Here is a 57,671-nt window from a genome sequence, read left to right on the forward strand (position 1 = left end):
ACAATGATATATCTTTTCGCCTTTAGAATTAATATTAGCTTTAATGGGATAAAATTTTGTTTTAAAAGAAAGTGCTAGATTTTTAAACACGGCAATCACCTCGCTAGAAAATTTTTAGCATAGGTACCGGTAATTTTCACGATAAGTGGTTGTTTTTATAAAGCTGTTATGATGTATTTTTTAATTGATTTAAGGAATGAAGGTTATATCAAATATAAAGATATCCTTAGAAAGAAAGAGGGATGAATCGGCATATACCAAAAAGAAGACATATAAAATACTTAGGGGTTGATGGTGAAAACCAGCTGCTATAAGCTTACTAAAAGCTCTTATAGTAGTTTTTTTATTTTCTTGAAAAATTATTTTTAAGAATAGATTTTTCGAAAATAAAAAGAGCTCGTATTGCTCTTTAAATTACACCGTCTTTATAATATTTCGTCCAGTTTTTATCTCCCTGGTGCTCAATGTCTGCTACGGTTTTCTCTAGTTCAGAGATAATAATCCGCTTTATATTGTAAAGTGTTTCTTTAAACATTGCTTGTTCTTCTAAATTAGGTTTAATACCTGATAACGCATCAATAGCGATAGTTCTTCGGTTTTGTTCCTCTAATGCGGTAATAGCTGCTTCATAATGTTCTGCTAATTTAGCTAAAGACCTACCATCTCCTGAAAGGCCAGAATAGACTTCTTCAATTTTTTTATTCATAAGTTCCAACTCCTTGTTGTCAAAAATAACTTGATGACATTGTTATATATTGGTATTGATAATAGTCAAGTTAATTTCTAAAAAAATGTAATTCTAAATATGACCTATAAAAGAATGATGTGTAAACGATGCTTGTTACCGTTATAAGAATGTGATTTCTGTATAATTAATAACTTATTTTTAAATAGCAAAAAGTTCAGTTTATGTTAAATGAAAACTCCTTTTATAAGAAAAAGAGTAAAAATATTCAACTATTTACCATATATTGAAATAATATAAAAACTTTTTAGTAAAAAATATAACTATTTTAGATTATTTTGGGCCTTTGCCCAGAAAATTGTTTATAATAGTAAGTAGAGGGGTTCTTTTGAACTCCAATATAGAGAAAAAGAAAAAGGAAAGAGGAGAAAATATGTCGAAAGTTGCAATTGGAATTATGACTGGAGTACTAGCATTAGGTATTGCGGGATGCTCATCTGGGGATGGTGATACATCTAAATCTGTTAATGCCGATGAAAAGAACAAGCAAGTAGTACATAAGGAAGAAGAGAAAGATGTTAATGCTACAGAAGGCAAAGACAATGTAGAAACAACACCGACTGATAATGAAGGAAATGTTTCAGAGACAAGCGGTTCAAATTCAAGCTCTAAAAATAGCAGCGATAATAGCAACAATAACAGCCCTCAAGAGAGTAGTAAAAGTAATGATACACCTGCTATTCTAAAAGAAGGTCAAATTAAAAACTTATTAACTGATAATATGGATGCTATCTTCTCAGCGTTTAATAAAGCTGGCGATCAGTATGGTTGGAATAATGCAAATCCATCAGATTTCAGTAAGTTATCACCTAAATTAACTCCGTATGCTACATCAAGCTTTATTAATAATGATCTAAAGTCACTTGCTAAAAAATACTATTGTGAATGTGATGAGCATTTTAAACCAGAGTTAAATATGGATGTTCGTTTTTCATATGAGCAAAATGGTAATAAATTGAGTATTGTTGCTTTAGAACCAGCAACAGATTTCTTGAATATGGGAAGTAAGTGGGAATTTACATACTTATTTGAAGATGGAAAATGGAAGCTTAACTATTGGAAAGCAACGTCCTTAGAACACAAAAACCTTAATTTAACAAAAGACGAAGCTAAAGCTCTTGCAAGTCCTTATGGTGATAAAGCAGAATATGACGGTGCCGTAACCTCTCTTGATGCTGATGGCGCAAAAGCTTATGTATTCCGTATCTATAAAAATGGTAAACCTCAAAATGTAATAGGTATTAGTGCTACTAATACAAAATTAGTCTATGATTTAGAAGAAGAGTTTTCTATTGATGATGACGCACCGGCAACACAAGATAAGGATGCTTCTGAGGGGGGAGCTGGTGAGGCTGACAAAAAAGCTGAACAAGATAATAGTTCACAAGACGATTCATCGGACACAGACAAAAACAATACTACTGCTACATTAGGTAACTTTAATATTTATAATGAATATTTAAATATTGAAGTTGGTGGTCCAGACGATAATATGCATTTCGGTTATCTACCTGAAGAGTTAATTGCTAAGTTTGGTAAGCCAATTGCTATTACCACTTCATCAAATGGTGCAGACTTTCAATATAGCGATGCCATTTATTCATTGTCTCGCGCAGATGGTAAAGTTTACAAAGTAACTATTACAGGTAGTAGAGCGGCAAGTTATTATAAAGACTTTGCCACTGTTAAGAAAGTTTATGAAGGTGATGGGGTTTATGGAGCTTTTGATTTAGAAGAAACAAATGATAGTGAAGGGTACCATTTAGTTTATGATAACTACAGTACTGCTAGACACACTTATACATCAAGTAATCAAGAAGGAAACCCAATTAAGAAAATTGTTGTAGAGTTAACTGACAACTAAGTTATAATATAATATTTATTAAAAAGACCTTTCTACTGCTTTAATGCAAATAGGAAGGTCTTTTTGTTTTTTAAGACTTATTCATATTTAATTAAATTGCCTTCACTGTCTTTAAAGTTACCAGCAATAATAACAATAAGATCAATTAAAGACCAAATGCCGAACCCACCTAAAGTTACTAACATAACAATGCCTGTACCAATTTTACCGACAAAGAAGCGGTGAGCTCCTAAACCTCCTAAGAAAAAGCATAACAAAACAGTAATTAACCAATTCTTTTCTGATGATGTAATCATTTACTTTATCACCTCACTTTTAAAAAAACATAGATACCATTCAGTAGAAATTGCGAAAGTCCTTAATCTTCCTCAGACAAGTTGTAAAAGAGAAATAAAAAGGTGATAAATGACAAAATTGAAAAACAAAAAAATACAAAAAGGTAAAATTATTAGAAAAAATAGGCTTGCGCAGATATTCCTATTTTTATATACTAAAAAACAGATGAAAAAAATATCAGTCGAAAAATATAAAAGAGACAAAAATCATAAATAGATTTAAAGAGAGGTATACATATTATGCAAGAGAACGGTAGTGAAATAAATAGAGGGTTAGTGGATGTGACTCCGGATGTAAGATTATTAAGCGTCTTGAGAGCAACAGGAGTAAATTTAAATACAGCAATGGGTGAAATAGTTGATAACTCTATTGATGCTGGTGCTAATGAAATAGATTTGTATGTATACAATAACGACAGAAAAAAATCCAATATTATGATTGTCGATAACGGTAAAGGTATGAACGATGCAACGTTAAGAGGATCATTAACTCTTGCTAAAGAACTAAAGCTTGGAATTAATCAATTAGGTAAGTACGGAATGGGAATGAGAACAGCAGCTTTAAGTTTAAGCACCCAGTTTGAAGTTTTTACTCAAAAAGCTTCTGGAGAAGTACTTTACGGTGAATACAATATTAACAAAATGGAACAATTGGGCCAATTTAAAACAACGGTACGGCTTGCTAATGAAGAAGAGGCGTCTTTCTTTAAAAGTAAATTAGGAAGAAGACAGCGCTCAGGGACTATCATCATTATTAAAAATGCTGACCGCTTAGATGTAACACATCAAACTTTTGTTAGACAAATGCAATCTTTTATTGGTTTAACATATAAAAATTTTATTAATAGAGGCATTGCTTTTACTGTAAATGATGTTCCTGTTAAGGGAGATAAAATAGAAGCAATTGATGTATTAATGAGAGAAAATAAGAAAACATTTGTAGTTGCAGAAAGAGATCACTACGTTGTTGAGTATAATGCTCCAAAAACTGACCAAGTGAAAAATACTTCTATTGAAGTGTCTGCTACTGTTCTGCCTAAGCCGGACCACAATAGTAGAGGTAAAAAAGTTGATGGTAAAGATGTTCAATTGCCTATGAATCAAACAAATCAAGGTATTTATTTCTATCGTGAAGGTCGAATGGTAGGCCAAGCACTAAATTGGCATAACGTTTTTGGGGAAAGACACAATGAGAAAAACCGCCTTAGAATTGAAATTAATTGTAAAAGTGAGTTGGACCAAGAAATTAATATGAACTTCCTAAAAGGAAATGTTCATCCTACTACACAATTCAAAAATCAACTATCAGAAATTATTGAACCTTATATGAGTGAAATGAGAGAAAGGCTTTATAAAGAAGAGAAAAAAGAATTAGCTGCAAAGGCAAAGAAAATTGCTACGGGGTTGCAACAGAGAAAAATAGAAATGGTTATTCCTGGCCCAATGGTTAACAGTAAACAAAGATCAACTGGTATAGATAAAGTTAAAGTTGGTAGTAAAACTGATAAAGTAACTGATAATAAAGCTGTAACCAAAACAAATATTACTAAAAGAAATAGCAAATCTAACAGCGCAGTTCGTGATATTAAAAATTTGTTAGTAGCTGCTAAAGAAATTAGAAAACTACTTGAAGCTAAAGACGTAAGTGAAGAAGTAAAAAATGAACTTAGAGCAGAATTAGGTTTGGCTGTAGCTGAATTGGAAACTGTTTAAATTGATGATAGGTGCTTTTAAATAAAAGCATCTATTATTGCGGTTATTTAAAAACTATTTGTGGACATACATTTCACTAACTAATTAACGGAATATTTATATGGGTGGTAACGGAAATGAAGATTGAACTGAACAACGGTGCTTATTATGAGATTAGAGAAAAAAACTCTAGCCTGTATCAAGTTTTTTATTGCTGGGGAGAAAACCTTTTTTATAGTGGCCAAGAAAAGGGAGAAAGAATGATGTCGAGCAAAACGACTTTCAAACAAGCTACAGAAACTGCTAGAGAAATAAAAAGAGTTTATGAAATGAACTTTCTGCGAATGGGTTAAGTATAAATTTTAAATAATAGAGCAAGAATAAAAAGGTGATGTATATAATATACATCACCTTTTTAGCGTACAAATTAACCATTAAGGGTTGTTATAAGAACGTTGAATAAAATATAAGTTATCCAAGTATAAGAAAAGAAGGGTGTTGCTCATATGGAAGAAAATGAAGAAAAAGAAGGGAATTTCTTTATAGGTCTTTTTTGGGGAACGCTTATTAGTGTACCGCTATGGATAGCAATAATAGGCTGGTATAAACTTTTGTTTTAAAAACTAATATAATTTTTTAACTCGCTATGTAGCGGGTTTTTTATTTTGTTCTTTGACCAGTTTTATAACAGAAAATAAACTAGTTTGGTTAGGTTAAACAAGGTCTTTATGACAACAGAGCGAAAAGTATAAAAGGATAAGAGGAGGGAGAACTTTGAGCTCTGTCGAAAGTCAACAAGATAAGTATTTTAATAAGATGACTTTGTTATCAGGAATGGTGGGTTCAGGGAAAACATATGCTATCAGAGAAATTGTAAAAAAGAAGATAGCTACTAATAAAACGTATATCATTCAACATACAAATGACTTTGGTTCCCTCTGTGAAGAACTAAAAGGTAATTTAATAGTAGTTAACAATGTAGTAGAAATTAATATGTTTGGCTTTTACCCAGCTAGCTATACATCAGGGGATTACTATTCGTATTTATTTGATTGTCATTGCAAAGAGCTTTTTGTGTTTCTTAAGCTGTTATTGGAAAGAGATATGGGAAATGTAGAAAAAGTCCAGTTAATGAGTGCTATTTTAGAGATGTATGAGAGTGTGGGAATAACCAAGGGAAGGTTTAATCCTAACTATGAATACGCACCTAACCATCTATGCTTTAGTACATTCTGCGAAGTGCTAAAGGAACATAGTGATAACTTATATAAAGAATTTAAAGTGTATTCTCCTTTAATGGTAGAAGACAAAAACATCTCCAACTATTTTGGCAAAAAGAATAGAGGTCTAGACTTAAAAAACAACCTTAACTTAATTTATACAAATGGAATGTATTCTCTAGCGGTTCTATATTCTTATGTAGTCGCTATTAAAAGAAAAATGAGAATAGAACCAGAGCCAACTTTATTAGTAGTAGATGAAGGTTTTTTGTTCTTAAAAGATGAACACTTGCTAGAAACCTTAATACTAAACAGCGGAGCATCTTCTGTTCAAACAGAGTTGTTAATTTCTATTCAAAGCCTTACAGATCTCTCGGAAAACTTAAACGAAATATTGAGTGCTGCTAGTAAAGTTATTCTATTTAGACAAGGTAAAAATGAAACACCGATCTTAGAATCTAACCTTAAATTACCTAAGAACATAGTTAGACAAACTCATTCATTGCTAACAGGCGAAGCAATGGTCATAGAAAATAAACATATGTATCCAATTAAATATAGCTAAAAACCGGTTTAGGTTTTTAACTATATTTTCTTAAGGGTATGTTTAAAATAAGTTTATTTTTTCTTATATGTAAATGTAAGAACGAACTAAATCTAATTTTTATGTGCTTCTTTACAAGTTGCGTCCAATGCTTGAATTAGCGCATCTGCTTCCTCCCAAGAGTACACTGTGGCACCGGAAGCAAGTGGATGGCCGCCTCCGTTAAAGCGGTATGCGACACTGTTAATAACAGTACCAGCAGAGCTAATTCTTACGCGAATACTATCTGGGTATTCAATAAACAGAACCCACACTTTGTTGCCTTCAATATCTGCAAGAGTGTTTATTAAATTCCCAGCTGTGTTTCTATCTACTCCGAATTGTTTTAGTACGTTTCTTGTCATTCTAAAATGAGCAACTCCGTTTTTTGAACGTTCATAATTAAGTAAAAGTGTTCCTTGTAACCTTGCTGTATTATTGTCTTTTTTATATAGAGTGCTAAAGATAAGCTGAGGGTTAAAGTCAAATGTCATTAATTCTGCAGTATACTTCATTGTTTGTGTTGTAGTACCACGGTATAGAAATCTCCCAGTATCACCAACTATTCCAATGTATAAAAGCCTAGCTGCTTCTGAGTTAAGTTGGAGAATATGTTTATGTTTGGTGAATAAGTCCATTATCATCTCGCTTGTTGAACTATAAGAAGTATCAACCCAAGAAAGATTTCCATAGGGCTCAAGATCAGGGTGGTGATCAATTTTGATTAGAAACGAAGCAAGTTTAAATCTTTTATCGCAAATGCGTGGAAGGTTAGCTGTATCGCATACAATAACTAAAGCGTCTTTGTAAACATCATCCGAAATTGTATCCATTCGATGAATGAACTTTAGCTCTTCTAATTCCTCTCCAACGACGTAAACATTTTTAGAAGGGAAAGACTCTTTAATTATTTTTTTGAGTCCACACTGAGAACCTAAAGCGTCAGGATCGGGGAATACGTGACGATGAATGATAATAGTTGAGTATTCTTTAATCTTGTCTAAAACTTGAGTTTGAATAGATGTCATTTACTGATATAACTCCTTTTTCTATGAAAACCACTTCATAATAGCAGAAAGAGAAAATCTATTCCAACTAAATTGAGCACAAATATTGAAAAAAAGTTAAAAGAAAACATACAATGTAGAATGTTATAAAGAGCTGAATTTTAATAAGGAAGTGACTAATGAAAAGACATATACCCAACGCTTTTACTTTTGGAAACCTGTTTTGTGGGTTTTTATCAACTAGCTATACAATTAATGGAGACTTGAAAAGTGCAACAATACTAATTTTTATTGCTATTATGCTAGATGCGGTAGATGGTAGAATTGCAAGAATACTCGGGGTATCTAATCCTATTGGAAAAGAGTTGGATTCACTAGCTGATATTGTATCTTTTGGGGTGGCTCCGGCTTACTTAACCGCTTATTCCTATTTTATTAATTTTAATGTGTATGGCTTAATAATGGCAGGTGCTTTCCCTCTATTTGGGGCTTACCGCTTAGCAAGGTTTAATACTACTTCTCAAGAAGAATCGTTAAAGCATTTTAAAGGTATACCCATTACTTTGGCTGGTGGTGTAGTCACGTTTTTGGTGTTGTTTCAAAAGGACATTGCTTTATGGGTATTCATAATTGCATTTTATTTACTCTGCATTCTTATGGTAAGTACAATAAAACTTCCTAGCTTTAAAAAAGTGGGATTACCTAAAAACAGTGTGCTAATAACATTATTCCTTTTCTATATGTTTTATTTATTTGCTAAAGCGGAATTTAAACACGTACCTTTTTTATTTTATATTGCGCTTAGTACTTATATATTGTTTGTTTCGGTACGTTACATAAAAGAAAAAGAGCCCAAGTTTCCTATTAAGAATAAAATGTTCGTAAGAAGGTTTAAAGTTAAAAGAAAAAGGCGTAATGGAAATAAAGATGCCTAAGAAACGAAACGCTGATGGTCGTAAGAGTGATGAAAGTATGTCCAATATTACAGAGCAGCAAATTAGAGATTCTGTAGAACATACGTGGAATGAAGATCCTTATTGCAAGGACTGGGGTAACTCCGAAAAGACATATTATATATATGAGGGGTTATTAAAGTGGGCAAAACTTAGTAAAAGTAATCATATATTTTTGTTAAGGTTGTTGCTGAGTTTAAATAAGCAGAAAAACGAGAAAGAGAAGGAAGATCAAAAAGAAATAATAGAAAAAATAAGCAGAGTACTTAATAATTTAAACAAGTAAAAAAAGCACACAGTAATTGTGTGCTTTTTTTACTTGTTAATGTAGTTGAAGAAAAAATACCCAAAAAAATTTTTTAATTTACTTTCGTAAAATATGATATAATTTTTTTTAGCGAAAAACATAAAAGAAGGTGTACGGAATGTACGATAGTATTATTGGATTGAACGTAAAAGTTAAAAAAGAAAATATAGATGGAAAGATAATTAGTGTATATGAAGATGCTGAAGATACAGTCTTCGTGGTTGAAGCAGGTCGAGAAATATATAAAAGTACAATAAATGATTTTAATGTCGATATGGGAAGTATTAAAGAAAAAATAAATAACTTAATGAAACAAAAAGCTTTTCTGGAAGAATTTGCGGCAATTAGTACATATTAATTATAAATGTGTCTTAAGGAAATGTATCAGAGGCTTACGGCCTCTTTTTTAATTAATGGAGGAAGAATGAATTTACTAGACGAAGCATTAAATGTAGCGTTGGAAATGAAGAAGATAGATGCAAATTGGGAGGCTTTCTATTTACTATCAGAAGAATTGGTAAAAAGAAGTATAGAAAATTATGAAGAGTTTTTTGTCTTGCTTCATAGATATGCTGAGGAAGAAAAGTATGTAATGTTAATGTTAATTATTATGAATGGTGAAAGCTTTAATTTAAAATTTAAAGAAGTATTTTCTAAGATAAACGATAGCCAAGTATTGTACTCGATCTTAAATTTAATAGACATCAAAGAGTATTATCCAGGGTTAATTGATGAGGTACAGTTATTTTTAAACAACAGGGAAATTAGTGGCGTAATACCAAAGCGCTTCAAGTACTTAGTATACAGCACACAAAAAGTACTAACGTATGTTAAGGAGTATACTGCAAACGCGATAACAAAATAAATTTTTGATAACGAACTCACTTGTAAATATAGCTATTTGCAAGTGAGTTTTTTGATGGTTTAATTTTTATGTTTAAAAAACGTTACAGGAAACATAAAGCCTTTTAATGCAATTCGCTGGTCATCGCCTTTTACTTTATATATTTCCAAATCGTCCTTTGTTTTTCCGATTTGCTTTCCTAATTTTAAGTTATCGTATTTATCTGGTGTGACTTCTTGTTCGCCTTCAGATAAATATAATTGGTTCTTATATTTTAGCTTATGGACAGCATACTCACTGCCGTTAATGGTAATGCTGTCTGCATTTTTTTCTAACTTATAAGTAGGTAGATCCTTGCTGCAACCGCTAAATATAATAAGAGACATACAAAAACAAAATAAAGACTTTTTCATATCTTACCTCAATTCGAATTGTTAATTTATTACTCGAATTCTATTTTATACTTAATTAGGGAAATTGGATATAAAAAAATCCTTCATTTTAAAAAGGTAGTTTTAAAGCTAAAGGCAACCAGCTGTATAAAAACTACGGAAATCTTGACTTTTAAAAACGTCATATGTATACGGTGAACAATTATATATGACTGGGTGGTGACATTTATGTATTCAGATAATATTGAGTTTCAGCAATATCAAGAAAAGATTCATAAAAAACAGCATATAGGAAAAGTAGAGAATTATTTTGAGATGTTAAAAGCAAGCAAAAAGAAAGTAACCGATAAAAATGTAGGTTTGCGAATTAGTGAAATAGATTACGACTCATTAAATGATAATGAAATTTCCTTTAAATCTAGAAGGGAATTGAAAGTACCCGAAACCTTAAATGGTATTGAATTAGACGAATTAAAGTCTCAAGTTACGGAAGATATAATGAAATTAGATAATAACAAGTTGCTTCAAAAACTAATGTTACTAAAGGGCTGATGGTAGCTTATATTAAGCTGACATATATAAGTTGAGTGATTAAAAAAAGCTGATGTTACTCAGCTTTTTTTGTTTCAAAACTTACTTATGCAGTTACAAGATTTAATTTACATAGAAAGATGCTGTTTTAGAAGTAACTAAATAACCTGTTTTACTCATTAGTACACTAATAGTATATTTACCGCTTGGACTCTTCCAAGAAGTAGGCACACTGATTGTGTATACTCCATTTTGATTTGTGTAATGAGTATTTTTATAAACTATGCCGCTAGGACTTTTTACAACGATATCAAACCTTGCCCAAGGCACAGGGATGTTGCCGTTATATCTTGAGTAGACACCTATTAAAACAGAAGAACCTTTTTTGTATGAGCTATATGTAGAAAATGTGTAAGCGTTTAAAGGTGTAGTTTGTGCAGTGGTGATATTAAACTGTGAGGGGGCGCTGCTGCTACCGTAGTTACCGGCAATTACTTGATATTGATAACTAGTATTAGGTTTTACGGTCGTATCTGTATAGTTTAAACTGTTTCCTTTGTAGATTGTTATGCCATTTCTCTTTAACTCATAGAATGTAGCGTAATCTGAGTTACTCCAATTTAAGGTAACAGAATTTCCGGTCACACTAGTTGTTTTAAAATTTACGGGTGAAGAAGGTGTTAGGGGATAGCTTATAATTGCAGTAGTTGCTGGTGTAGCTGATTGTATGTGGTTTTTAACAGCATACAATTTGTATTGATAATAAGTGTGTGGCGTTAAAGTAGTATTATTATAAGTTGTGTTTGTGCCTTCGTAAATCGTTACACCATTTCGAGTTAACCTATATGAAGTAGCGTCAGAAGAAGGGTCCCAGGAAAGAGCGGTTGTGTAAGAAGTTACTTTTGACGCATAAAAATTTGTAGGTGCGGCAAGTAAAGAAATACTATCCATAATGGGTGCTTGAACTAAGCCGTAGCCATAGCTTGAATCCCGGCCTACTGGTCCTAAATCGATTGCGTTTTGATGCACCATATTTCTAATTTCATCTGGAGTAGCACTAGGATACTCTTGTTTATATAGAGCTAATACGCCTGCTACATAAGGAGTGGCCATTGAAGTGCCATCCATAGATGCGTATGTGTTGCCTTTATAAGTGCTAATAACGTTAACTCCTGGTGCGGCAACTTCAATTTCTGGTCCTCTATTCGAAAAGGAAGCTAGGTTATTAGAAGTATCGGTTGCAGAAACAGCAATAGCGTGGTTATATTTAGCTGGATATTCTACTGGTGCTCCATCATTACCAGCAGCGGCTACAACTAAAATTCCACTATTGTAAGCTTTGTCGATTGCTTGTTGGAAAGCATAAGATTCACTAGAACCTCCTAAACTCATATTAATAATATCCATATGGTTTTCAATTGACCAATCTATTGCTTTAATAATATTTGAATTATATCCGTTACCCATACTGTCCAGTGCTTTTAAAGCATATATGTCACTATCAGGGGCAATACCAACAACACCGAAAGAATTATTTTTAGCGCCTACAATCCCAGCTACGTGTGTGCCGTGACCGTTATCGTCAAGGTAAGACGTTGTGTAAAATACAAAGGATTTACCGCCTGCAATATTAAGATCGTTGTGTATAGCGGCTCCTGAGTCAATAATAGCAACTTTAACTCCTTTTCCTGTTAATCCAGATTCCCAAGATTTTATGCCATTAAGAGCGTTAATTCCATAAGGGATAATTTGAGAACTTGTTTCCTTAATTTTAACAATGTCATCATTTTCTACTGCGGTGACGTTCGGGTTGCTTTCTAAGGCCTTCATTTCAGTATCTGAAACTTCTAAAGAAACAGCATTAACGTGTTTGAAAGACTGTTGTACATCCCCAGTGTTTTCGATTTGATCTTTAGCGTTTTTACTAATGTTACTTTTGTATGTCACGATGACTCTTTGTTCTCCTATATCAGGCTTTTCAATAGTCTTTGCTTGGGATATAGCTTCTGCGTGGATGTGGTCAACGGCAATAGGGAGAAAAAGGGTAGCAGTTAAAGTGCTTAAAATCGCTCTGTATATCCTCTGTTTATCTATAAAATTCATAGCAACGCCTCCTCGGAAAAATTAATTATTTTAAATAAAAATAGTAATTTTTCAAGAAAAGTCAATATGAATTGAGATAAAGTTTTTATAAAGGTATCATATTTTAATTCCAGGCATTATAAAAAGCCCCTGAACTAGATGGTAGGGGGCTTTTAAGCAGTCGTTTCATAAATTAATCCATATTTAATCTTTACCAAATTAACCAAACAAAATAGAGTAAAGAGTTTGAGACTGAGTTTTTTGCCGTTGGAGAACTTCGGAATAGTGCTGTTGCTTTAGTTGCTCCTGTGCTAATAAACTTGATGTCTGGGCTTCATCGTTCGTCATTATTCTAGAATATGCGGTTTGATAATTTTTAAGGTTCTTATTCCAGTATGAACTTTCTGTATTTAACACATCCATATCTATTTGAACCTTTGCTTGTTCATTTGAATTTAGTGAAATAGCTCTCTCGATATTCTTAAGTGCATTTGGATCTTGTGCATTTAAATTAGTTATCTTTAAGAAATCGGTTAAGTTTAAAGAGGAGCCCGTCATTAAATGTTTTATGGCATTGTTATTGTTACCGCTTGTGTCCGCAAAGGTAGAGGAAGTGGACGGGTCATCAAATAACCATTCACCTACTAATCCATCATTTGTAACTTGCCCATTCATATTGTTGCTTATTTCAGATTGACTAAGTGAACGGTTGTAAATCCTTACGTTATCCATAGAAGCTTCGGGTGAGTATAAAAATAAATCATCATCATTTGTTGTTAATAAGCCGCTACCAACTCTTGTCCCTACAGCGTCACCATCTATATACAACTGACCTCCTTTTTGGTAATCGTATTCTACAGCAATATGGTACCATTGACCGGTACTAAGCTTTGTAGAATCGCTTGTTTTTTGGAAAGTTCCATCAGCATTGCCGTAAAGTTGAATAGTTCCTGCTCAGCTAGGATTAATCCCATTGTCAGTACCAAAAAGATATAATACAAAGTTAGCGGTTGAAGTGCCACTGTCTCCCCAACTGTTAAGAAGGTGCATCGCATATTCTGTTGTGTTTTCGTCTAAAAAGTAATCCATTTCAATCGTTAAATTTTTATCTAACTTTAAATTTTGTGATGAAGGGATACCGACAACTCCTCCTGTAGATCCACTTGATTTATCAAAGGTTAGAACACCCTCAGTAAATAATTTTTCACCTTCAAAAGTAGTATTGTTGCCAATGTCATCAACATTCTTTAATAAGTTGTTAATTTGAGTTTGGATAGATGTCTTAATACCAGAGTCAGTAGTGCTATTACTTTGGTTAATTAAATCTTTTATTTGGCGTAGAATACCATCTGTAGTAGTTAAAGCGTTGCTTTTAGTGGAGTACTTAGATATGGAGTGGTCAATTCCATCTAGCTTAATTTTTAATTCATTAATTTTAGATGTTAGCCTGTTCGATACCGCTAAACCAGTGGCATTTTCGCTAGATGAATTTATTTTTAAACCAGTGTTGAGCCTTTTTTTCGCTTGGTCAATAAGGCGTTGGCTTTGACTAGAGCTATATGGTATGTAGTTGTTAATGTAAAACAAAATTTTCAACCTCCTTGTAAAGATAAAAAAATATTTTGTTTAAAATAGCTGTGACTCGATTTTCTGAAGATGAATATACTTAGTTTTTAAAAGGTTGGTTGAAATAAGTAAAAAACATAAAGGAATGTGAGACCTAAACAAAATTATAAAAGAAAAGATACAAACAATAAATTCTGAATATTATAATTACTCTTTTATGTTTTTTTCTTTAAATTTTTTTTCGTTGAAAAATATAAATGTTTTTATTATAGTAAGTAAGAGAAAAATTATTAAGGGCGGTATAACATAAAAATGAAAGATTTAGTGCTGGAAGTTTTAAAAAGTAGAAAAACCAAAAGGTTTTTACTGTCTGACTTAGAATGTGAAATTAAAAATAAGTTAGGAGAAAAAAGAGGTCCTTTTTTTTATAATGATTTTGCTCAGATAATTTTAAGTTTAGAAGACGAAAATATTATCAAAAAAATTAAAAGTTCTAAAATGTATTCTTCGAACTCTTCTTTGTACAACAAATATCAAATAGTACAAGAGGTAGAAAAAGTAGATGAAAAGTTAATAACACTGTTATTAGCGAAAATAAACCCTAGAATTAATACAACTTTTTATTTTAAAGAGAATGAAAAGTTAAAGACAGATTTGCCATATATTCAACAGATAAGTGAGTTTTTAAGTGGTGGCAGCATATTTAACTATATAAGTTTAAATGAAAGATCTTATGAATTATTTGGGGACGAAAAATATTTAGCTTCTAAAGAGGGTAGATCACTGCAATAGGATTTTCTTTTGATGACTTGTATTGCTACCAGACATTTGAGCCTTTCTTTTATTTTCAAAGACCGAACGAATCTATTGAAAATATATTAATAATAGAAAATAAAGATACGTTTTTTAGTTTAAAAAAACTTTTACAGGATAATGTTAGAGTCTGGAATGGTATTAATATTTCAATTTTAATTTACGGGGAAGGTAATAAAATCACTAAAAGTATTCAATACATAGAAGAAATAGGAATAGAGAAAAACGTACCCATTTATTATTTTGGCGATTTGGATCCAGAAGGAATTGCTATTTATAACCGTGCTAACGAAAGAACAGAAAGAGACTTGTTGCCTTTTACTATGTTTTATAAGGAACTATGGGAATGTAAACACAACAAAAAGAAATGGAAGAATCAAAGTTGGAATACGGAAGCGATCTCGAATTTTTTTAGTTATTTCGATAATTCTTGGACCAATCAAGTAATTCCCTTTTTGGAAAAAAGAAATTATTTACCACAAGAAGCACTAAACATAGAGTTACTAAGGAGATTGTCTGATGGATATAACGAAGCTATTTGAGGGTTTTTCAGAACGATATAAAAACATTATGTTATTTCAACCTATTTTTCAATTATCAAACAGTAAACACCCTAAGTATAAAGAAATAGATATGATGGAAGTTGGAATAGCGGTTTTGCTATTTATGCTAAATAAGATGCTAGTTGGAGAAGGGAAAATTTCACCTGAGCATATTAATTCTTTCTTACGAACATTGCTTAGGGAAAGATATAATATGCAGTTAAGCACCGAAGAAGTTGATGATTTACGCGTGTATCTAATTGATGATAAGTTGCGCAATGGAGGGCAAAAGTTTTTTTATCAATATAAGGATTTAGCGACTGGTGATATGAAGGTATATTCGTTTGAGTTGTTAACCTATGATGACTTTGAAGTAAAAAATTTAAAAGAGAAGAATTTGTACTTAAAGCTATCGCAACAAGGTATTGAAATGCTATTTAAGACAAAAGAGATGTTTGTGGAGATGCAAATCAGTGTTACGATGCTATATTTTAAGCAGCAGTTAAAAAAAGGTGCTTTTACTCGGGCTTTATCAGCTGTTGAAGAGTTGAAATTGCAGATACAAACTCAGATCAACACAATTTTAAAGTATGATAGTGACATTCGTGCAAATGCATTAACAATTTTTAAACGTAATAAACTGGAAAAGAAATATCGCGATTCTGCTGAACAGACAAAACAAGAGAAGAAGCAGTTAAGTGACCTGAGAGTAACTATTGATAATGTAAAAGCAGGATATATTGCGGGTAATTTAAGCAGAAAAGAGCAAAGGGCATACGATCAAGTGTTAAGAATTGAAAGAGAATTAACATCCTGTGTGGTAAAACACGAAATATTGTTCACTAAAAAATTTGAGTTATTAAAAACTCTTACTAACTCTTTTCAACTATTAATAGAAAATGCGTTTAGTAAAAATCTGAATTTCGAACAAGAAATTCTACAATCTTGGATTGAAAAGAAAATTAATCAAGAAAAGGCGCACAATATCTTGAAGCCGCTAATGCCTTTGAAGAAAACAAAAGTTTATAATCCGTATTTAGCTTTTAATCCTCAGTATGTAAAAAAGAAGAAGAGTGAAGATGAACAATTTAACATAGAAATTGATGAATTGTCGTTGGCATTACGTAGGGAAATTTTAGAACAAGAAAAAGATGAAATATTTAAGAATGAGCTTGAGTCACTAAGAATAATGTTAAAACCTCTACTAAAAAGCAAGCGATATTTTATCTCAGAGGCATTGAAGGAACTAAGGGAACAAGAACCTAATCGATATGATGACTTAGAAAAGAGGTTATTGCAGCACTTTCTTAACGTTAGTGTAAAAATTCACAGAAGTATATATAAAGATTTTGAATACCTTCGACCAAGTGAAGTAATAAACGATACAGATGAAGTTCAAATGTTGGCTGCTTTGGTTAGAGAAGAAGGTGAGTTTGAAGATATTGGAGGTTTTGAAATGATTTCTACTGAAAGATCTTTCAAACTTAGTAATGAAGTAAGTATGACGGACTACATTATTGAAAGGAAAGAAAAATCAAATGAATTATGAAGAAAGTGAAATGAAGGAAGCTTTTACTCTTTACCATAAATTGTTGGGGAAAGGGAAAATTGAAAAGAGAGAAGATACTGAGACATATCGTTTTTATTTTTCTCCAAGAGTTCGTGACATTTTTCAAAACATTATTTTACCAATAGCTAAAGTTCGTGTGTTCAATGTCGATGAAACAATATATTTAATGCCGGACATTGACAATGACATATTTAGTTACACAAACGAAGAGTTGCGCAATTTAATGAAATTAAATTCTAACAAAGAGTTATATACTGTTCAATTTATCTGGTTAAATGTCATTAGTGAGTTTTATGGGGAGCAATTTCAATTAACAAATGAATCCCGAACATATGTAAAAGTAGAAATGATATTGAGAAAAGTAAATGAGTACATAAATCAGTTTAAGCAATTGAATGATGAAGAATTATTTGATTTGTCCGTTGAGTATGAAATGGACTTAGAAGGACTTGTAGGAGTATGGGAAAGTCTTGGGAAAATGACGGAAGACGTTAAAGACTATAAAAAAGCAACAAAAAGAGATTATGGATTTGTCTTAAAGGCATTAAGTTTTTGGGAAAATGAAAAACTTCTTATTATAAGAAACGATGATGAAATTGTTTTAACTGAGAAAATGAAACAGATGGCCGGCCAGTTCTATCATCACGAAGAAAGAATTAATCAAATTAAAGAATTATTAAATAAAGTAAAATAAGGATTGGCGTAAAGGAGAAAAAGAAAATGCCCAGAGTGAACCGCATCAGAGTTTCAAACATCAGAATGGACGGAGGAATGAAGGTCTTAGGAGATAAAATTTGGGAGCCAAATGGTCTAAATACAGTATTCTTGTTGGAAAATGGAGGCGGTAAAACAAGTATTATTCAATTGTTACTTCAAGTTGTTTTACCCAATTACAGTATTAAGGAAAGACCGTTAAAAAAGACTGTTGGAAAAGGAAGTTCAATTAACGTTGCTGTTGAGTGGCTTCCGGATACAGAAGATAAGCCTTTATTTGTTACAGGGTTTAGCTTTCATAACTACGGAGTAAAACAAGGTAATTTAAACAAGACATACGATTATTACTCCTACATAGCAGAATACGATTCGGATGATTCTTACAAAATTAAAACCCTTCCTTTTGTAACGGGTGATCAATTTACTACATTTAGTAATTTAAAAAAACTTTTAAAGCAAAAAGTTGATATTCAGGTTTTTTCAAATAATTATACATATCAGGATGCTCTAGAACAATACGGTATACTTGTTTCTGAATGGAAAAATATAGCTAAAATTAATGGAGAAGAAGCTGGGGTTACACCCTTTTTTGATAAAGCGGATAAAACAGAAACGCTTATTGAAAGGTTGCTTATACCTGCTTTTTTAGACAATCTTTTTTCAAGTGAAGCTGAAAAAAATTCTATTACAAATGCATTTAAAACATACAAGGATCGATTGTTAGAATTACCTATACTACAAAAGAATTTAGAAGATTTCAAGGTGGCCGGTCTGCACGCGGATCAAATTATAGATGCAACAAAGGCATATATTGATGTGAAACAGGACCTAGAAGATGCCCAGGTGTATATGTCGCAACTATACAATACGATAGTATCAACATCTCAAAATAATAAGGTTTTGTTAGAAGAGATTAAGGCAGAGATTGGAATTATTCAGGAAAAGAAACTGGATCTGGACTGGAAGATAGATTCTCACCAAGTGAAGCTAGCAGAAATTAGCTTAGGTGATGCTATAAACCACTTAAAAAGTATGGAGAAACAGGATTTTGAAATGAAAAAGCAGATTAGTTATTTGCAAAATAGAATTTCTGAGCTGAAAGCGGCAAGACATTATGAGGAATATAAAAATTATCAAACTAAATTCTATGAAATGGAAGCTAATCTAAAAGTTGCAGAGCTAGAAGCTGGAGAAAGAACAAAGGTTTTGGAGAACCTCCGCGAAAAAGTATCTGGAGAATTCGCTTTTATAAAAAATGACTTAAACCAGAAACGGAAATACTATCAAGGTTTGACAGGAGAAAAGGTTCAAAATTTAAAAGTAGTAAAAAATAAATTAAAAGATATTCAAAATAAAGTGACTGCAGTTCAAGTAGAGAAAGGTCAATTGGTTTCTCATATATCATCATTTGATAGGGAATTATTAAATATAAAAGTCCTTTTGAAAGACCGATGGAAAAATGAAGTACTAACAACTAAGAAAGCTCTTTCTGAAGAGTTTTCTAAATTAGATACTTTAATTGTAGCAAGTCAATTGGAAATTGAGAACGTTGAACAAAAATTAATGCAAGTAAACAGCGATGAACATACAAGTATTAGTCAAAGCCAAGGTTTACAGAGAGAGTTAAGAGAAACGGAAGAAAAGTTTGAGAAGTTTAGTAATCAAGAAATAGAATTAAAAAACGATGTAAGTAAGTATTTGTCTATACTTATTCACGATAATTTATTTGAAAATAAAGAGCTAGTTATTAGTAAGTTAGACAGAATGAAAAATGATTTTGAACAAGAAATAATTAAAGAAGCAACAAAATACGAGCATCGAAAAACTTTAAGGAAGTCAGTTGAACAAACAGGTTATCATATTCATCCAGAAATAGAATTGGTTAAACAGTATTTGAGTAAGAAGAGTATATATGTAATGTCGGGTGCGGAGTGGTTAATAAATTCGACACTTTCTGAAAAGAAAAAGAAAGAGATAATTAGTAAAAATCCATTGCTTACATTCTCATTGTTGTTAAATGAGAATGAAATTAATGAAGCTTCAAGAGTTTTATCAAGCTTTAAAGAAGAATTAACAATTCCTGTCTTCTTTTTAAATAAACAAAAATTAGAAATTCCTAATGAAAAAAGTGGCTTTATTCACTTGGATAATAACATACATCTCTATCATAATTTTAACGTTCGTCTAACTGAGTCTGATTGGGAAGAATGGGCTAATCAATTGGATACAGAAATGGAAGCTTGTGAACTAAAACGTGTGGAGTTAAAAGATAAGTTGAAACGTTATCAGACATTTGAGATGAAGTTAGAAAATTTTTGGGAGCATTATAATTCGGATTCTCGTGCCAATTTTTCAAACAGTGTAAAAGAGTTACAAAAGGAATTGGAAATCGTAGAATCGAATAAAGTCAATTTAGAAAACAAGAGAAGTGAGTTTTTAGAGAAAAAAGAGAAAATGAATTTAAAAGTAAACTCTATTAGAGAAGAAATTGGAAATCTTAACAATTTTATTTTTAAATTAAATGATTTTGCCCAGCGTTATGAAAACATTGAAGAAGAAGCAAAATTACTAAAACAATTACAAATAAAAATTGAAAAGTTGGCACAAGATGAACAAAATGCGCAAGATGAAATCTTGAATTTGGAATTAGAGAAGGAGAAAAGTGAACAACATTTTAATAAGCTAGGTAGTGAATTAGAAGGTATCACTAGGGATTTTGATGAGTATCATTTCATTAGCAATGTCACTATTCAATCAACAAATAAAGAGCAATACGAAAAAAATAAATTGTATTTTAAAAAGCTTATTAATGGTTTCTCTGCCGAACAAAATCAATTAAATGAAATTCGTAATCGTAAAAATGAGTATCAAAAGTTGACAGAAAAAGAAGTTCTTTTAATAAAGGAGAATGGTTTTGAAATAACTTTTTTTGAGAGTAATTTGGTCTCGTATGATAAAAGTTTATTAGGTCAACTTCAAGAAGAATTAAATTCTTTAGAAGAAGAAAATCAGCAAATTAAAAAAAGATATGAAAAAGCGAAGCACAATCATATCAGTAAAAAGACGGTGTTTGAAGGTATTGTAGATCGTATTTTTGATACGTATAATAAAAACCATTTTGAGTTTTCTACAGATCATAAAGAAGAAGTTCAATATTTTAAGAATCAAAAAGCTGCTACAAATGAAGAAGAGAACGCAATTCATTTGAAAAAAGTAGATATTGATAATAAGGAAATTCAATTTGAGAACACAATTACCCAATTAGAATCCTTTAAAGAATATTTTTTAACTTTAGCAGAGGATAGCTTGTATCTTGAAGATGATCAGTGGGATATGACAAAACCATTTATCAGTTTTAATTCAATCAGAAAAACGTTTGAGAGAACAAGGAATCAGTTAAGAGAAAAAGATAATATTATTAAAAATAAAATAGAGAAGCTAAGAGAAGACATTGAGAAAACAGGCAATACTTATTTAATAGGTATGAGTCATAACTTTGCTAATGTCCTTGAATCAAGTCGCGGTAACTATGATGAAATGATTAAGAATTTTTACTCTGTATTAGAGGCAACTGATGCGTTTAAAGAGAGTATAGAGTTTCAAAGGTCTCAATCAGAAGAAGGGCGCAATGAGCTAATTGAAATGATGTATGATCGTGCTGAACTTCTATACAAAAACATCTGTGAATTAAAAAAGTATTCGGAAATTGAAGAAAAGGGAGAAGTTGTTCCTTTATTCACAATTAGATGGGAAAAAAACGATGTACTAGATGCGAAGAACAGATTAAGAGAGTATGTAGACCAGTTGCTTGAGGAATTAGTAGAGCTTCAAAACAGTGGTGAAACAAAAGATAATTTGGAGCGAAGGTTTGAAGAAAAGGTAAATATAATAAGTATTTTAAATTGTTATGCGGAAATAGATCGCTGTATATTAAAAGCTCTTAAACCTCGTAATGAACAAATTGCAGAAAATAAAGAGTACTTCCTTTGGGATGAAGTATCGGGATGGAGTAACGGAGAAAAACACGCTTCACGTATGGCGATGTTTATTACAATTAACAGTCTCGTTAGGAAGAAACGATTCTCACAAGAGAACTCTTGGAAATTTTTAATTGCAGACAATCCTTTTGGAGAAGCAAGTGCGGATCACGTTGTAAAGCCGATGATTACACTGGCTAAAAAATCGAATACTCAGTTATTCTGCTTAACAGGAATTGAAGACAAAAAAAATTTAAATGGAATTTGATACTGTAATTAGCAATAAGTACATTGGCCAAAGAGGTATCTTAGTTTTGCATTCGGAAAGCAGAACAAAAGATTCTCTTGATTTAGAAACGTTCTATTATTCAAAAACACGATAAAAGAAAAGCCTCGTATCCTTACGGAACGGGGCTTTTTAGTTTAAATATTAATTTTTAGACATTTCTTTTTCAATGTCTGGAAATGAAATTCCGAATGGTTTAGCTGCAGTGATTAGGCCAATCATTTGTTCCTCTGTAATTGGCTCTAACTTAGGCATAGGAGCGTCTGCTTTAACAGGTATACCTACTGCCTTAACAAAGCTATCAAATCCTGCTGGATAAGCTGTAACGTTAAATTCAGCTCCCTCTGATCCTGTGACAAAAGTATGCTTAACACCTGCAGGAGCAACCACTACATCTCCTTCTTTGGCTTTAATTACATTGTTTCCTACAAAAAAAGTAATTGTGCCACGTTTAACATCAAATACTTCTTTTTCTTTGCTGTGAATGTGCGGTGGTGGTGATTGGTTAGCTAACTTTTTAATATTTAGGACAGCAAATTCACCGTTTGTATCTTCACCTGAAACAAGAATTGTCACTTTTTCATCCATAAAGTGATAAGTGTTTGTGTCATTTGGAGTTCCTAGAATTGGTTGAGTAAGTTCCTTCTTTGTCGTTGTCATTGTAATATTTCTTCTCCTCTTAAACTACTATATTTTTCTTACAGTTATATATTAATGTATAAATAGTATTTTGTGTAAATTATTTAAGTAAAAAGTTATGTTCAAATCCATTATTTATCTATTTGTTGAACCTTTAAGCTTATTTCGTTCGGTTTTGTTGGTATATTTAATAAAAAAAGAGTTATAAAATAGGGGCGGGGGTAGTATAATGCGAAGGTGTACACAACTAAAGTAATATTATGAGGTGTTTTTGGTGGGTATAGATGGTAATATGTTCTTATATAGATACAAAATACTTGAATAGGTGGGTAATTTATGAAGAAAAAGATGTTGCTAGTACTAGCAACATCAGTTGTTATTTCGTTGGCCGCTTGTAGCTCTCAAACTGATGAAAAAGCAAAAGTAAGTGGTGAAGTTAATAAGTCTAATGAAGTAGCTACTGTAGTTAGTCATAAACAGGCAAGTAAAGAAGAGCAAGAATTAGATAACAAAGCTGCTCAAGCCCTAATTAAATTGTTTAAAAGTGTAGATAAAGGAAGTGTAGATCAAGTTACTAAACAGGTAGCTTTTTTTAATGAAATTGATTCATCTAATACAGAAGAGGTAAAGAGTTTAATTAAAGAATGGAAGGATTATGATTTCTTACATAACGCGACACTTACCCCAGTTTTAGAAAGTGATATGAGCCAAGAAACAGTAGATTTATATAATGGTAACGGGGTTACAAGAGTTATGGTTGCAATGAAATATAAAGGTGAGGGCGGAAACAAGTTTAATAAAGCTTTTTATCTGGAAGAACAAGAGGATGGAGGATTTTATTTAATGGAATGGACTCCTCTAAATAATTCGGCGTCATTAAAAGATGTTAAACCTGAAGCAAGAGATAAATATAATATGCGAACTTCACAAGCAAATAGCAGTACAAGAAGCAATCAGAGTGCCAGTACAGATGAAGATTTATCAAGCGATAGTAATATCAATGGATATGTTGATGACGGTACGTTGGGTGAACTAATGAATATGTTGTTTAAAAAATATCCTGGTGAACTAGGGACAGAAATTAAATACCTAACAAGAATTGATGATCTATCCTTTAAAGTAGAGACAGATAAAGGGGATATAAAGGTAGTATTTCAAGATAACGGAGAAGCAGTAAGTTGGGCTGTTTTTAAGGGCATTAACAATGAAATCCTCCATCATAGTGACGGTTGGGAAGAAGACGGTACCGGAAATGGAAAGGTAGTACTACACGTATAGAAGAGGATGAGTCAACTAAGGAATCTTCCAAAAAAAATGATGCTGTCCAAAGAAACGATGCAAAAAGTGTGTTGAAAGCTGCATTTGCAAAGATTGAGGCTGATGATGCTCAAGGGCTTCAACCGCTATTAATTCAGGAAGATAATTTTAAGCCGGCTACTATCTAAAATGCTCAGGACGTTATTGATGAATTTAAGGGTTATGATTTAGAAAATAAGCTATCATTAAAAGTTGTTTCTATGGATGATATGTCTGACAAGGCATTAGAGCAGATGAAGAATGGTGTAAAAGGGAAAGTTGTTATTGGTACTTATGATGGAGTGATTCCGGAGGAAGTGGATTCGGGGAAACATTGGTTTGTTTCGTTAATTGAACAAAATGGAAAGCTATATCTATACGATATTGGTCCTATTGGAGAAGTAGCCGATAGTGATATAGCTGAAGTTATAAGGCCTGAATCAATGTCCAAATACGGGTTTAAATGACTTTGTTTTATATAAAATGTTTCGTAAATAAGATATAACCATTAGTTCAGTAAGCCAATTATTCTGTCTGGGGGAAACTTATGAAAAAAATGTATTCTATGTTAATTGCTTCTGCATTAGTCTTAGGTGTGACTGCTTGTAGTTCAAACTCAGAAGAAGTTTCAAAGGAAGAGAATACTTCAAATGGTTCCGATGAAAGAAAAAATGAAAGTGGCTCTGTAGTTAAAACAAAAGATAATAATCAGGAGTTAAGTGAACAGGCTATTTTGGATATACGTATGTTTTTTTCTTATATTGATGATGAGAATGTCCCGAAGATTGCTGAACTTTTAAGGCATACTGAAGGCGGGAATACAGTGCCTGATGATAAGTATGTAGAAGATTTTATACAGGAATGGAAAACATATAATTTTAAAGAAACGGCAGATTTGATGGTTATAGATACAAGTGACTTGATTAAAGAAAAGAGAGAAGAAGCGGAAAACTTTAACCATCAAATATATTGGATGATTTGCAGTTATGAGGGAGATGTAAACAATAAACTTAGTAAAGTAATTGTTGTGGCGAATTATAATGGGAAATTCTATATGGTAGATGATGTACCTGTAAGTAGTGGTATGGATGCAATACAAAAGGGGCGTTGGGATAAATATGATTTAGTTGATTCAGATCAGGTGGAAGTAGAAGAAATGCCAAATACATCTAATAAGAATATTGAGCCTGAAGAAACGCCAGACACTGCCAATGGTACTGTTAAACCAAGGGTACTTAATCCAAATACGCAAGAAGACACTAAAAGGGAAAGTAAATCATCTGAAAAGGGTGGCATAGCGTCAAATGATGATGTTTCTACTGCGGAACAAGAGACGCCTCAAAAAGAATATAATTATGATAACTCAAACGGTTACATTATTGGAGAATCACGTTTAAAGGAAGTTTTAAATGAGACTTTTTCAACTTATCCTGATTTAATAGGCTCCTATGTGGAAGAAGTTCATAGGGACGGAGATTATGGTTTTAAAGTAGTAACTAATACCAAAACTATTTACGTTTTATTTAAATCAAAAGATGGGAAAAAATGGGCTATTACAGATATTGCAACCGGTAATAAACTTATAGAAAACGGAGTTAAAGTCAGTGGAGAAAAGGCAGTTCTTTTTAATGAGACTCAATTCGATTATAGTAACAAAGAAAACCATACAATAAGCGATAGTGTATTTTCTCAAGCACTAGATGAAATTTTTGCTGAGTATTCGTATGTAGTAGGTTCGGAGATGATTTCGTTTCAAAGAAAAGCAGAGAATGAAATAGTGGTGCAAACAGATATGAGGAATATAGGAGTTAAAATTATGGAAAGTGGAGATTGGGCAATATGGGATCATAACTCAGCAAAACCTATATTAGAAGATGAAGGGTCGCTACCTTAATTAAATTGATGGTAGAGAAACAAAAAATAATGTTAAAAAAGCTTTCTGGTTTAGACTAGAAAGCTTTTTTTGTTTCTTATGCTAGGCCTAAAACTTAGGTATTGTGTTTGACAAACAACTAAAAGTAGATATCTTCTAAGGGTTTAAAACTTAGGAGGTGTTCTTCTTTTGAGAAGTCACGAAATAGATTACCAAATAGTAGGTGATGATATACAATTCGTAGTTTTGGGTTTAAATCAGGATGAAACTGTAATTGCGGAAGCGGGCAGTTTTATGATGATGGATGAAGGTATCCGGATGGAAACTTTATTCGGAAATGCTTCTGACCAAGAAAAGGGGTTTGGGAGCAAATTACTAAGTGCGGGTAAAAGAATGATATCTGGTGAAAGTATGTTTATTACAACTTTCACTAATGAACTCGAAGCGTTAAAAAAAGTAGCTTTTGCAGCTCCCTATCCAGGAAAAATTCTTTCGCTGGATTTAAGCGAGTATGGAGAAAAAATTGTTTGTCAAAGAAACTCGTTTCTTTGTGCTACTAAAGATGTAACAATTAGTGCAGAGTTAACTAAGAAGCTAAGAGCTGGATTTTTTGGGGGAGAGTCGATGCTTTTACAAAAGCTTGAAGGAAATGGTACAGCTTTTATACACGCTGGTGGTGTAATTGTTAAAAGAGAACTTCAAGCAGGAGAAGTTTTAAAAATTGATACTGGATGTCTAGTAGCGATGACACAAGACGTAGAATATAGCATTGAAATGGTAAAGGGTATTAAATCAATAGCGTTCTCAGGTAATGGGCTCTTTAATACCACATTAACAGGTCCGGGAACGGTGTGGATACAGTCTATGCCATTCAGCAGATTAGCTGGTCATATTCACGCAGCAGCACTTAATTCAGGTGGTTCAGATGGAGGGGTGCTAAATGAACTGTTTGACTAAGAAATAAAAACTAGCATTTAAGATTTTGTCTAAAAAGAAAAGCCAGTCAATATAATGACGGCTTTTTGTTTATATAATTAATAGACGACTAGCAGTGTATTAAAATAATAATAGCTGCGGATCGCTATGTGCTTCCTCTGGAATATAAATGTAGTTAGACTTTATCTCTTCATCACTAACCTCCCGTAAGAAAGTCCTCTTATTAGAAGGAGGGAATTTCTCTTTTAAGGTCTCCATAATACGCTCAAAGAAAGGTGTTATTAATTCTATGAAATTAGAATTAAGTGTATAGATAACTTCCTCACTAAACTCCTCATTTGCTCTTACTAAAGGATTTTTCAAATTGAATTTTGATAGATAAATTTCAAAACAACTTGCAAATACTTGAGTAGAGTTAAAATAAAAGTCTTTATTATATTTTGAATCGCTATACCATTTCTTTACTGAATCCTTGTCGGTAGGAAGGGTTCTTATATTTTGTAAGATAATGCGCTTATAACTATTTAAAATATGTCTAAATTCCAGTGTTTGACTATAATAATTCTCTTTTGTATTGAATAAATCGGCTAGCATTTTATCAATTTGATTGCCTAATATACGTGAATAAAAGTGTGTATTTTCATAATCAATTACTAACGTTTTGTGAGTTGGAAAGAATACACCTTCTGTTCCATATTTACCTAGCTTCTTAATTTTAAGCTTGTAGCTTTTATTATACGGGATATGGATTTCTTGCATTAAATTAAAGAAATGCTTTTGAAGATCCTTAAATTCTGTTAAGCAAACGTCTTTATCAATTTCAACTATTCCATATCGTTTAAGAAAAAAGTTAGCTGTCATTTCATTCGCATATTTTACAGTAGGTGTGCTTAGCGTTTCAAATGCTTTAGCATAATTAGTTGATTTTACGCTTTGATCATTAAATTTATACTGGATATAACTCAACTCTCTGACAAATTCTTTGCTGACGAATTGCAATATACCATCTTCTTTAAATTCAGTAATTCTTTCTGCTTGATTAGCGAAAAGATCGACATTAAATATGTGAGATACGGAATCGATAGAAGTGTTTTCAATAGCGTCATTAACATTGAAATTGTACTTTTTAGCTACTTTTAATACTCTGTTTTTAAAAGACTTTTGTGCAGGTGTTGAAAGTAGGTTACTTGTTGAGTCGAAGTGTTTTTCTACGAACAAATACTGTATTGTTCGTTTGTTTTTAGCGGCAAAGTTCAACAGTGATTGTACTGTTGCTACTTCGGCCATAAGAGTAGTCAAATCATAATAGCGATAATAACCTTTTTCGCGGTGGGCATTTGATTTTAATTTACCGTTTAATACGGAATAACCCTCTTGAGTATGTTTACCGTTTTTAATAATTATCTTCACAATAACGAGTTCCTCTTTAGTAATGCGCTCTTGATATTTAGGTAAGAGGCGGTCATAAAGTTGAGTTCTAATGCGTGAAAAAGTCTTTTTAGAAATGTTTTCGCCTTTAAAACGTTTCATTTCAGCTGTATAAGATGTATGAAACTTCAACTTCTTAAAGTAGTTCAACTGTTGCTTTTGTTGTTGTAAAGAGAAGTCTCTTTCTATAACTTCTTTAATAGAAGCAATAATAGCTACTAGTGTATCTCTGTCTTCTAATTCGTTGAGCTTATCTTTAAAATTAAATTCAGCCTCGTTTAAAAGAGCGGGAATACCTTTGTCTTTAAGTTTTTGTTGCATCTTTTCGTTTTTATTTCCTACTAGGCTGGTTGTTAACTTAATTTCTGTTGTCATTTTAAAATCATCCAATCCTTAAATATTTTGGATAGATTATAAACAGGAAGGGGGAAATAGGGATAAAAATATAAAATAAAGTTTTAAAAAACGGAAGGGTTAAAACCAAAAGTTTAAAAAGCTTTTATAATTAATAGTTAAAAAAGCCCTTTGAAATTAGGGCTTTGCTCGTTATTAAAACTTTGTTTAGAGATTATTATTTCAAAAGACCGATAATCACGCCCAATAATGCCGCGCAAAAAGTAACAAGTAATTTTTTAGCCATCTTATATTCTCCTTATTTATGTAGTTTAGGTAATCTATTTAAAAGGTTATTAATTAAGGTAATTACCTATATTTACTATTATAAGCAATTATTAAGATATAGGGCCGAAAACTAAATACATATATTAAAAAGCTCCTAATTGGACAACTTATAGCTAAAAAGGTAAAGTAAGGAATGTGTTGAATGAAATATTTAACTAAAGTGTTAGTGACTTGAAAGGGAGTATGAAATGGACAAGAGTTTATATTACTTAATTGATTTAAAAGGTTCTATTACATCGTCAAATGTTCAGTACTGGAAAGTGGATAAATTATCATCGACTAGTGATGTAAGAGAAGCAGGTATTTTTACTCTTGATGAAGCTGTAGCGTTCGTTAACAATGACTTAGAAAATAATACAGTTATGATCTTAGAAGAGAAAGTAAAAGAATTTTCAGCAGTTAGCATCTAACAATAACGAGTAGAGGAAACAAAAAAATAGTATTTTTTATTAAACCGTTACCTTTGTAATGGTTTTTTGTTTTTATCTAAATGAAACTTTTAAAGGGAACAATGTGTTTATAAGTGGACGTTTGTTAGTTGGTAGGGGAGTGCAAAAATACGGTTAAACCTCAAATGTTTAACCGTACATATTTTCTAAACCTAAATCCAGGTGTTTTAATATGTGATTAATATCTCCTTTAAAAGCAGAATGGTTAAATTCTTTACCATCTCTAAATTCCTTAATATTATTTTGTATGTTTAACCATATTTTCTCGTTGTCTAATGAAATCCTATCTTGATTTTCTCTGACTTTTTTTAATATGTGTAAGTGTCGTTTCATAAAAACATCGTAAGTAATTTCGTTGGCTTCTTTAAAAGATAATTGTTTATTTTCTGTAGCCGCTTCGCTTGTTACTTGTTCTGTTTGAGAAAAGAATTCAATAGTGTTAAACCTTATTCTGTGCCTATTAAGTAAGGGGAGGCCTAATTTTACAAAAAGCTGTATTTCAGCAGAGTCCACTGTGTCAGGTAAGTCTTCATAGTGAAACTCTTTTCTTATTAAATCTTTAACTAACTCCACTTGCTCCTTTAGAGGCAGCTTTTCAATTAAAGTTATTTGCAACTCATTTAATCCTTTATAAGCTTCTTGCTTATTTTTGTTGTGTTTATAGTGGAATTCTGCTTTTCTTAGCTCATCTATTTGTTTAGTAGAGAGAGGGATGTTTAATTTTGCTTGTTTAATTAAGTCTGCAGCGACAGGGTCATCTTTAAGGTGAAGGAAAGATGAAACATTAAACAATTCCCTTTTCTTATATTTAATAAGGATTTCATCTAACTCAATATCAATTAGGTAAAAGCCTCTTTTTATATCCTTAACAATCTGGGCATCCAAGTTTGTATGTTCTTCGAAGCAAGTACTTCCAAATTTATATTCTTTTTCTTCCTTGTTGTTATAAACGATATATTGATGCCTTAAAGAAGCTCCACAGTCGCACTTAAACGGTCTTTTTCTATATCCGCCATCTATAATAGTTTTTAAAGTCCATTCGTTTGTCTCAATGTTAACTGTGGGTGTATTGGCATTTTTATAGGTAAAGTCTGTTTTACTTCGAGATAAAACATCTAACCACTTTAATTTTTTGCATTGTACTATGTAATTGGAAATGAAATGTCGTTGTTCTTCCGTTAATGTTTTCATTAGGGAATGGGTTTCCTTTTCGCTTAAAACTTTTTTCATTTTTAGTCCTCCGTTAGTAATGCACAATTCTATATACAGATGCTTTAAAATGTTTTTAAGGTTCTCGTATATGTGCACATTTAGGTGCTCTTGACTAGTTAGGTTAATACCTTAAGTAAGTTCGAGGAGAGTAGCGGTTTTCGTTAGCGGCTAATAGTTTTGGGAACTCTAATAAGAGAGTGAATCCGTCATAGCTCAAGAAATTATATAAAGTCATAATGGTGTATGTGCTACTCGTAAAAGAGTCTCTCTATAAAGGAAATGTTGTTTCTAAGTTTCTCTTTTTCAAGTGTGTTTATAGCTTTTTAAACTCTTTAAAGAGCATTAGAGGTAATGCTTGTATTACTCTTTATATTGCTCAAAAACCTTTCTTTTTATCCATTAAAATCCATATAGCGGAGTTCTGTCGAACTCCATAAACCTGAACAAAATAAATAGCTAAAGTAAAATATATTCTGTCTTTGCGAAGACATAAAAAGAGCGTGCAAGTATGTTTGTTAGTAAAATACCTTTCCCTTTCAACTAGAAAAAAATGCTATATTATATTTAGAACATTAAAAGTTGGCGGTGATATTAATATGGATGAATTTAAAAAAGAAGAAATAATTGAATTGTTTAAAGCTATTGATTCTGCAAGATTAATGAATGCTCCAGGTAGCAAGGCGGCTCTTATAGGGCACGGAATTATGCTAGGAATACGTGAAGCCTTAGAATTAAAAAAGATTAAAATAGAAGGTATTACCGGTGCTTGGTATTACGAAAAAGATAATGAAGGCAATACGAAACGCCAAAAAAGTGCTAGTCAATTAATTAGAAAAGAAGGAAAAACGAGAGAAACCGAAATGGTGGCAGAAGGAAATACAATAGGTGTACGGTGGACACTTGAAATTTTAGGATTGGTAGAAGAAGTATCCAAGGATCGAAAAGAGTTTCTAAAGAAATATAGAAAGCATCAAGATGAGATGATTAAATCTTTGCTAAATTAATATTAAAAATAAGTACTTTAGATTGGCTATTATACAGTTGTTCTAGAAATAATTTGTTATGGTAAAAGTTGCTTTTACCTCTTTTTTTCGTATAAGCGTGAGAAAAAGAGAGGGTGATTAATTTGGATTATAACAAATCCAATTCAATTAGCTCTACAACCATTAAAAAGGGTGTAGAGAAAGAAATAAAAAATGTTAAAAAACTGAGGGGGAAGAAAAGTAAGAATCTTAAATTGATTATAGAGACCACCATTGTAGGAGTTCTATTGCTCTTAATTTCTTGGGCCCTATTAAGGTTAACTTTTTATGATTTTAATGGTTATACAGCAAATAAGAAGAATGATGAACACACTTCGGGAACTTATTTCGGTAGTGATCAAAGGAATAAGGAAATTAAAGGGGTATCTAATAAGTTTAAAACAGGTGCGGAAGTGTATTTCAGCACTTATGTAAAAGAACCCTTTAACCAAAAAGATGTAACATTAACCCTTTTAAATAAATATGGAGAAATTGAATCGACTCAAATGAAAGTTAAAGTGCCTGTAAAGCCTGAGTCAAATTATGTTTACGGTGTACTAGATCAAAAGAGTGATGGAAAGTCTTCGCTTGAAAAGGGCGAGTATATTTTCCGCGTTACAAACGGAAATAACATTTTAAGTGAAGGTGAGTTCTCAGTAGTAAAAAACAATTAAAAAAGATTAAAGGTGGCGTTGAAAATGCAAAAAGACGAATTAGATACGCTAACTGCATTTAGAGAAATAGAAAAAGCTATAAAAAGTGCAGTGCATAAGAGTCACGATACGCTTAGAGATAAATTAATTAGTGGAGTGAAAACAATCCTTGAAGAATATGAAGAGGAAAGGGAAGATACAGCTCTTTCAGAGAGGTATCTCAAGCGTTTAGGATTAAGCTCAGAAGAAATGTTAGAAATACCCAAAGGAATGTCGCCAGTGGACTATTATTTGCAAGAAAAAAGTAAAGCGAAAGAAAAATAATTAGAGCATAAAATACCTTAGCTTTACTTAATATTTAAAACGAGAAAATTGAATGCAGTTAAGGGACTAAAACAAAAAGAGCAGCTAACAGTTGCTCTTTTTTTAATAATAAAATTATAAATAATTCCAAAAAATGCTACATATTATAAGTTTAATGGTAAAATAGTTTATTAGATATACATAAAAAGGAGTGATAAGGTGAAAAAAGTACTGGTTTGTTTATTTCCTTTAGCGATTTTATGTGTTTTAACTTTAACTGGGTGCAGCCTGTTTAATGAGAAGGAAAAGGAAACGAGTAAAGCAGCGAGTACAGAAGAAAATTCAAAAGATAAAGAGTCAGAAAATGAAGAAAAGAGTAAGGCTTCAAAGGATGAAACTGAAAAGAGTAATGTAAAAAAATCTGAGACCTCTAATCAGGCTTCTTCAAGTAAAGAGAATTCTGTAACTAAGCCAAAAGAAGCTCCTAAGCAAACAACAACTAACCAAGTAGACTGGGGAGATGCTTGGACAAGAGATATTCAATTTAGGCACGGTTTATTAAAGATTACGGGCAAAGGAACAGATACGTTTAAGTTTAGGATAGACGCAACATACTCTTTTGATGCTGATGCAGTGCGAAGAGGTGCTGTCAATTATGGCGAAATAGAGGGTACTGCAAAGATTGAAGGAAACGTAGCAACCCAAACCATTCTAGACCCTTATAATGATTGTAAAATGAAGTTTGTTAATCATACTACTTATATAGAGGTTATTACACTAAATGCCTGTTCACCAGGAGGATTTAACGTATATTTTGATGGTGACTACAAGAAAGGTAATATTCCAGAAAAAGAAATTCCTATGGAAGATGATCAAGTCGAGAGTGATGAAACTAGTGAGGATACTGGTGAAGTCGAGAGTAATGAAACTAGTGAAAATGCTGGTGAAGCTGAGAACGATGAAACTAGTGAGGATACTAGTGAAGTGGATGAAGATAATTGGGAAGACAATGAAACAGGTCAGTACGATGAAAATACAGATTGGGACGATGGATATACGGAAGAGGAAAATGATGGTACTATTACATTGGAAGAGGCTAAAAGTATAGTAGAGGATTATTTACAACCGGATTCAAATCATTTTGTAGAATACAGTTCTATAACTGATGGTGATTATTTATTTTCTTATTACGCAGATGGTGAAGAAACAGCTGCGTTACTTGGAATTTACGGTGTTAATTCTGAAACAAGAGAAGTGTACAAAGTTCAATAAAAGCTTTTACTTAAGGAAGATATTAAATGAAGAAAGCTGTATTCTTATTAACAATTATAATGCTAGCAAGTTTAGGGGCATTAACAGGCTGTAGCTTATTTGGTGGAAATGATACGAACACAAGTACTTAGGCAAGTAATGAAATAGACTTAAAAAAGGAGAACGCCTGTGTTCTCCTTTTTTTTAGAATTTAAATATAAGAAAGTGAACGTGCATTCTTAAAACGGTATAATCTTCTTAGAGGGATGAAGGAGATGGTAGATTTGAGTAAATTATCCAATAGTAAGTTAGAGAGAACAGCTGTTAATAAAATTGAACAGGAAATAAATGAAGTAGGATGCTATTTGTTATCAGATATACCAGTAGGAGATAAAGGAATCTCATATGACGGTAAAATTGATGTTTTTAAAGATGATTCCGAATCTAAAGAATCTTTAATAGATAGCGTGCCTGTTCAGGTAAAAGGGACTCAAGTTGATAAATTTTCGTCAGGAAACAGGTCATTTTCTTTAGAGTTAGACCATTATAAAAATTACTATAATGGTGGTGGAGTGCTTCTTTTAGTAGTAGAGATAGAAGAAACAGGACAAGGTAAAATATATTATAAGCAATTATTAGCTAAAGAGTTAGAAGGGATTTTGAGGCAGTATGGGCACCAAAAGGAGAGAGCGGTTCAATTACGTCCTTTAAGTGAAACAAAAATATACGATGTTTGCAGGAAGTTCATTAGGGAGAGGAACTATCAACCAAGAGCATTAATTGAAAGTGATTTTGGTGAAGAAAATTTTGATTCCTATAAATTGACAAGTCTAACATATAATCCAGAAAAAGAAGAAACGAGGAATATATTTGATCACTATTTTACTGTGTATGGTGTAATAGATTCGAAAACGCCGGGAAAGAATCCTTTGCAAGTTCCTTTGGAACATATAAAGTTGGCGGGAGTAGGGGCGGAATACAAGGAAGATATTTCAGTTGGTAATAGTGTTTATAATATGAGTTCAAAGTTTTTTCAGGAACCCAATAAATCATTATGTTTGTTGGAGGATATTTTACTTTTAGAGTACGATACTAAAAAAAGAGTAAATAACTTAAAATTTAGCATTAAAAGGTTCGGTAATTTAACTTCTCAATTAAAAATAATTCCTTTTCTTATTGAGGTGTTAAAGGGGGAAAAAGCTGTTTTCCCCAATGGAGTTATTCATTTAAGTGGTGCGGGAGAAGAAGTAAATGCTCTTGTTGAAGATTTAGAGGATATATATGACTTTTTAAAAGAAATAAAGAGTGTTTATGAATACTTTGGCATTAAACAAAATATTGAAATTGGAGATGGTGAAGGCGAATATAATAAGACATTGGCTCGTTGGCGGATAATAAACGAAGCCGTTATGTATAACAAGTGTTCAGGATTCACAGTTCCAAATCCAGATATGCCTAAGTTTTTAACACTTGAAATAGGAACGAGAAACATAGTGGTATTTTATAATCCAGTGGGGACTAAAAGGATAGTAAATGCATTTAGTGATGATATAAAACCATCTAAATTCCATTTTAAATTTCAGAATAGTGAAGAGAAATTTGAACACACCCCTTATTGGCTTGTTAAATCTAATTATCTTGTAACGGCTATTAATCGAAATTTTTCCTATGTAAAAGAATCTTTTAAAGATTTTGACGCATATAAAGACGATGCTATTTTTGGAGTAACGAATGAATTTTGTTTGAATTATCTTAAAATGTATGATGAATTAAAAGACATTGAAATACTAGAATTGGTTGAGTACATTTATGAGTTGTACAATGGATATCCAAAGGGTGTATCAGAAATTGTGGTCATCAATCAAGTTCAGATTAACTTGAGGAAAAACGGAAAATTGAGTTCCGACGAAGTTAGTTTGTTGATTGGTATAAAGAATAGTAAACCGGATAATGTAGGGATACAGTTTTGTGTAAGTGTTCTTCTCGGAAGTAGACAAGAAGCGGAATATTATTACGAAAAGCTAAGTAAGGAAGATCAAACATTTTATAGTGATTTGCCTATATATCATTTGTTTAAAAAGTCTTATAAAAAAGAAGAAATGAAATAATATATTTGGAGGAGTTGTCTACATAATTAGGCAGCTCCTTTTTGCTTTGCTATTTGACTAGGAGTACGTATGTTTCAATAGACACAAATCTTTAGAACTAAATAAAAGTTTATTTTTGTAAAAAAAGAAAGAACATTCTAACAATTTAATGGTAAAATAGTTTATTGAACATACATAAAAAGGAGTGTTTTAATGAAAAAAGTATTAGCTTCGTTTTTGGTATTGATTATTTTAGGCTTAGGGGGTTTCGCTGGTTATAAAGTAATTAGTAAAAAAGATGTTCAAACCACAAGTGAACCTACTAATGTAAAACAAGAAAAAGAAGTGGAAACAATAAAACTAAAAAATGACGTTGAGACTGAAATGAATACCGCAACAGATAAGGTTTGGGAATTTTCCTTTTACAAACCGCTGGCTTCTAGTACCATTACATCAGAAAATATATATGTCATAGATCAGGATGGAAACAGAGTTGATGCTGGGGTTCAACTTAGTGGAGATCAAAAGACAATTTTAGTTAATCCTCCGAACGGTGGATATGCAACTGGTAGTTATTATGAAGTGCATTTTAAAAACCAAATAAGTTATACAACAGGTGAAAGGGTTGAAAAACCTCATCAATTAAATTTTTCTACTGATCGTGAGGAAGCAGAAGAGATCAAATTGAATCCTAAGTTAAAAGTAATAGATAATAAAAACATAATTAGTGCATCTAGTACAAGGGTTGAAGTGTCAAAAGATATTAATGAGACAGTAGAAGTGGGTGACATTCTTGTATTAAAGACAAGTAATAATCCACAAGGTCAAGCGGTAAAAGTTACGAGTACTGATAGCGAGGCTAGTAAGTACACATTGGGTGTAGAAGCTCCTAATTTTTTTGAATTATTCGACATATTAAATATTAATAAAACTTATAGTTTAACAGATGACAATTTTAAACCTGAACCTGGTGTAAAGTCTCAGGCTATTACAAGTATAGAACCACAAACTCAGATTGCCGCTAGTAATTCATCTGAGAAGAAATATGAATACAAAAATAAAACGTTTGATATGGACGTAGAAAAAAGTGGTATTGAGCTTGAAATAGAAAATTTGAAATTGGGTAAATCAAAAGCTAAGTTGTCAGGAGAACTAAATTTATATACTCCAAAAGTGGATGTAGATATTGACGTTAAACTTACAGGTATTAAAAAAGTTGAATTTGCAACTACTGCAAAAACAGATGCGCATTTACTGGTAACTAACAGCAGTAAAGGGGCAGAAAAATTAACAACTAAAGAGCTGGTTCAAGAAATTCAGAGTTCGAATAAAGGAAAAGGAAGTTTTGAGAAAAAATTAGGTTCGTTTGCAGTCCCTTTGCCTACAGCAGGTCTCTTTATTGAAGGAGATGTAGTATTACAAGGGCAAATTGATTACAAAGGTCGAATTAAATATGAGGTTAAGTTTAAGCAAACAACGAAAAAAGGGATAATTTATAAGGATAAAAAAATCAATAAAATTAATTCTAACACGGGAAAACTGGAATCTGAATTTACTGGAATCGGATCTGCGGGTTTTGCTATAGGACCGAAAATGTCATTCTCGTTAAGTGCATTCAAAATAGTTGGAGCTGGAGTCGATACATCCGTAAAAGCAAAAGCAGATGGTAAAGTAGTATCCGGAATAATGTCTAAGAATAATTTAAAGTTTCTTTGTGGAAATGCCGAAACCAACTTAGTAGGCAACGGTAACTTAGTGTTAGGTATTGATGGATTTGGTAAGAAACGTAAGAAATTAGTAGATTGGAAGATTGCCGAAGCTACATTCTTGAAAAAGAACTTTGAATTTGGTGAGTGTGAAAAAACAATATCAGTTAAAGCTAACCCAGTTAAACTTCAAATGAAAGCTGGGGAAACACAAAACCTAAAAGTTGATGAAGAATACTTTGACGTTAAAAACTTTGAAACAAAAAGGAGAACATTTAATACCAACGGATTAAAAGTAAACTTTAATCAAACTGGTGTAGCAACTATGAGTAAGAATAAAACCAATATAGCTGTCTCAGCTAAGGAGCAGCCAAAAGCCAAAAGTACAACAATGGGTTTAACTGTCACTAAGGGTAATTTAAAGGGAGATAAGTTGTCTGTCCCTATTCTTGTTACAAATTATAATGAGATCTTAAAACAAAAAGAAAAAGAAGAGCGTGAGAAAGAAGAAAAAGAAGAGCAAGAGGCTAATAATCAAGAAAAATGGGCAGGAGTATGGACGAGAGATATTAATACAGACTGGGCCGATATTGAAGTTATTAAGCAAAAAGGGGATACATTTAAACTTAGCATTAACTCAATGCATACAGACAATGCAGAAGCCGCTCGTGGAGGATATATAAATATTGGGGAGGTAAAAGGGACTGCAAAAGTAGATGGTAACGTAGCTACTCAAATAACAGATGAAATAGGCAGTGGCTGTATGGTGAAATTAACAAATCATCAAAGTTATATTCAGGTTGAATACATTACTGACTGTTCAAGCATCGGTGGAGTTTACTTTGATGGGAAATACAAAAAAGGTGATATACCTATGCCTGATTGGTGGAAGGAAGAAACTAGTGAAAATACCCCTGAAGATTCTGATGAAGGATTACAAGATGAAGATTTAGAAGGTAGTGAAGAACCTGCAACAGAAGAAGTTCCTGAAGAAGATACGCAAGGGATAATAACCTGTGAACAAGCGGAACAAGGTGTTAAAGAGTTTCTAAGTTTACCTGCCGACACAGATTTATCAGTTGTTTGCGATGGTGACATAGGTGGAGGAACATATTTTGTACGTGTATACAAATATGTAACAGATGATCCGGATAACCCTAATGGATATAATAAATACTACGGTAATTATCACGTGGATTCAAAAACAGGAGAAGTAACAGAAGCTCTTGAATAGAATTGTTACATTGGTTTATGTAAAGTGAGTTTCCTATAGGGAACTCACTTTTTGGATTGTTATGATTTACTTTTTAAAGAGTGTTTAAACATAAAATAACTTCCTAACATACATTTTCAAACTAAACATATATTTTTTTGAATATATTTAAACATACTAGTAATTTAATGGTAAAATAGTTACCTAGATATACAAAAAAAGGAGTGTAATTGTGAAAAAAGAATTATTTGGTTTTATGGTGCTTTTACTATTATGTGTTGGGGCTTTGACTGGGTGTGGCTCTTCGAATGAGAAGGAAGCCAGTACAAATAGTAATCAGGTAAAAGAAGAAGAAACAAAGAGTAAAGAAGAGAGTAAAGAAGAAAATGAAGCAGTAAAAAAGAAAGAAACTCAAGTAGATACTACTGAAGAAACAGAAAAAGATGAAAATCAAGTTGCGGAAAAAGATGAATCTTCTACAAAAAAGGAAAGTGAAAGTAAGGTAGAAGTAAACGATAAACAACCTGAGACTACTACTAGTAAAGCGAAAGTGACAGTTAGCCAAGCAGACTGGGGAAGTACTTGGACAAGAGATATCAACACGGATCGAGGAGTTATTACAATCACCGAAGCTCAAGGAGATACTTTAAAATTTTCAATTAATGCAACTCATACTAATAATGCAGAAACAGCTCGTGCTGGAAATATCAATGTTGGCGATGTAGAAGGAACTGCGAAAGTAAGTGGTAACGTAGCTACTCAAACAACAGCAGATGAGGATACAGGCTGTAGCGTAAAGATGACGAATCACCAGAGTTATATTCAAGTTGAGGCTATTACAGATTGTTCACTGGCAGGTGGATTAGGAGTATCCTTCGATGGTAAATACCAAAAAGGAAACATTCCTGAAACAGACTGGTGGAAAGAAGACGAAACAAATGATGCAACATCAGATGCTTCTGGAGAAGAAAGTGAAGAACCTGTTAAAGAAGAGGCTCCTGTAGAAGATGAGACTCCAGCTGAAGATACCCAATCGTTGTTAACTCACGAACAAGCGGAAGAGTTAATTCGAAAAATGAAAGGTTACTCTGCTGGCGATCCTATGCACTCTGTGTATTATAGCAATGATGATGAAAACGGAAATTATGTTATTCACGACTACGAGGATGTAAAAGATGATCCGAATACACCATACAGTGAAGCTCACGAAGCAACTCTTGGTTGGTATTCAGTTAACCCTAAAACGGGAGAAATTAGAGATTTAATATTAAATCCATAAACATAAATGAACCAAGAAGCTAAAAGCTCTTGGTTCGTTTTTTTATATGTTAAAAAGGGAAGTTGTGCAGTACCTCTAACTATGTAGTTATGGCATATAGTACAGAGATTTATCCTGTACGCTACGGCCTTTCTTTTCTTTTAAAAAAGATATTTTACGACACAGTGGAGGGTAAGACCTATGAAAAAACTTATTGCCTTATCGACAATGGTTGTATCATTACTAATTACTTCTCCCGCTTTTGCTGCAACATCTAAAAGTGGGACTACAATGAGTACTAATGCAATTGGTAGTAATACTCAAGTGCAAACAACATCAGATGCTAACCACAGAAAAAAATACACGTTTATTACTCCAGAGGGTGAAGACCTAATAGCGCGACTAGTACGTGCTGAAGCTACAGGACAACCTTTTCAAGGTAAAGTGGAAGTAGCGGTAGTAGTGCTTAATAGAATGGATAGTAGCCTATTTCCAAATACAATTTGGGGAGTGCTTTATCAACCTAATCAATTTGCTCCGGTGAAGAATGGTCAAATAAAATTACCTGCCAATGCTGAGTCTATTAGTGCGGTAAACGAGGCGTTATATATTAATCGTGCAAACGGGACGCATAGCCTGTTCTTCTATAATCCTAAAAAGAGTACAAGTACGTTCTTTGCAAGCAGACAAACAACAGTTGCTATTGGAGATCACGTATTTAAAAAATAAACCAAGAAGCAGTTGACCTTTTCACGGTCGCTGTTTTTTTGCAGGAAGTTTCTAAAAAACAATTGTATAACTGTAAAACTCTAAGTGTAGTTTAGTACTAAAAGTAGTACTAATTCTAGTACTGTATAAGACTAGGTTTTTGTGGGGATAATCTTTTTAGCATCATTCTGATGTAATAAACAACAATGGAGGAATAATAATGGCAAGACGAAGTAGAAAAACTTTTAGTAACTATGAAGTGGCACTTTATTGGAATCAAGTGCAGTCAGGTTACTTAGTAGGCGGAGAAGATATAGACGTTTTAAGCCTATTGGATGTTAGTATGAATTATCCACAATGTTTCGCCTGCGGTCACTCAAAATACACATATTTGGAGTGGGAATGCAAAATAGAAGACCGCAAAAAGCTATGGAACAACTCAAGGTTAGAAAAACATCATTTTCACCCTTTATCTCTAGACGGTGAAGATGAAATTAGTAACATTGTTATATTATGTAAGAGGTGCCATAGCGAAGCGCCAACGGTTGCATTAAATTTAGAGGAGATAATTAAGTGGTGCTTATATCGTAAATCAGAAATAGATTGGGCATTGAAGATATTAAAAGAATCTTTAAATTACGCCTTGGATCGGAAATTTAGCACAGCTATGGAAAAAGAAAATTTTTTAAAGTGGCTAAGTAATAAAAAAATACCAACTACAGATGAAATTAGGAGAATAACCAAGGAGAAAAAAATTACTACTCATTATCGTCATATTCCTGCAGATACTTACCCGTATTTTTATATAAAAGAGTATGAAAATGAAATGAGTTTGCGGTAAGTGCAGTTTTAAAAAACTAAAGCCAATGTCTCTGGAAGGCATTGGCTTTACAAATCACAGATGCAATTTTTTTCATAAAACTAGTATAAAACTTAGATTATAACCTGCCAAGAGGGGATTATAGAAAGCTGAAATTACAAGAGGTAAGAATTGAAAAAACCACTCAATATTTAAAAAGTGGTTTTAAAATTTAAGTTTTTTAAAATGTTTGGAGTGCTCGTCTATTTTTATAACTTTTGAATAAAGCGCTTCTCTGTTTTTGCTAATAATTAGTCCCAAAGAAAATAGTGCAATTAGTGAAATCTTGTTTAAATTGGTTTTTTTGAAATCAGTAGATAAGTCATAATTTTTGTTGTATTCGTGTTGGTATATTTCATTTAAGCCACGGACGCTGTATTCAAACTTAATGCTTATCTTATCGTATTCTCCGCCAATAAAACTTACATATATCCAATTATTTTCTAATTTTATAGCTAGAATATCGCTATTTAGGTTCCCGTCTGATTCAATGTAATACCATTTATTTTCTTGGAGTTGGGACAAAGCAGTAGCTGTATTAATTAAATTCATTGAATTCCTCCTGTTAGTTTGCCGTAACAAAACGTCTATAGTAAATAATTGTTTTGAAATTATGAATATTGTATTTAATACTTTATGTAATTGAAATTTTTCTAGTTGTGGAAATATCATACTATTTTATATAATTATATTGTCATCATATCCACAATTAAGATACTTCTATTATAAATAATATTTGTAATTTTGTTAAACAGTGATAAATATAACCTTTATAAAAGTGGCGGTGGTCCAATAAGTTAGGCTATTAAATATTAAAAGTAGGTATGGTGAGTTTAGGAAAAGAACTAGAAATTTTAAAGATACTTATTTTACATAAAAAGCGGTAAACAGAAAAGCAAAGGAGCTTAAGTAAATTGGGATACCTTCATTATTGGGAATTAGAAAGACATAATTTTACGGATGAATTTATTAAAGAAGCAGCGTTTGTAATAGCGGATAATGTAGATGAAGTGAAAGAGCTAGAGATTAACAAAAAGTATATAGCTTTTAATGGTTGGAATGGGTTTGATAGGTTTATATTCACTGGGAATAGAGATAGCTATTGTAAAACAGGCATCTTTTCTCCTGAGAATTATGATAAACCGATTTGTGCTATTTTGTTGTTAGCTGTATGGCATTTTGGGGAAAGTATGCACTTAGAATCAGACGGTTTAGCAACTATCCACATAGAACCGGAAACAAAAAGAGTGAGCTGGGCCTGGGAAGAGGTTTTGCAGTACGTTAAGGAAACATTTAATTATCAATTTCAAAGAGAGAGCTACAGAGATGAAGTTGATCAAGACAGAATTAAGTTAATACCTATTTACAAAACAAATTAAGATTAAATAGTGCTGACTTAAAGTAAGTGGTAATATATTAAACATTTATCGATTTGCTTGTAGGAAATGCATTAGAAGCTAAATATAAATTTAATTATATAAATATATAAAGAAAAGCCCTTCTAATATAGTTAGTAGGGCTTTTTATTTTCCTCTTTTAAATGATTGTACATTTTTTGTAGCTCTGGGGCATTAGCAAAGATTTGATTAGCTTGAAAGCCCCATTTGTCACTCTTTTTTGTATGAAGGTCTTGAGTTATCGGATAAAATTTCTCCCTTAATAATCTGTAGGTCTTTTGCAAGCTGTTCTGGCATACTGTCATATTTGATAATACACACACTCTTTCGATTCAAATAGGAGCTTAATTTAGGTTTAGTTTTAACCTTATTTTGAGTGAACATTGTTATTTATACAATAAGTAAGAATAAATACCTGGTTCTTTTTTAATTATAAAACACCATTATTTATTATATTATGATAAAATTAGTAATTGAATAAAGACATCTGGAGGTTAAAACGTGAAAAAAACAATGTTAGCTGCAACAGTTCTATCAGTGCTAGCTATTTCTGGCTGCGGTACACAAACTTCTAAAGAAGTAAATGCTGATAGTGTTGAAAAAACAGGAAGTGCGATACATAAGAATGGCGCCGAAAAATCAGAAAGTGTAACAAATGAAACAAATGTAGTTGAAGGGGAAAACGGAGAAGGGCACAAAACTTCTGAAGAAGAGAACATTGAAAAATTTGATGTCCCTAGAGATGTTGAAAAGCAAAGAACAAAAGCTATTAAAGGAAAACCTCTTTATGAAATTTTAGACAATGACACAATAGCAATGCTTGGAGTTGCTATTGGAGATTCATTTGAAAATGTACAACAAAAATGGGGAAAACCTGATCTGAAAACCGGAATCATAGAAAATGGAGTTAACTATGATACATACTTTTATTATATGCCTGCCAAGTCTCTTTCAAATAATTTAATAGGTTATAAGGTAATAATTAGAACGGAAGATAATGCAGAATTTGCAGACAGTATAGGGCAAATTAAGGTGACTGTTTATGAAAAACCTAATCAAACGCCTAATATTCATCTTCCTAAAGGCTTTTTAAATAAATTTAATGGAGATATTGTTCGAGACCATAATTCGATATATAAAGATAGCTACTATAACATTTATTTCTTTTATGATCCGGGGACAATTCAACAATCTCAGTTAACAGTAAATACACAAGTGCTAAATCATCTGGAGGTAAATACAAAAGTAATGACTCCTGGAGAAAAATCAGTAGTAATGGATCGAGATGTTTTAAAATATGACAAATCGCAAATTGAATCTGTTATAGAAAAAACACAAAAAGCAATTGATGAGGATTACAAAAAGAATTGATAAGATGTATTAATTTTACGTTGATATGAACCGAAAAAATAACCTTTAGAATTTCTCTTAAGGTTATTTTTTTGAATTCAAACCCGCTTCTTTACGCAAATTTAAACCAAGAAAAACGTAAGATTTAAGTAAGAGACTCATTTTTAAAAATGTGACAAATGCCAGTTTTAGTAAAGATACACGCTTTATCTATTGTGTAACTATTAAATATTATATATTTAAAGAAACAGAGTGTATCTGTAAACACTAACTGGTTTTTATAACGTATTCTGTGTAATTTCTATAGTTTTGCTAAGAAGCGAAGGGGAAAACTATAGTTAGAATAAAATAAAATCTTGGGATGTGAGGGTCTATGAAGAAATTTGATTTAAATATTGAGAAAGTGTTGGAACATTGGTCTATTCCCCACGCATTAAGAGAAATACTTGCAAATGCTTTAGATGAGTCAATGCTTACTGATACAAAAGAACCTGATGTATTTAAAGATAGTAAAGGGAACTGGCATATTAGAGATTATGGTAGAGGATTAAAGTATGAACACTTAACTCAGAACGAAAATAATGAAAAGATAAAAAACCCTCACAAAGTGATAGGGAAATTTGGAGTAGGTTTAAAAGATGCATTGGCTACCTTTGACAGAAGAGAAATAGGTGTATTTATTAAATCAAGGTTTAGCGATATTACGATTGAAAAGTTAGCTAAAAGTGATTTTCAAGATGTAGTAACTTTGCACGCAATTGTAAATAAACCGTCTGAGCCAAACTTAATTGGAACAGAATTTATATTTAGCGGTCTAACTGAAGAGGATATTGAGAGAACAAAAGATTTTTTTCTTTTGTATTCTGGTGAGACAGTTATAGAAGATACAAGATATGGATCATTAATTGAAAATAAGAAAAACAGGTCGCGTATTTACGTCAATGGCATATGTGTAGCGGAAGAAGATAACTTGTTGTTTTCTTATAACATAACATCCCCTACAAAGAAGTTACTTCAATCTTTAAATAGAGAAAGAACCAATGTAGGTAGGAGCGCTTATTCAGACAGAGTTAAATCCATTTTATTAGAGTGTGCTAGTTCAACATTTGCTGAGAAACTAGTTGAGGATTTAGAAAAAATACAAACAGGGAATGCTCACGATGAATTGCAATGGGTAGATGTCCAACTACACGCTTGTAAGATATTGAATGCTAAAGAGGATGTATTGTTTTTAACTTCTGCTGATCTTGTAGAAGGCAGTAAATACATCAGTTACGCAAAAGGAGAAGGACGAAGAATAGTTACTATACCAGATATGTTAGCTAATAAATTAGAAACCGCTACAGACACCAGTGGGAACAAAATTACCAATTTAGATAAGTATACTGAGGAATGGAATGAAAACTTCGAATTTAGTTTTGTGAATATAAGTAGTCTTAACAAACAAGAAAAAGAAATATTCGGTAATGCTGATGTAATTTTAAAATGGTTTTCAGACTCTAACAATGTAGTAAAAGAAATATTAATATCCGAAACAATGCGTCCAGATGAATATACCGGTGGGGATGCTCTTGGTTTGTGGGAACCTTTAAACAAAAGGATAATTATTAAAAGAAGTCAATTACAAAGCTTAGATTTATTTGCTGGCACCTTTATACACGAGTTAATACACGCCTATACAGATACGGATGATAAAACCATAGAGTTTGAAAATGAATTAACAAAAATGTTAGGGAAACTTTCTCTCTTTCTTTTAGAAAATAGAAAGTTAAAGAAAAAAGTAACCTTGGCATAAAGAGCTCTAGAATTCCTTGGAATGCCGCTCACCTAATATAAGTTAAAAGAAAATTAGTATTATGTTTAAGCTGAAATGGCATAAAGGACTGTCTTCTTATAAGATAGTCCTTTTTAATATCTGAGTGGTTTAATATCTAAATTTTTATTTTATGGTTAAAGGGTATAATCTTTTTTACATCAATAATAATAGCGGAGTTAAATTTTATTAAACAAAGGGTGATAAACTATGAAATTTTTTATTGATACCGCTAACATTGAAGATATTAAGAAAGCATACCGTACTGGAGTTCTTTCAGGTGTAACAACAAACCCATCTTTAGTTGCTAAAGAAGGCGTTAAATTTGAAGATCGTATTGCTGAAATATGCAAAACAGTTACGAATGTAGAATCAGTATCTGCAGAAGTAACGCCTGACGCTGAAACAGCAGAGGAAATGATTGCTCAAGGTCTTGAATTAGCAAAGATTGATCCTAAAGTGACTGTTAAACTTCCTATGACAATCGAAGGCCTGGCTGCTTGTCGTGCTTTAACGGAAAAAGGGATTACTACAAATGTAACTCTAATTTTCACATTAAACCAGGCGTTATTAGCAGCTCGTGCAGGAGCAACATATGTTTCTCCATTCCTAGGGCGCTTAGATGATATTTCAGAAGATGGCGTTCAATTAGTAGCTCGTATTGCTGAAATGTTTAACGTACATAACTTACCTACTCAAATTATTGCAGCATCTGTTCGCCATCCGGATCACGTAACTCGTGTAGCATTAGCTGGTGCTCATATTGCTACCATCCCTTATAAAGTAATTGAGCAACTTTCTAAACATCCATTAACGGATAAAGGGTTAGAAGGGTTTGTGAAAGACTGGAAAAACGCTCATTAATATTAGGTGTTTAAGATATAGAAAACCGTCCTAAAATAAGGGCGGTTTTTTAGATGAGGTTATATGTTAAGGAAATTATCTTGGGTGTAATTAATATTACCTGTAATGTCTTGATATTCTGGAATACTCTCATTAAGGTCTTTTTCTACATTTGCTTATTATGTTTACTTCTGGTGCTCTTTCATTTCGTTAAAGTTAATTAGAATCTTATAGGTGATTACAGTAAAAAATCCCTATTTAAGAAAAACATATGGTATTTATGTAGTTATTTTGGTTTAATTTAGTTTAAATGTAAATCAAAAAAACATATAATTATTTTATAAGTATTTTTACAATTATTTAAAAAACAATTATACAAAGGAGGTGACAAATAAATGAATAGGGAGGAGAAAAACTTGTCAGCAGTACTACAAAAAATTGAACAAGTATCTCAAGAAATAGAAAATGAAGAAATGAAATTAGAAATAATGGACGCAGTAAGGAGCATTTTTAGTAAGTATGAAGTTCCAGTTGAAAAGGAAAAAGAAAGACAAGAAATGATGTTGTCTGAGCAATACGCTCACAGACTTAATGTACCCGTTGAGCAATGGGATAAGATTCCTGAAGGTATGACGATAGGGCAATGGTTTAAGAAGGAAGTTTTGCCTAAAAGTCAGGGGTCAACAAATGAGAAGTAGAATTACGCATCCTGAATTTGCAACAAATGATTTAATGCGCATTTATAATATTTTAGGAGAAGAATTGTTTGATGTTTTTGATGAAAATATGGAAAAACAAATACAACTTCTCTTTAAGTATCCTGAAAGTATAGCGGCTCGTTTAAAATATGGAGAATTAGCTGAATATGGATATCGGGTTGTTAGGTTTCATTCTAATGTGCAAGAAGGTAAAGCAGATATGCGATTAATTTATCGATATGTTGCTGAAAAAGACGAGCTTCAGTTTTTTGCCGTAGGCTTTAGATGGGAAAAACCAGATAATGTTTATTATATCGCTAAAAAAAGAAGTCACAAGAATTTTGTGTTCAATGAATCCTAAAGCAAATGTATATTTTTAAAGACTGTATTATTCATACAGTCTTTTTTTTGTTATAACAAAGTATCTTAGAAAATAATTTTTATAATAGCGCTCTTAGTGAAAAAAGTATTTAGGGATTTTTTATTTTTTTCTTAATTTGTGATTATTGTCTGTAATACAAGGGGGAATAATTATATGAAATTGATCTGTTTAGATATGGATGGTACAACACTGTCTTCAACTAATGAAATTAGCAAAGAAAATATACAAGCTATTAGAAAGGCGCAAGAAGAAGGGCATATTGTAATGGTGCTATCAGGAAGAGCGCCAGAATCAATCAATGCTACGTTAGAAAAGTATGACTTAAGATGTCCTATTGGAGGAAGCAATGGTACTGCAGTGTATGATGGTGGTAAGCTATTAGAATTAACTTCTCTTACTAAAAGTCAAAACAAAGCGTCTGCAAGTGAATTAGACAAAGAGTTTGTTCCATATAAAATTTATACAAACAAGGGTATTTACGTTCCGCAAGATTGGGAGAACCGCTTAGATAATGTGCTGTCTTCCGGTGAAATACCTCCTGAATACTACAAAAATGAAAACTTTGAACGTATGACTAAGATTCCTAGTGAAGCGGAAGGGATACAATTTTTTGATTCGGTTCAAACATTAATTGAAGATGACAATATAGCAATACAAAAATTCTTTATCCTCTCTCTAGATCCGGTTCAGAAAGATAGATTGGAAGATTCTCTACAAGAAATTAATGATACATACATTACAACTTCTTCACCGTTTAATCTTGAGGTGATGAACATAAAAGGAAATAAAGGGAACGGTCTGAAAGTTATGGCTAAATACTTTGGTATTCCGCTTGAAGATACGGTTGCTATTGGTGATCAGTTTAATGATATCCCTATGTTTAAGGTAGCTGGATTGGCTATTGCAATGGGAAATGCTGAACAAGAAGTAAAAGAATTGAGTGATGTAGTTACATTAACAAATGATGAGAACGGAGTAGCATATGCTATTGATAAATATGTTCTAAAGGTCTGAACCTTGTGAAAACAATGCATAAAAAAGCTTAATAGAAAAAGCTTTTTTTGTTTTGTGAGACTAATTTAAAATAAGATAGTATAAAAAACGGTTTTTAATGGCTGTTTTTTTACTATTTCTTCAAAAAAATAAATTTGTCTTTATAATATTTCCAGATTTTAAAATGAAGAACGATGCTTCTAGATAAAGAAGCATTAATTAAAGGAGATATTTATAATATGACAGCTTACACACTAGAAACACTTAAAAACTTTAATTACAATTCATCGTATGATAGGGAACACCGCTTAACTGTTTCAGATTTAGAAAAGGCTAACAATTGGGTGGAATTTATTGAAGATACAAGGAGTGATGATACTCCGCAAGTAGGAGATATTGTTGAATTTACTAATAAATATGGTGACTGGTATGAAGATACTCATATTGACGGCATTGAAGAAAATGAGTTAGAGATTATGGAAAGACCAAGTGTATTGTGGGTATCTAAAAGCAAAGATGGAACTTTGTGTACTCCAGGTACTTCTGGTTCTGGTTCTAACTATATTCCTAGCGAATTAAAGTTAATCGGCAAACGGAAGAAGGTGTTTAAAGACTGGGGGCATTGTGGTCCAACAGGTAACGGAGCGTTTTTCTTTGAAGCCGTAGTAAATGTGTGGGAGTACCAAGAAAAAGATTTAGAATTTACAACAAAAACACATAACAAGTTTTACTTAGATGTTGCTGAGGAAACTAGTGAATACGGATACAAGTATTTCATTACTAATAGTGATTCTTATCGTACTGCTTTTAAAACTTTAGAGGAATACCAAGATTGGCTAAAAACCTTTAAGGGAGTAGAAAGAGAATCAACGGGCTTTTACACAAAGCTTATTTGGACGTTTAAACAAGATTTAAAACGTGTTCCTTTAGAGGAATATCTAACTGTAGGGGGAGTTGTAAGTACTCACAAGGGGTATGGAGTTGTTAAGGAATGTAAACGAGTAACTAATGGTACTACAATTACCACGTACTTACCTATTCAAAACAGTACAAATGACTAATGTATTGCTTAATTAGTATTTAACTAATAGAAATCTATAAATAACTAAAAGTCCACTTTTTATAAGAAGTGGACTTTTTAAAAAATATAAAATATTAGTTAAGTTTTTTCCACCTACAGTTCTGTATTATTTATAATAAAATAGCAAATTGGAAATTAGCTTTAAATTTAAAAGTATAAAGAGCTGTTCAGTTATGAATAAAATAACAGGGCTGTTTGGAAAAGGGATGATTTTATGACTACATTAGAAATTAAATTAAAAGGTACTCCTCCTACTTGGGCTAAAGAAGCTACCTACTATTATGAGAACTTTCACCAAGAGCAATGGATTGCTAAAAAAGATGGTGAAACCCTCTTGCTATCTGGCTCTGATATGAACTGGGAATTAATAACGATTACAAAAGAAATGAGAAAAAATATTCTCGACAAAAAGCCAGCGGACCTTAACATCAATTTTAATCCAGCGGACCTTAACATCAATTTTAATAAGGAAGAAGTTTTTTGGCTAAAAGCTGTACTTAACTCTTTCTATTAATTAAGTAATACATAAGTGTTGTTAAAAAAGACCAACAGTAGCTATCAAAATAACTAGCTGCTATTGGTCTTTTAATTTTGGATATAGATAATAAATTTTTTGTTGAAGAGTCTTAAATAAAGATGAGATAGGAGAGAAAGTGTAGAAATTAAGAAGCAGAGCTATTGTATTTGCTTAATTTTTTTGTAGCATTCGTGAAAACACTCTTCGGTAAAAGGGTTGTTTGAACCAAAACAAGTACTTAATACAGTATTATAATATTCTTTAAAAACGGTAACATCATAAAAGAAGCAACCTTCACAACCATTAGCTTTATTATTATGTACTAGATTCCCGTCTAGTGTGGAGACTAGATATCCTAATTCTTTAGCATCAAACTTCTTATCTGTAGCAACACATTTCCTACAGTGTTCCCGCTTTATATTATTTGCTACTTTGGTTAGCGGTTGAAAGTCATTAACAGTCTGGGTGTTTGTGTTTAAAACCCGCTTATCGTTGTATCTACCGTTTTTATGATCTACTTCTATGCTAGACCTTGTACCAGTTAATACACAGCGTTTATTAGTAAAAAAATCTTTTATCTTTTTACTAATAGGTCGGCTGAGTAACATTGCTTTTGTACCTACTATACGAAATTTAGATTCTCTAGTTCCTACAGTAATTATATCTAATTCGTATTTTCTTTTTATAAACCGTATGTCTCTTCCGTTAGTATTGTTCTTAGGGAAGAAACCATTTTCAGCCATTTCATCTTTAGTAATCCAAGAACCAGTTTTTATTTCCTTGCTATAAATATGTTCAAACAATTCAAGTTTTGTTCTCTTTATTGACATTATAAAACCCCTGTAGACAGATTTACAGACGGATTTTATTCTATTTAATTGGTTTATGACATCGGTCAGAGCAGTAATATGTTCTTTGGGTAAAAAGTAGTAATGAGCATTGGTATTCCTCTAAAACCAGTAAACCAATTCCTACATACACTATAATTTGTTAAGATTAGCTATAGAAGGCAAATGGAATTGTTAAAGTAAAATTGGGGGAAGTTTATTATGAAATTTTGCGGTGAAAGATATAAAGAGAACGCTGTGGAAGATAATTTAGTTAGCCTTGGAGAAAAGAGGGAAGAACACTTCCTTAAAGCAGAAAAGAAAAATAGGTTAAACGAAGAGTTTAGAAATAAACGAAAAGTTTTCTCTTTAAATGCAACTGAGGGTCACTTGTTAATGAAAATACACTTAGAGTATATATCTCTTATGATAAATCTTTTAAAAAGTAATGCTGTTGATCAAGAAGAAGTAGGGCAATGGCTAAAGGATGTGGAAAGACAATTTAGTTTACTAAATAAACTTCACGCTGAATTTAACAAAGTTAAGCCTTATGAAGAGACAAAAATAAAGTGGGACTTTGTTGATTTAGCTGACACTATTGATGCTGTTGAAAGTAGTTTATATATTGAGGATGGACCTGAAGAATATGAAGAAATGAGTGTAGAGGAGAAAATTGCAGCTCATTTAAGATACCGTTTTAAAAAAGTTAATAGTTCTCGCTTAAAATTAGTTAACGAAGAGTCATACCCTTTTAATTATGAATTAAAAAATGTACCTGAAGGGTTCAGGGAAGAACAGTTAAAAAAGGGCAATATTCAAAAGGAAAATGAGTATAAGTATCAGCAAGAATTCGGAAACAAACTAGTATTAATAGAAGAGAAAAACCTATGTCTCCTAGAAGAGGGGATTAGAAGCTACTATGTTATAAAGCATCCTGCTAATTTTAAAAGGCATTTGGTGCGTCTAGCTAGAAAAAGAGCTGCTAAGTATTGCTCTAAAGAAAAGTTCGAGTCCGAAAACAGTACCAGCTCGGAAGAATGTGTGTTTTTTTCGGGGTGGAGAATTAGAGAAGGCGCTATAGAAGCTATAAAGGATAATAAAGTATTTAAAGATGTAAAATTAGAGGTATTGTCCCAGTTGCAATATGAGGAAAACAAAAATCTTTTAGTAACTGAAATGAAAAACGTTGAAAAAGAAAAAAAGGAGTTAATTCAAGAATGGAATGGCTCTAAAATAAAGTCGTTTGTTAGTTCCTAATTTATTTATCGCTTTCTGTACTGTTTTTATGTACATACGTTATGTTTTAAAGACTAAGAAAAAAGAGACATACCTTATAGGAATGTCTCTTAAAAGTTTAACTATTCTAAGTGAAGCATTAATATCTTTCCATTTTAAGCTTATTAAAATAACTCTAATTGTACACTTTCTTCTTCTTCTTGAGGATCAAGTAGAAATAAGTCTAGCTGTTTAAAGTCTACGTTACTTTCATATAGAAAATCAGGTTTCTCCCATTCGTTTTCTTCTTGAATGAATTGGTTAACTATAGACACCTCTTGCATTTGTGATTCCACAATAGCTTTGGCAATTGCTAGTCCAAATTCATAAGGGACTGCATTACCAATAGCTTTATACTTATCATTAATCTTTCCTTCTAGCTGGTATTCCTCTGGTATTCCCATTGCTCTTCTGTATTCAGCAATGGACAGCGGGCGATCCCAGATTGGATGTGTCAACATTGTATTTCGTTGACTAGGAGATGTCATAAGTGTAGGGCAAGCTTTATTACGGTGCAACCTACGATAGGTTCCAGTCATACCGCCGTCTCTTTTCTCGTAGTTTCCTTCTAAAGCCCGTTTTATTAAGTCTTCTGTAGGTAGGTGTTTCCAATGACCTCCTTCTGGCACGTGCTTAATAATGTCTTTTTGCTTTTTAGAATAAGGTTTATATTCTCCTAAAGCTTCGCTCTTCAAAATATCTCTAACGAACTTCTTTTCTGATTCCGGTACCGGCTTAGGAAAAGTGAAGGTCCAATTAGCTGACTCTTGAACTCCTACAACAATAATGCGTTTTCTCTTTTGGGCACTACCATAATCGTGGGTATTTAACTCTTTATCCTTAATTTTGTAACCTAAATTTTTTGCTTCTTCTTTAAATTGCTTAAAATACTTCTTTTTTTCTCCTTGATCTAATCCAAAAGTATTTTCAAACACAAAAAATTCCGGCTCAGCACCGCGTACCCAACGAAGGAATTCATCAAGACCGGCAATTCTTTTATCGCTTTTGTCGAAACCGTGTTGAGCTGGTGAGAATGCTTGGCACGGGGGACCACCAATTAGTCCGTGTACACCTTTCCATTGAGCTATTTCTTCATCTTTAATGTCATAAATGTCGCGATCCCAAATTGTTAAATTAGGATGGAATCTTTCTCTGTTTAATTTTAAATTATGAACAGCGCTTTTATCTTTCTCTACTGCTAATACCATTTCAAAGTATTTAGCAAATGCTAAACCGAAAATATCAATTCCGCTATAAATCGTAATCATCTTCTTCATTATGCTTACCTCTTCCAATGTGTTAGTTCGTAAATTTAAACCGACAACGACACTAGAAAAGGTAACTCTCGCCAACTATCGTCCAGATACTCTACTGCAGTAGTAGAACCAATGGAGTTTGAGAGTTATTACACTTACAAAGCAGAAATCTCTCTAAGAGAGCCTTGCTGTGGCACCAGAATTACTTTCCTGTTCCATCTGTACCAGGTAGTCTAATTCCTCTGTAACCCTTAGTTAAGGGAAAGCATAAAGGAGAAGAGGGTTAGTGAATTCATAGAATTCTCCTCCTTGTAATTAATTTGTCTAAACGACATACATATTCTAGCTAACTTTTTAAGAAAGAGGGAAAAAAGATAATCTTTGTCTAGATGTGTTTATACAAATGATTTATAGAATGCTAATAGTTTTGCATATAAAAAAAGCATTTAAAATAAATTCTAATTAGTATAGTAAGAAAAAGGGAAATGGGTGTATAATTTATAATTACAGGAATACTAATTGTTCGACTAAGAGTATGTAGCTCAGTTTCTTATACATAACAAAAAGCAAATTAATATATTAGTTAACGGAGGAGTAATAATGGGATTCTTTAAATCGGTGTGTGGAGTTTGTAACGGAGAGGCTGGAATGACAAGACTTAAACTAAAAAAATCAAAGGCTTGGATTTGTTCGGAATGCCTAAAAAAAGCTGGTGGAATAATGGTAGTGGACGTTGGTAAAGCGACTGTAGAGGATGTTCAAGCAATACTTCAAGAAAAGGCAGATCGAATTGGTGATGATCCAATGTCTACGGCTGAAGGTATGTACAACTACTGCAAAGAACATAATTTTGGAAAAGGGTTTAATGAAAAACAAAGTTTAAAGCATTTTACAGTTCTTCAAGATAACCTTTTAAAAGGTGAAAAAGTGTTAATGACTTATATTGGCCTTAACGATTTTCAATCTGCTACAAAGCACGATAATAATTACGCTTATGCAATTACTAGTAAACGAATTATTTATGGTCAAAAAAAGGTTGCGGGGGCAAATTTTAAAGCAGTTGAACACGGAAAGATTAATGATATAACTTTTGAAACAGGCGTATTGTTTGGAACTTTAAAAATTGATACTCCTTATGAAAAGATTAAAGTGGGCTTAGATAAAGGATCCGCTACTCACATTAACAATAAAATTCACGAAGTATTGAGTGAACTTAAAGGTGAGCCTGTGCCGGTAAAAGAAACTCAACAGCAAGTAGCTGCAGCTCTTTCGCCTGCAGACGAAATTAAGAAATATAAAGAGCTTCTTGATATGGATGCTATTACACAAGAAGAGTTTGATATGAAGAAGAAAGAACTTCTTGGATTATAAGAGTTGTTTCACAGGTTAAATTACTAAAGGGAAAGACAAGGTGCAGCTTACGCCTTGTCTTTTTTATAACTAATTTACAGTAGGTAGTTAATTAGTAAGAAATAGTGTTGATATATTAAAAAAGGGTTTTTCATAATGTTCGTTGAAATAATTTTATACATATAAATGAGGAGGCTTACTCTTGAGTTATATAAATGAAATTTATAGTTATGGACAAGATATCCAAGACTTAGAAATAAGTCCTTTTGAAACTGTTAACGCACTACATTTGCGAAGTGAACTTGAACAAAAGTATAAAGAATTAACAGTTAGTGAAAAGCAAAAGTTAGCTGTTTACGATAGGATTCTGTTATCAAATGCTAAGGCAATGTATAACCATTTGAGAAAAGGTTATAACTTCCCCTCTCATAAACCAATTCGAGAGTGGTGGTGGCACTTAGATAAGGTTGTAAATGGAGAATTAGTGTTTAATGCTTCTGAAGTTACTTAACATTAACAAGTAATTAAACTCGATATAAGAGCTATGATACGGCTGCAAACCGTGTCTTTTTTTTATTTTTTAACAATATTAAATATTTCTCCCTATAATTCTTAAAAAATGGAATTGTGTGGGATGGTTTGCTATGAATAATATATGTAATAGACATAGAAATAAATGATCTTAACGAGAAAGAGCCTACTTACACAAAATTAACAACGAGAATATAGGAGAAATAGAAATGAAAAAAGAACTTCAAAAAATGTTAGAAAATGATTCAGCATACGCAGATATTATGAAATTAGCACTAATTCCCGATGAAGTGAAAATGAATATAATTAAGGAAATCTTCGGTCTTTCAAGTAAAAAAGAATATATGAAAAGTCTAATTTTATTAGCTGTTGCTCTTGGTTCTGAAGAACGGTGCAGAAAAGATATAGATGATTTTTATAATAAAAATGAGAAAACACTATTTGAATACTATAAGGAAAGCAAGGTTGGTAAAACTTTTGATAAGTCTACTATTAAGACTACAGAATATATTAAAAAATGCTTTGCTATTATTCTTTATCAAGAACACAAAAAAGGTGATAGAGGTATACCGCTTTTTATTCAAAGCCTAATTAAAAAAGCGTATAAACCTGTTATATCGTTTGATATGCACTATGGCTGGAATGAGCTTGAACATTTTATTGATTGGTATAAAAAAGACAAAGAGCTTAATGCGTTGTCAGGTCTATACCTTGATAAGTGTTGCTATGTATTAATGTATATAGCTTGTAAAAAGGACAAACTTATTTTGACGACTGAAATGATGGATGCAGTAAATGTTCAATTTCATCGCTTAATTGCTAACCACTCTTTAGAAGAGATAAATAAAGCAAAAATTGAATTTACAGTAGGTTATGAAGATTTGTTAGAGAGAGTAACGTTTAAGAATCAGGTCAGTGAAGATGTTTCTTTTATTTTTGAAAAAATTAGATTGTTAGAAGAAGATGTTTTACTAAAAAATTATCGTGGTGCAAGAAATAGAAGAGAGGCAGATGCTTTGTATAAAAAGATGCCTTTAACCAGAGTTATTAGTTCTCTTACCGTAATAATGGAGACCTTTGGACTAAGTAGTGATTTTTTAAGAGAAGCAAAAGTAGGCAACAAGCAATTAGAGGAAATAACAAAGTTCATATATGTTATTAAAAATCAGAATGATTTAAATGAACGAGAAACAGAGATTGTTTTTGTAATTTCGCTTCTCATTTATGCAATTGCAACGGAATACAACAGTCTAAGAGAAGGGTTCTATGAAGGGTTGAAAATGAAGGTACAGGAGCAAGAGTCGAAAGAAGAAGAAAAAGCTGCTGCTGTAGAAGAAAAGTATCAAAAAGAAATTGCTGAATTGCAGGAACAATTACGAATGGCTAATGAAAAAAACGCTAGTTTAGAATCAAGACTTAAAACAAGTGAGAAAAGAATTACACAGCTTGAAAAAGAAAGTGAACGCTCGTTAATGGATCTTAATAAAGCAAATGAAAACAGTAAAGAGTTGCACTTCTTACGAGAATATTTCTTCGATAGTCATTCAAACCAATGTATTGTAGAGGAGAATAGCACTAATATAGGAGATATTATTAAGTCCTTGGGTTCGGTAAAAGGTGTTATTGTAGGAGGGCATCCAAATCTAACGAAAAAATTGAAAAGAAAATTACCAAGTTTTGAGTTTATAGCAGAAACTGAAACAAGTCGTGATATTTCGTTTGTGAGTAACAGAGATATTGTGTTCGTTAGCTCTGTGCACG

Annotated in this window: 55 protein-coding genes (2 of these 55 only partly in view); 41 read left to right on the forward strand and 14 right to left on the reverse strand. The window is 32.2% G+C overall.

From position 1 onward, the window contains the following. Both WKH56_RS06515 and WKH56_RS06520 read right to left on the reverse strand, forming a co-directional pair. Nucleotides 1-99, reverse strand: the 5' portion of a protein-coding gene (locus tag WKH56_RS06515) for a sunset domain-containing protein (RefSeq protein WP_342834958.1). Its footprint begins 96 nt before the window's first position; only the first 99 of its 195 coding nucleotides appear in the window; its start codon is at nt 97-99; its stop codon lies off the left edge, out of view. A 310-nt stretch (nt 100-409) separates the two neighbouring features. Next, a complete protein-coding gene (locus WKH56_RS06520) occupies nt 410-706 on the reverse strand; it encodes a hypothetical protein (RefSeq protein WP_342834959.1) in 297 nt (98 codons plus the stop codon). Nucleotides 707-1,118: 412 nt separating this feature from the next. On the opposite strand from WKH56_RS06520, the gene WKH56_RS06525 reads away from it, so the two are divergent. Further along, nucleotides 1,119-2,609, forward strand: coding sequence for a hypothetical protein (locus WKH56_RS06525; protein WP_342834960.1), 1,491 nt, complete (start codon nt 1,119-1,121; stop codon nt 2,607-2,609). Between the two features lie 77 nt (nt 2,610-2,686). Here the strand turns inward: WKH56_RS06525 and WKH56_RS06530 are convergent, their stop codons facing one another. Continuing rightward, a complete protein-coding gene (locus WKH56_RS06530; RefSeq protein ID WP_342834961.1) occupies nt 2,687-2,905 on the reverse strand; it encodes a TM2 domain-containing protein in 219 nt (72 codons plus the stop codon). A gap of 279 nt (nt 2,906-3,184) precedes the next feature. On the opposite strand from WKH56_RS06530, the gene WKH56_RS06535 reads away from it, so the two are divergent. From WKH56_RS06535 to WKH56_RS06545, 3 genes are all read left to right on the forward strand, one after another. Beyond that, nucleotides 3,185-4,657, forward strand: a complete 1,473-nt coding sequence (locus WKH56_RS06535; RefSeq protein WP_342834962.1) for an ATP-binding protein — start codon at nt 3,185-3,187, stop codon at nt 4,655-4,657. 116 nt (nt 4,658-4,773) lie between these two features. Further along, the gene (locus WKH56_RS06540; protein WP_316910595.1) at nt 4,774-4,989 is read left to right on the forward strand and encodes a hypothetical protein; all 216 of its coding nucleotides are present in this window, start codon (nt 4,774-4,776) and stop codon (nt 4,987-4,989) included. Nucleotides 4,990-5,410: 421 nt separating this feature from the next. Continuing rightward, nucleotides 5,411-6,421 (forward strand): hypothetical protein, encoded by a 1,011-nt coding sequence (locus WKH56_RS06545; RefSeq protein ID WP_342834963.1) that lies wholly within the window; start codon nt 5,411-5,413, stop codon nt 6,419-6,421. Between the two features lie 92 nt (nt 6,422-6,513). Here WKH56_RS06545 and WKH56_RS06550 read toward each other — a convergent pair whose 3' ends face one another. Beyond that, nucleotides 6,514-7,467, reverse strand: a complete 954-nt coding sequence (locus WKH56_RS06550; RefSeq protein ID WP_342834964.1) for a DHH family phosphoesterase — start codon at nt 7,465-7,467, stop codon at nt 6,514-6,516. Nucleotides 7,468-7,625: 158 nt separating this feature from the next. Here WKH56_RS06550 and pssA point away from each other — a divergent pair, with 158 nt between their 5' ends. The 4 genes from pssA (at nt 7,626) to WKH56_RS06570 (ending at nt 9,571) form a co-directional block, all read left to right on the forward strand. Beyond that, on the forward strand, nt 7,626-8,381 hold the full coding sequence (gene pssA, locus WKH56_RS06555; RefSeq protein WP_316910592.1) for a CDP-diacylglycerol--serine O-phosphatidyltransferase: 756 nt from the start codon (nt 7,626-7,628) through the stop codon (nt 8,379-8,381). Continuing rightward, complete coding sequence (locus tag WKH56_RS06560) at nt 8,374-8,685, forward strand: hypothetical protein (protein ID WP_342834965.1); 312 nt, start codon at nt 8,374-8,376, stop codon at nt 8,683-8,685. The genes pssA and WKH56_RS06560 overlap by 8 nt, the downstream gene beginning before the upstream one ends. 139 nt (nt 8,686-8,824) lie before the next feature. Continuing rightward, on the forward strand, nt 8,825-9,064 hold the full coding sequence (locus WKH56_RS06565; RefSeq protein ID WP_316910590.1) for a hypothetical protein: 240 nt from the start codon (nt 8,825-8,827) through the stop codon (nt 9,062-9,064). 66 nt (nt 9,065-9,130) lie between these two features. Then, nucleotides 9,131-9,571, forward strand: coding sequence for a hypothetical protein (locus WKH56_RS06570; RefSeq protein ID WP_316910589.1), 441 nt, complete (start codon nt 9,131-9,133; stop codon nt 9,569-9,571). Nucleotides 9,572-9,630: 59 nt separating this feature from the next. Here WKH56_RS06570 and WKH56_RS06575 read toward each other — a convergent pair whose 3' ends face one another. Continuing rightward, nucleotides 9,631-9,963: a hypothetical protein gene (locus tag WKH56_RS06575; RefSeq protein ID WP_342834966.1), complete on the reverse strand. Its 333-nt coding sequence runs from the start codon at nt 9,961-9,963 to the stop codon at nt 9,631-9,633. Nucleotides 9,964-10,170: 207 nt separating this feature from the next. On the opposite strand from WKH56_RS06575, the gene WKH56_RS06580 reads away from it, so the two are divergent. Further along, nucleotides 10,171-10,494, forward strand: coding sequence for a hypothetical protein (locus WKH56_RS06580; protein WP_316910587.1), 324 nt, complete (start codon nt 10,171-10,173; stop codon nt 10,492-10,494). Nucleotides 10,495-10,596: 102 nt separating this feature from the next. Here WKH56_RS06580 and WKH56_RS06585 read toward each other — a convergent pair whose 3' ends face one another. The 3 genes from WKH56_RS06585 to WKH56_RS06595 form a co-directional block, all read right to left on the reverse strand. Then, nucleotides 10,597-12,576 (reverse strand): S8 family serine peptidase, encoded by a 1,980-nt coding sequence (locus WKH56_RS06585; RefSeq protein WP_342834967.1) that lies wholly within the window; start codon nt 12,574-12,576, stop codon nt 10,597-10,599. 198 nt (nt 12,577-12,774) lie between these two features. Beyond that, nucleotides 12,775-13,500, reverse strand: a complete 726-nt coding sequence (locus tag WKH56_RS06590; protein ID WP_342835593.1) for a LamG domain-containing protein — start codon at nt 13,498-13,500, stop codon at nt 12,775-12,777. A 9-nt stretch (nt 13,501-13,509) separates the two neighbouring features. Beyond that, nucleotides 13,510-14,142, reverse strand: a complete 633-nt coding sequence (locus tag WKH56_RS06595; protein ID WP_342834968.1) for a flagellin — start codon at nt 14,140-14,142, stop codon at nt 13,510-13,512. 291 nt (nt 14,143-14,433) lie between these two features. Here WKH56_RS06595 and WKH56_RS06600 point away from each other — a divergent pair, with 291 nt between their 5' ends. Genes WKH56_RS06600 through WKH56_RS06620 form a run of 5 tightly spaced genes read left to right on the forward strand, consistent with a single transcriptional unit; the run spans nt 14,434 to nt 22,005 of the window. Next, complete coding sequence (locus WKH56_RS06600; RefSeq protein ID WP_342834969.1) at nt 14,434-14,913, forward strand: hypothetical protein; 480 nt, start codon at nt 14,434-14,436, stop codon at nt 14,911-14,913. A gap of 17 nt (nt 14,914-14,930) precedes the next feature. Beyond that, nucleotides 14,931-15,476, forward strand: a complete 546-nt coding sequence (locus tag WKH56_RS06605; RefSeq protein ID WP_342834970.1) for a Wadjet anti-phage system protein JetD domain-containing protein — start codon at nt 14,931-14,933, stop codon at nt 15,474-15,476. Next, nucleotides 15,454-17,025, forward strand: coding sequence for a hypothetical protein (locus tag WKH56_RS06610; RefSeq protein ID WP_342834971.1), 1,572 nt, complete (start codon nt 15,454-15,456; stop codon nt 17,023-17,025). Before WKH56_RS06605 ends, WKH56_RS06610 begins: the two co-directional genes overlap by 23 nt. Further along, nucleotides 17,015-17,740 carry a DUF6063 family protein gene (locus tag WKH56_RS06615; RefSeq protein ID WP_316910581.1) on the forward strand — a complete coding sequence of 242 codons (726 nt, stop codon included), beginning with the start codon at nt 17,015-17,017 and terminating at the stop codon, nt 17,738-17,740. The genes WKH56_RS06610 and WKH56_RS06615 overlap by 11 nt, the downstream gene beginning before the upstream one ends. 26 nt (nt 17,741-17,766) lie before the next feature. Then, nucleotides 17,767-22,005: a hypothetical protein gene (locus WKH56_RS06620; protein ID WP_342834972.1), complete on the forward strand. Its 4,239-nt coding sequence runs from the start codon at nt 17,767-17,769 to the stop codon at nt 22,003-22,005. Nucleotides 22,006-22,167: 162 nt separating this feature from the next. Here WKH56_RS06620 and WKH56_RS06625 read toward each other — a convergent pair whose 3' ends face one another. After that, entirely contained in the window at nt 22,168-22,683 is a 516-nt protein-coding gene (locus tag WKH56_RS06625) for a cupin domain-containing protein (RefSeq protein WP_342834973.1), read from the reverse strand. 315 nt (nt 22,684-22,998) lie between these two features. On the opposite strand from WKH56_RS06625, the gene WKH56_RS06630 reads away from it, so the two are divergent. The 4 genes from WKH56_RS06630 (at nt 22,999) to WKH56_RS06645 (ending at nt 26,788) form a co-directional block, all read left to right on the forward strand. Next, on the forward strand, nt 22,999-23,940 hold the full coding sequence (locus WKH56_RS06630) for a hypothetical protein (RefSeq protein ID WP_342834974.1): 942 nt from the start codon (nt 22,999-23,001) through the stop codon (nt 23,938-23,940). A gap of 248 nt (nt 23,941-24,188) precedes the next feature. Next, nucleotides 24,189-24,425: a hypothetical protein gene (locus tag WKH56_RS06635; protein WP_342834975.1), complete on the forward strand. Its 237-nt coding sequence runs from the start codon at nt 24,189-24,191 to the stop codon at nt 24,423-24,425. 80 nt (nt 24,426-24,505) lie between these two features. Further along, on the forward strand, nt 24,506-25,852 hold the full coding sequence (locus WKH56_RS06640) for a hypothetical protein (protein ID WP_342834976.1): 1,347 nt from the start codon (nt 24,506-24,508) through the stop codon (nt 25,850-25,852). Between the two features lie 168 nt (nt 25,853-26,020). After that, the gene (locus WKH56_RS06645; RefSeq protein WP_342834977.1) at nt 26,021-26,788 is read left to right on the forward strand and encodes a TIGR00266 family protein; all 768 of its coding nucleotides are present in this window, start codon (nt 26,021-26,023) and stop codon (nt 26,786-26,788) included. Between the two features lie 99 nt (nt 26,789-26,887). On the opposite strand, the gene WKH56_RS06650 is transcribed toward WKH56_RS06645, so the two are convergent. Next, nucleotides 26,888-28,570 (reverse strand): hypothetical protein, encoded by a 1,683-nt coding sequence (locus WKH56_RS06650; RefSeq protein WP_342834978.1) that lies wholly within the window; start codon nt 28,568-28,570, stop codon nt 26,888-26,890. 494 nt (nt 28,571-29,064) lie between these two features. Here WKH56_RS06650 and WKH56_RS06655 point away from each other — a divergent pair, with 494 nt between their 5' ends. After that, complete coding sequence (locus WKH56_RS06655; protein WP_316910573.1) at nt 29,065-29,286, forward strand: hypothetical protein; 222 nt, start codon at nt 29,065-29,067, stop codon at nt 29,284-29,286. Between the two features lie 168 nt (nt 29,287-29,454). On the opposite strand, the gene WKH56_RS06660 is transcribed toward WKH56_RS06655, so the two are convergent. Next, nucleotides 29,455-30,555, reverse strand: a complete 1,101-nt coding sequence (locus WKH56_RS06660) for a hypothetical protein (RefSeq protein ID WP_342834979.1) — start codon at nt 30,553-30,555, stop codon at nt 29,455-29,457. A 578-nt stretch (nt 30,556-31,133) separates the two neighbouring features. Here WKH56_RS06660 and WKH56_RS06665 point away from each other — a divergent pair. The 9 genes from WKH56_RS06665 (at nt 31,134) to WKH56_RS06705 (ending at nt 41,579) form a co-directional block, all read left to right on the forward strand. Next, a complete protein-coding gene (locus WKH56_RS06665; protein WP_342834980.1) occupies nt 31,134-31,541 on the forward strand; it encodes a hypothetical protein in 408 nt (135 codons plus the stop codon). A gap of 122 nt (nt 31,542-31,663) precedes the next feature. After that, nucleotides 31,664-32,233, forward strand: coding sequence for a hypothetical protein (locus WKH56_RS06670; RefSeq protein ID WP_342834981.1), 570 nt, complete (start codon nt 31,664-31,666; stop codon nt 32,231-32,233). 24 nt (nt 32,234-32,257) lie between these two features. Further along, complete coding sequence (locus WKH56_RS06675) at nt 32,258-32,536, forward strand: hypothetical protein (protein WP_342834982.1); 279 nt, start codon at nt 32,258-32,260, stop codon at nt 32,534-32,536. Between the two features lie 198 nt (nt 32,537-32,734). Continuing rightward, complete coding sequence (locus tag WKH56_RS06680; protein WP_342834983.1) at nt 32,735-33,787, forward strand: hypothetical protein; 1,053 nt, start codon at nt 32,735-32,737, stop codon at nt 33,785-33,787. Nucleotides 33,788-34,050: 263 nt separating this feature from the next. Then, nucleotides 34,051-35,874: a DUF4365 domain-containing protein gene (locus WKH56_RS06685; RefSeq protein ID WP_342834984.1), complete on the forward strand. Its 1,824-nt coding sequence runs from the start codon at nt 34,051-34,053 to the stop codon at nt 35,872-35,874. A gap of 192 nt (nt 35,875-36,066) precedes the next feature. Beyond that, nucleotides 36,067-38,793: a hypothetical protein gene (locus WKH56_RS06690; RefSeq protein WP_342834985.1), complete on the forward strand. Its 2,727-nt coding sequence runs from the start codon at nt 36,067-36,069 to the stop codon at nt 38,791-38,793. 211 nt (nt 38,794-39,004) lie between these two features. Continuing rightward, nucleotides 39,005-40,051 carry a hypothetical protein gene (locus WKH56_RS06695; protein WP_342834986.1) on the forward strand — a complete coding sequence of 349 codons (1,047 nt, stop codon included), beginning with the start codon at nt 39,005-39,007 and terminating at the stop codon, nt 40,049-40,051. A 180-nt stretch (nt 40,052-40,231) separates the two neighbouring features. Then, complete coding sequence (locus tag WKH56_RS06700; protein ID WP_342834987.1) at nt 40,232-40,759, forward strand: cell wall hydrolase; 528 nt, start codon at nt 40,232-40,234, stop codon at nt 40,757-40,759. A 199-nt stretch (nt 40,760-40,958) separates the two neighbouring features. Further along, a complete protein-coding gene (locus tag WKH56_RS06705) occupies nt 40,959-41,579 on the forward strand; it encodes an HNH endonuclease (protein WP_342834988.1) in 621 nt (206 codons plus the stop codon). A 183-nt stretch (nt 41,580-41,762) separates the two neighbouring features. Here WKH56_RS06705 and WKH56_RS06710 read toward each other — a convergent pair whose 3' ends face one another. Beyond that, nucleotides 41,763-42,149 (reverse strand): hypothetical protein, encoded by a 387-nt coding sequence (locus WKH56_RS06710; RefSeq protein ID WP_342834989.1) that lies wholly within the window; start codon nt 42,147-42,149, stop codon nt 41,763-41,765. Between the two features lie 362 nt (nt 42,150-42,511). On the opposite strand from WKH56_RS06710, the gene WKH56_RS06715 reads away from it, so the two are divergent. The 9 genes from WKH56_RS06715 to WKH56_RS06755 all read left to right on the forward strand — a co-directional run bounded on the left by WKH56_RS06715 (nt 42,512) and on the right by WKH56_RS06755 (nt 50,668). Further along, nucleotides 42,512-42,976: a hypothetical protein gene (locus WKH56_RS06715; protein WP_342834990.1), complete on the forward strand. Its 465-nt coding sequence runs from the start codon at nt 42,512-42,514 to the stop codon at nt 42,974-42,976. Between the two features lie 519 nt (nt 42,977-43,495). Continuing rightward, nucleotides 43,496-44,365 carry a hypothetical protein gene (locus WKH56_RS06720; RefSeq protein ID WP_342834991.1) on the forward strand — a complete coding sequence of 290 codons (870 nt, stop codon included), beginning with the start codon at nt 43,496-43,498 and terminating at the stop codon, nt 44,363-44,365. A 352-nt stretch (nt 44,366-44,717) separates the two neighbouring features. Next, nucleotides 44,718-46,139, forward strand: a complete 1,422-nt coding sequence (locus tag WKH56_RS06725; protein WP_342834992.1) for an ATP-binding protein — start codon at nt 44,718-44,720, stop codon at nt 46,137-46,139. A 228-nt stretch (nt 46,140-46,367) separates the two neighbouring features. Then, the gene (fsa, locus tag WKH56_RS06730) at nt 46,368-47,021 is read left to right on the forward strand and encodes a fructose-6-phosphate aldolase (RefSeq protein WP_342834993.1); all 654 of its coding nucleotides are present in this window, start codon (nt 46,368-46,370) and stop codon (nt 47,019-47,021) included. 395 nt (nt 47,022-47,416) lie between these two features. Next, entirely contained in the window at nt 47,417-47,698 is a 282-nt protein-coding gene (locus WKH56_RS06735) for a hypothetical protein (RefSeq protein ID WP_342834994.1), read from the forward strand. Continuing rightward, nucleotides 47,688-48,059 carry a hypothetical protein gene (locus tag WKH56_RS06740; RefSeq protein WP_342834995.1) on the forward strand — a complete coding sequence of 124 codons (372 nt, stop codon included), beginning with the start codon at nt 47,688-47,690 and terminating at the stop codon, nt 48,057-48,059. The genes WKH56_RS06735 and WKH56_RS06740 overlap by 11 nt, the downstream gene beginning before the upstream one ends. 174 nt (nt 48,060-48,233) lie before the next feature. Continuing rightward, complete coding sequence (locus tag WKH56_RS06745) at nt 48,234-49,094, forward strand: Cof-type HAD-IIB family hydrolase (protein WP_342834996.1); 861 nt, start codon at nt 48,234-48,236, stop codon at nt 49,092-49,094. Between the two features lie 218 nt (nt 49,095-49,312). Next, nucleotides 49,313-50,134 carry a DUF4121 family protein gene (locus WKH56_RS06750; RefSeq protein ID WP_342834997.1) on the forward strand — a complete coding sequence of 274 codons (822 nt, stop codon included), beginning with the start codon at nt 49,313-49,315 and terminating at the stop codon, nt 50,132-50,134. 234 nt (nt 50,135-50,368) lie between these two features. Then, complete coding sequence (locus tag WKH56_RS06755; protein ID WP_342834998.1) at nt 50,369-50,668, forward strand: hypothetical protein; 300 nt, start codon at nt 50,369-50,371, stop codon at nt 50,666-50,668. Nucleotides 50,669-50,829: 161 nt separating this feature from the next. Here the strand turns inward: WKH56_RS06755 and WKH56_RS06760 are convergent, their stop codons facing one another. Beyond that, on the reverse strand, nt 50,830-51,501 hold the full coding sequence (locus tag WKH56_RS06760) for a hypothetical protein (protein WP_342834999.1): 672 nt from the start codon (nt 51,499-51,501) through the stop codon (nt 50,830-50,832). 219 nt (nt 51,502-51,720) lie between these two features. Between WKH56_RS06760 and WKH56_RS06765 the strand changes: the two genes are divergently transcribed. After that, nucleotides 51,721-52,755, forward strand: coding sequence for a hypothetical protein (locus WKH56_RS06765; RefSeq protein ID WP_342835000.1), 1,035 nt, complete (start codon nt 51,721-51,723; stop codon nt 52,753-52,755). Nucleotides 52,756-52,898: 143 nt separating this feature from the next. On the opposite strand, the gene WKH56_RS06770 is transcribed toward WKH56_RS06765, so the two are convergent. After that, on the reverse strand, nt 52,899-54,050 hold the full coding sequence (locus tag WKH56_RS06770) for a DNA cytosine methyltransferase (RefSeq protein WP_342835001.1): 1,152 nt from the start codon (nt 54,048-54,050) through the stop codon (nt 52,899-52,901). 579 nt (nt 54,051-54,629) lie between these two features. Between WKH56_RS06770 and WKH56_RS06775 the strand changes: the two genes are divergently transcribed. From WKH56_RS06775 to WKH56_RS06785, 3 genes are all read left to right on the forward strand, one after another. After that, nucleotides 54,630-55,400, forward strand: a complete 771-nt coding sequence (locus WKH56_RS06775) for a PH domain-containing protein (protein ID WP_342835002.1) — start codon at nt 54,630-54,632, stop codon at nt 55,398-55,400. 181 nt (nt 55,401-55,581) lie between these two features. Next, nucleotides 55,582-55,890: a hypothetical protein gene (locus WKH56_RS06780; protein ID WP_342835003.1), complete on the forward strand. Its 309-nt coding sequence runs from the start codon at nt 55,582-55,584 to the stop codon at nt 55,888-55,890. A 229-nt stretch (nt 55,891-56,119) separates the two neighbouring features. Beyond that, a protein-coding gene (locus WKH56_RS06785; protein ID WP_342835004.1) for a hypothetical protein crosses the window boundary here: on the forward strand, nt 56,120-57,671 show its 5' portion. It continues 143 nt past the right edge of the window; 1,552 of the gene's 1,695 nt are visible here — the first part of the coding sequence; its start codon is at nt 56,120-56,122; its stop codon lies off the right edge, out of view.

The organism is Priestia sp. SB1 (genome assembly GCF_038898415.1).

Coding starts and splice junctions, on each gene's coding strand:
- WKH56_RS06520 (WP_342834959.1), bottom strand. CDS start 706: ATGAATAAAAAAATTGAAGAAGTCTATTCTGGCCTTTCAGGAGATGGT.
- WKH56_RS06570 (WP_316910589.1), top strand. CDS start 9,131: ATGAATTTACTAGACGAAGCATTAAATGTAGCGTTGGAAATGAAGAAG.
- WKH56_RS06725 (WP_342834992.1), top strand. CDS start 44,718: ATGAAGAAATTTGATTTAAATATTGAGAAAGTGTTGGAACATTGGTCT.
- WKH56_RS06745 (WP_342834996.1), top strand. CDS start 48,234: ATGAAATTGATCTGTTTAGATATGGATGGTACAACACTGTCTTCAACT.
- WKH56_RS06760 (WP_342834999.1), bottom strand. CDS start 51,501: ATGTCAATAAAGAGAACAAAACTTGAATTGTTTGAACATATTTATAGC.
- WKH56_RS06710 (WP_342834989.1), bottom strand. CDS start 42,149: ATGAATTTAATTAATACAGCTACTGCTTTGTCCCAACTCCAAGAAAAT.
- WKH56_RS06690 (WP_342834985.1), top strand. CDS start 36,067: ATGAAAAAAGTATTAGCTTCGTTTTTGGTATTGATTATTTTAGGCTTA.
- WKH56_RS06765 (WP_342835000.1), top strand. CDS start 51,721: ATGAAATTTTGCGGTGAAAGATATAAAGAGAACGCTGTGGAAGATAAT.
- WKH56_RS06755 (WP_342834998.1), top strand. CDS start 50,369: ATGACTACATTAGAAATTAAATTAAAAGGTACTCCTCCTACTTGGGCT.
- WKH56_RS06650 (WP_342834978.1), bottom strand. CDS start 28,570: ATGACAACAGAAATTAAGTTAACAACCAGCCTAGTAGGAAATAAAAAC.
- WKH56_RS06550 (WP_342834964.1), bottom strand. CDS start 7,467: ATGACATCTATTCAAACTCAAGTTTTAGACAAGATTAAAGAATACTCA.
- fsa (WP_342834993.1), top strand. CDS start 46,368: ATGAAATTTTTTATTGATACCGCTAACATTGAAGATATTAAGAAAGCA.
- WKH56_RS06625 (WP_342834973.1), bottom strand. CDS start 22,683: ATGACAACGACAAAGAAGGAACTTACTCAACCAATTCTAGGAACTCCA.
- WKH56_RS06655 (WP_316910573.1), top strand. CDS start 29,065: ATGGACAAGAGTTTATATTACTTAATTGATTTAAAAGGTTCTATTACA.
- WKH56_RS06675 (WP_342834982.1), top strand. CDS start 32,258: ATGCAAAAAGACGAATTAGATACGCTAACTGCATTTAGAGAAATAGAA.
- WKH56_RS06565 (WP_316910590.1), top strand. CDS start 8,825: ATGTACGATAGTATTATTGGATTGAACGTAAAAGTTAAAAAAGAAAAT.
- WKH56_RS06620 (WP_342834972.1), top strand. CDS start 17,767: ATGCCCAGAGTGAACCGCATCAGAGTTTCAAACATCAGAATGGACGGA.
- WKH56_RS06575 (WP_342834966.1), bottom strand. CDS start 9,963: ATGAAAAAGTCTTTATTTTGTTTTTGTATGTCTCTTATTATATTTAGC.
- WKH56_RS06610 (WP_342834971.1), top strand. CDS start 15,454: ATGGATATAACGAAGCTATTTGAGGGTTTTTCAGAACGATATAAAAAC.
- WKH56_RS06525 (WP_342834960.1), top strand. CDS start 1,119: ATGTCGAAAGTTGCAATTGGAATTATGACTGGAGTACTAGCATTAGGT.
- WKH56_RS06660 (WP_342834979.1), bottom strand. CDS start 30,555: ATGAAAAAAGTTTTAAGCGAAAAGGAAACCCATTCCCTAATGAAAACA.
- WKH56_RS06630 (WP_342834974.1), top strand. CDS start 22,999: ATGAAGAAAAAGATGTTGCTAGTACTAGCAACATCAGTTGTTATTTCG.
- WKH56_RS06740 (WP_342834995.1), top strand. CDS start 47,688: ATGAGAAGTAGAATTACGCATCCTGAATTTGCAACAAATGATTTAATG.
- pssA (WP_316910592.1), top strand. CDS start 7,626: ATGAAAAGACATATACCCAACGCTTTTACTTTTGGAAACCTGTTTTGT.
- WKH56_RS06705 (WP_342834988.1), top strand. CDS start 40,959: ATGGCAAGACGAAGTAGAAAAACTTTTAGTAACTATGAAGTGGCACTT.
- WKH56_RS06770 (WP_342835001.1), bottom strand. CDS start 54,050: ATGAAGAAGATGATTACGATTTATAGCGGAATTGATATTTTCGGTTTA.
- WKH56_RS06585 (WP_342834967.1), bottom strand. CDS start 12,576: ATGAATTTTATAGATAAACAGAGGATATACAGAGCGATTTTAAGCACT.
- WKH56_RS06615 (WP_316910581.1), top strand. CDS start 17,015: ATGAATTATGAAGAAAGTGAAATGAAGGAAGCTTTTACTCTTTACCAT.
- WKH56_RS06560 (WP_342834965.1), top strand. CDS start 8,374: ATGCCTAAGAAACGAAACGCTGATGGTCGTAAGAGTGATGAAAGTATG.
- WKH56_RS06775 (WP_342835002.1), top strand. CDS start 54,630: ATGGGATTCTTTAAATCGGTGTGTGGAGTTTGTAACGGAGAGGCTGGA.
- WKH56_RS06640 (WP_342834976.1), top strand. CDS start 24,506: ATGAAAAAAATGTATTCTATGTTAATTGCTTCTGCATTAGTCTTAGGT.
- WKH56_RS06540 (WP_316910595.1), top strand. CDS start 4,774: ATGAAGATTGAACTGAACAACGGTGCTTATTATGAGATTAGAGAAAAA.
- WKH56_RS06530 (WP_342834961.1), bottom strand. CDS start 2,905: ATGATTACATCATCAGAAAAGAATTGGTTAATTACTGTTTTGTTATGC.
- WKH56_RS06600 (WP_342834969.1), top strand. CDS start 14,434: ATGAAAGATTTAGTGCTGGAAGTTTTAAAAAGTAGAAAAACCAAAAGG.
- WKH56_RS06700 (WP_342834987.1), top strand. CDS start 40,232: ATGAAAAAACTTATTGCCTTATCGACAATGGTTGTATCATTACTAATT.
- WKH56_RS06750 (WP_342834997.1), top strand. CDS start 49,313: ATGACAGCTTACACACTAGAAACACTTAAAAACTTTAATTACAATTCA.
- WKH56_RS06535 (WP_342834962.1), top strand. CDS start 3,185: ATGCAAGAGAACGGTAGTGAAATAAATAGAGGGTTAGTGGATGTGACT.
- WKH56_RS06665 (WP_342834980.1), top strand. CDS start 31,134: ATGGATGAATTTAAAAAAGAAGAAATAATTGAATTGTTTAAAGCTATT.
- WKH56_RS06635 (WP_342834975.1), top strand. CDS start 24,189: ATGTCTGACAAGGCATTAGAGCAGATGAAGAATGGTGTAAAAGGGAAA.
- WKH56_RS06580 (WP_316910587.1), top strand. CDS start 10,171: ATGTATTCAGATAATATTGAGTTTCAGCAATATCAAGAAAAGATTCAT.